This is a genomic window from Dactylosporangium sp. NPDC051485, from assembly GCF_040682015.1.
In the GTDB taxonomy this organism is placed as follows: domain Bacteria; phylum Actinomycetota; class Actinomycetes; order Mycobacteriales; family Micromonosporaceae; genus Dactylosporangium.
The window spans coordinates 1-56409 of record NZ_JBFAZW010000074.1 but is presented as its reverse complement, the minus strand read 5'-3'; the positions used below and the strand labels follow the sequence as shown (position 1 = coordinate 56409).

General features: G+C 69.9%; 56 protein-coding genes, 1 pseudogene and 1 riboswitch (1 of these 58 only partly in view). Of the genes and pseudogenes, 15 read left to right on the top strand and 42 right to left on the bottom strand.

Features of this window, described 5'->3' with window-relative positions; all coding sequences use genetic code 11:
- On the bottom strand, window positions 1-362 hold the 5' portion of the coding sequence (locus tag AB0M46_RS34235) for a YdeI/OmpD-associated family protein (protein WP_363342943.1). It extends 250 nt beyond the left edge of the window; the window shows 362 of its 612 coding nt (coding positions 1-362); the start codon lies at window positions 360-362; its stop codon lies beyond the left edge, outside the window.
- Between the two features lie 541 nt (window positions 363-903).
- Here AB0M46_RS34235 and AB0M46_RS34230 point away from each other — a divergent pair.
- Complete coding sequence (locus AB0M46_RS34230; protein ID WP_363342942.1) at window positions 904-1170, top strand: hypothetical protein; 267 nt, start codon at window positions 904-906, stop codon at window positions 1168-1170.
- Here the strand turns inward: AB0M46_RS34230 and AB0M46_RS34225 are convergent.
- Window positions 1149-1754 carry a TetR/AcrR family transcriptional regulator gene (locus AB0M46_RS34225; protein WP_363342941.1) on the bottom strand — a complete coding sequence of 202 codons (606 nt, stop codon included), beginning with the start codon at window positions 1752-1754 and terminating at the stop codon, window positions 1149-1151. The two genes, AB0M46_RS34230 and AB0M46_RS34225, sit on opposite strands and share 22 nt — an antisense overlap.
- A 121-nt stretch (window positions 1755-1875) precedes the next feature.
- Here AB0M46_RS34225 and AB0M46_RS34220 point away from each other — a divergent pair, with 121 nt between their 5' ends.
- The 3 genes and pseudogenes from AB0M46_RS34220 (at window position 1876) to AB0M46_RS34210 (ending at window position 3268) form a co-directional block, all read left to right on the top strand.
- Complete coding sequence (locus AB0M46_RS34220; protein ID WP_363342940.1) at window positions 1876-2322, top strand: hypothetical protein; 447 nt, start codon at window positions 1876-1878, stop codon at window positions 2320-2322.
- A pseudogene (locus AB0M46_RS34215) lies at window positions 2319-2648 on the top strand (steroid 3-ketoacyl-CoA thiolase); the annotation flags it as partial. The gene AB0M46_RS34220 and the pseudogene AB0M46_RS34215, both read left to right, overlap by 4 nt.
- 20 nt (window positions 2649-2668) lie before the next feature.
- The gene (locus tag AB0M46_RS34210; RefSeq protein ID WP_363342939.1) at window positions 2669-3268 is read left to right on the top strand and encodes a hypothetical protein; all 600 of its coding nucleotides are present in this window, start codon (window positions 2669-2671) and stop codon (window positions 3266-3268) included.
- Here AB0M46_RS34210 and AB0M46_RS34205 read toward each other — a convergent pair.
- The 17 genes from AB0M46_RS34205 to AB0M46_RS34125 form a co-directional block, all read right to left on the bottom strand.
- The gene (locus AB0M46_RS34205; RefSeq protein ID WP_363342938.1) at window positions 3225-3944 is read right to left on the bottom strand and encodes a TetR/AcrR family transcriptional regulator; all 720 of its coding nucleotides are present in this window, start codon (window positions 3942-3944) and stop codon (window positions 3225-3227) included. The two genes, AB0M46_RS34210 and AB0M46_RS34205, sit on opposite strands and share 44 nt — an antisense overlap.
- 3 nt (window positions 3945-3947) lie before the next feature.
- A complete protein-coding gene (locus AB0M46_RS34200; RefSeq protein ID WP_363342937.1) occupies window positions 3948-4790 on the bottom strand; it encodes an ATP-binding cassette domain-containing protein in 843 nt (280 codons plus the stop codon).
- A complete protein-coding gene (locus tag AB0M46_RS34195; protein WP_363342936.1) occupies window positions 4787-5812 on the bottom strand; it encodes an ABC transporter ATP-binding protein in 1026 nt (341 codons plus the stop codon). The genes AB0M46_RS34200 and AB0M46_RS34195 overlap by 4 nt, the downstream gene beginning before the upstream one ends.
- A 10-nt stretch (window positions 5813-5822) precedes the next feature.
- Complete coding sequence (locus AB0M46_RS34190; RefSeq protein WP_363342935.1) at window positions 5823-6713, bottom strand: ABC transporter permease; 891 nt, start codon at window positions 6711-6713, stop codon at window positions 5823-5825.
- Window positions 6710-7651 (bottom strand): ABC transporter permease, encoded by a 942-nt coding sequence (locus tag AB0M46_RS34185; protein ID WP_363342934.1) that lies wholly within the window; start codon window positions 7649-7651, stop codon window positions 6710-6712. The genes AB0M46_RS34190 and AB0M46_RS34185 overlap by 4 nt, the downstream gene beginning before the upstream one ends.
- A 123-nt stretch (window positions 7652-7774) precedes the next feature.
- Entirely contained in the window at window positions 7775-8215 is a 441-nt protein-coding gene (locus AB0M46_RS34180; protein ID WP_363342933.1) for a hotdog domain-containing protein, read from the bottom strand.
- Window positions 8202-9368 (bottom strand): lipid-transfer protein, encoded by a 1167-nt coding sequence (locus AB0M46_RS34175; RefSeq protein WP_363342931.1) that lies wholly within the window; start codon window positions 9366-9368, stop codon window positions 8202-8204. Before AB0M46_RS34175 ends, AB0M46_RS34180 begins: the two co-directional genes overlap by 14 nt.
- Window positions 9365-9820 carry an acyl dehydratase gene (locus AB0M46_RS34170; protein WP_363342929.1) on the bottom strand — a complete coding sequence of 152 codons (456 nt, stop codon included), beginning with the start codon at window positions 9818-9820 and terminating at the stop codon, window positions 9365-9367. The genes AB0M46_RS34175 and AB0M46_RS34170 overlap by 4 nt, the downstream gene beginning before the upstream one ends.
- The gene (locus AB0M46_RS34165; protein WP_363342927.1) at window positions 9817-10926 is read right to left on the bottom strand and encodes an acyl-CoA dehydrogenase family protein; all 1110 of its coding nucleotides are present in this window, start codon (window positions 10924-10926) and stop codon (window positions 9817-9819) included. Before AB0M46_RS34165 ends, AB0M46_RS34170 begins: the two co-directional genes overlap by 4 nt.
- On the bottom strand, window positions 10926-11888 hold the full coding sequence (locus tag AB0M46_RS34160) for a bifunctional MaoC family dehydratase N-terminal/OB-fold nucleic acid binding domain-containing protein (protein WP_363342925.1): 963 nt from the start codon (window positions 11886-11888) through the stop codon (window positions 10926-10928). The genes AB0M46_RS34165 and AB0M46_RS34160 overlap by 1 nt, the downstream gene beginning before the upstream one ends.
- Window positions 11885-13048 (bottom strand): acyl-CoA dehydrogenase family protein, encoded by a 1164-nt coding sequence (locus AB0M46_RS34155; protein ID WP_363342923.1) that lies wholly within the window; start codon window positions 13046-13048, stop codon window positions 11885-11887. The genes AB0M46_RS34160 and AB0M46_RS34155 overlap by 4 nt, the downstream gene beginning before the upstream one ends.
- A 12-nt stretch (window positions 13049-13060) precedes the next feature.
- The gene (locus tag AB0M46_RS34150) at window positions 13061-14731 is read right to left on the bottom strand and encodes an AMP-binding protein (protein ID WP_363342921.1); all 1671 of its coding nucleotides are present in this window, start codon (window positions 14729-14731) and stop codon (window positions 13061-13063) included.
- Entirely contained in the window at window positions 14731-16293 is a 1563-nt protein-coding gene (locus tag AB0M46_RS34145; RefSeq protein ID WP_363342919.1) for an ABC transporter substrate-binding protein, read from the bottom strand. The genes AB0M46_RS34150 and AB0M46_RS34145 overlap by 1 nt, the downstream gene beginning before the upstream one ends.
- Window positions 16294-16401: 108 nt before the next feature.
- Complete coding sequence (locus tag AB0M46_RS34140; RefSeq protein WP_363342917.1) at window positions 16402-17274, bottom strand: CoA ester lyase; 873 nt, start codon at window positions 17272-17274, stop codon at window positions 16402-16404.
- 3 nt (window positions 17275-17277) lie between these two features.
- Entirely contained in the window at window positions 17278-18735 is a 1458-nt protein-coding gene (locus AB0M46_RS34135; RefSeq protein ID WP_363342915.1) for an MmgE/PrpD family protein, read from the bottom strand.
- Window positions 18732-19970: a CoA transferase gene (locus AB0M46_RS34130; protein ID WP_363342913.1), complete on the bottom strand. Its 1239-nt coding sequence runs from the start codon at window positions 19968-19970 to the stop codon at window positions 18732-18734. Before AB0M46_RS34130 ends, AB0M46_RS34135 begins: the two co-directional genes overlap by 4 nt.
- Entirely contained in the window at window positions 19967-20530 is a 564-nt protein-coding gene (locus AB0M46_RS34125) for a MaoC family dehydratase (protein WP_363342911.1), read from the bottom strand. The genes AB0M46_RS34130 and AB0M46_RS34125 overlap by 4 nt, the downstream gene beginning before the upstream one ends.
- A 633-nt stretch (window positions 20531-21163) precedes the next feature.
- Here AB0M46_RS34125 and AB0M46_RS34120 point away from each other — a divergent pair.
- Together AB0M46_RS34120 and AB0M46_RS34115 are read left to right on the top strand one after the other, a co-directional pair.
- Window positions 21164-22315, top strand: coding sequence for an acyl-CoA dehydrogenase family protein (locus tag AB0M46_RS34120; protein WP_363342909.1), 1152 nt, complete (start codon window positions 21164-21166; stop codon window positions 22313-22315).
- 26 nt (window positions 22316-22341) lie between these two features.
- Complete coding sequence (locus AB0M46_RS34115) at window positions 22342-22875, top strand: cupin domain-containing protein (RefSeq protein ID WP_363342907.1); 534 nt, start codon at window positions 22342-22344, stop codon at window positions 22873-22875.
- Window positions 22876-23519: 644 nt separating this feature from the next.
- Here AB0M46_RS34115 and AB0M46_RS34110 read toward each other — a convergent pair.
- The 9 genes from AB0M46_RS34110 to AB0M46_RS34070 form a co-directional block, all read right to left on the bottom strand.
- Complete coding sequence (locus AB0M46_RS34110; protein WP_363342906.1) at window positions 23520-24557, bottom strand: oligopeptide/dipeptide ABC transporter ATP-binding protein; 1038 nt, start codon at window positions 24555-24557, stop codon at window positions 23520-23522.
- The gene (locus tag AB0M46_RS34105; protein ID WP_363342904.1) at window positions 24554-25669 is read right to left on the bottom strand and encodes an ABC transporter ATP-binding protein; all 1116 of its coding nucleotides are present in this window, start codon (window positions 25667-25669) and stop codon (window positions 24554-24556) included. Before AB0M46_RS34105 ends, AB0M46_RS34110 begins: the two co-directional genes overlap by 4 nt.
- A complete protein-coding gene (locus AB0M46_RS34100) occupies window positions 25666-26580 on the bottom strand; it encodes an ABC transporter permease (protein WP_363342902.1) in 915 nt (304 codons plus the stop codon). The genes AB0M46_RS34105 and AB0M46_RS34100 overlap by 4 nt, the downstream gene beginning before the upstream one ends.
- 17 nt (window positions 26581-26597) lie before the next feature.
- Entirely contained in the window at window positions 26598-27545 is a 948-nt protein-coding gene (locus AB0M46_RS34095; RefSeq protein ID WP_363342900.1) for an ABC transporter permease, read from the bottom strand.
- A gap of 100 nt (window positions 27546-27645) precedes the next feature.
- The gene (locus AB0M46_RS34090) at window positions 27646-28947 is read right to left on the bottom strand and encodes an MFS transporter (RefSeq protein ID WP_363342898.1); all 1302 of its coding nucleotides are present in this window, start codon (window positions 28945-28947) and stop codon (window positions 27646-27648) included.
- Window positions 28948-29086: 139 nt separating this feature from the next.
- Window positions 29087-30688, bottom strand: a complete 1602-nt coding sequence (locus AB0M46_RS34085) for an ABC transporter substrate-binding protein (RefSeq protein WP_363342896.1) — start codon at window positions 30686-30688, stop codon at window positions 29087-29089.
- A gap of 144 nt (window positions 30689-30832) precedes the next feature.
- Window positions 30833-31606, bottom strand: a complete 774-nt coding sequence (locus AB0M46_RS34080) for a GntR family transcriptional regulator (RefSeq protein ID WP_363342894.1) — start codon at window positions 31604-31606, stop codon at window positions 30833-30835.
- A 65-nt stretch (window positions 31607-31671) separates the two neighbouring features.
- Window positions 31672-32598, bottom strand: coding sequence for an SDR family NAD(P)-dependent oxidoreductase (locus AB0M46_RS34075; protein WP_363342892.1), 927 nt, complete (start codon window positions 32596-32598; stop codon window positions 31672-31674).
- Window positions 32599-32702: 104 nt separating this feature from the next.
- Window positions 32703-33224 (bottom strand): hypothetical protein, encoded by a 522-nt coding sequence (locus AB0M46_RS34070; RefSeq protein WP_363342890.1) that lies wholly within the window; start codon window positions 33222-33224, stop codon window positions 32703-32705.
- Window positions 33225-33836: 612 nt separating this feature from the next.
- Between AB0M46_RS34070 and AB0M46_RS34065 the strand changes: the two genes are divergently transcribed.
- The 3 genes from AB0M46_RS34065 (at window position 33837) to crcB (ending at window position 35477) form a co-directional block, all read left to right on the top strand.
- Window positions 33837-34325 carry a TetR/AcrR family transcriptional regulator gene (locus AB0M46_RS34065; RefSeq protein ID WP_363342948.1) on the top strand — a complete coding sequence of 163 codons (489 nt, stop codon included), beginning with the start codon at window positions 33837-33839 and terminating at the stop codon, window positions 34323-34325.
- 331 nt (window positions 34326-34656) lie between these two features.
- Window positions 34657-35121, top strand: a complete 465-nt coding sequence (locus AB0M46_RS34060; protein WP_363342888.1) for a CrcB family protein — start codon at window positions 34657-34659, stop codon at window positions 35119-35121.
- On the top strand, window positions 35118-35477 hold the full coding sequence (gene crcB / locus AB0M46_RS34055; RefSeq protein WP_363342886.1) for a fluoride efflux transporter CrcB: 360 nt from the start codon (window positions 35118-35120) through the stop codon (window positions 35475-35477). The genes AB0M46_RS34060 and crcB overlap by 4 nt, the downstream gene beginning before the upstream one ends.
- A gap of 76 nt (window positions 35478-35553) precedes the next feature.
- Here crcB and AB0M46_RS34050 read toward each other — a convergent pair whose 3' ends face one another.
- The 8 genes from AB0M46_RS34050 to AB0M46_RS34015 form a co-directional block, all read right to left on the bottom strand.
- Window positions 35554-36414 (bottom strand): CbtA family protein, encoded by an 861-nt coding sequence (locus tag AB0M46_RS34050; protein WP_363342884.1) that lies wholly within the window; start codon window positions 36412-36414, stop codon window positions 35554-35556.
- Window positions 36415-36426: 12 nt separating this feature from the next.
- Complete coding sequence (locus AB0M46_RS34045; protein ID WP_363342882.1) at window positions 36427-36645, bottom strand: CbtB domain-containing protein; 219 nt, start codon at window positions 36643-36645, stop codon at window positions 36427-36429.
- Window positions 36646-36680: 35 nt separating this feature from the next.
- Window positions 36681-36829, bottom strand: a riboswitch (cobalamin riboswitch).
- A 52-nt stretch (window positions 36830-36881) separates the two neighbouring features.
- Window positions 36882-38543 (bottom strand): cytochrome c oxidase subunit I, encoded by a 1662-nt coding sequence (ctaD, locus tag AB0M46_RS34040; RefSeq protein ID WP_363342880.1) that lies wholly within the window; start codon window positions 38541-38543, stop codon window positions 36882-36884.
- On the bottom strand, window positions 38536-40086 hold the full coding sequence (locus AB0M46_RS34035) for a ubiquinol-cytochrome c reductase cytochrome b subunit (protein ID WP_363342878.1): 1551 nt from the start codon (window positions 40084-40086) through the stop codon (window positions 38536-38538). The genes ctaD and AB0M46_RS34035 overlap by 8 nt, the downstream gene beginning before the upstream one ends.
- A complete protein-coding gene (locus AB0M46_RS34030) occupies window positions 40083-40502 on the bottom strand; it encodes a cytochrome c oxidase subunit 4 (protein ID WP_363342876.1) in 420 nt (139 codons plus the stop codon). The genes AB0M46_RS34035 and AB0M46_RS34030 overlap by 4 nt, the downstream gene beginning before the upstream one ends.
- Before the next feature lie 157 nt (window positions 40503-40659).
- Entirely contained in the window at window positions 40660-41643 is a 984-nt protein-coding gene (locus AB0M46_RS34025) for a hypothetical protein (RefSeq protein ID WP_363342874.1), read from the bottom strand.
- Window positions 41644-41889: 246 nt separating this feature from the next.
- Window positions 41890-42987, bottom strand: a complete 1098-nt coding sequence (locus AB0M46_RS34020; protein ID WP_363342872.1) for a crosslink repair DNA glycosylase YcaQ family protein — start codon at window positions 42985-42987, stop codon at window positions 41890-41892.
- A gap of 95 nt (window positions 42988-43082) precedes the next feature.
- Window positions 43083-43622: an NADPH-dependent FMN reductase gene (locus AB0M46_RS34015; RefSeq protein ID WP_363342870.1), complete on the bottom strand. Its 540-nt coding sequence runs from the start codon at window positions 43620-43622 to the stop codon at window positions 43083-43085.
- On the opposite strand from AB0M46_RS34015, the gene AB0M46_RS34010 reads away from it, so the two are divergent.
- Window positions 43615-44646, top strand: coding sequence for a LysR family transcriptional regulator (locus AB0M46_RS34010; protein ID WP_363342868.1), 1032 nt, complete (start codon window positions 43615-43617; stop codon window positions 44644-44646). The two genes, AB0M46_RS34015 and AB0M46_RS34010, sit on opposite strands and share 8 nt — an antisense overlap.
- 40 nt (window positions 44647-44686) lie before the next feature.
- Here AB0M46_RS34010 and AB0M46_RS34005 read toward each other — a convergent pair whose 3' ends face one another.
- Window positions 44687-45628 (bottom strand): cyclase family protein, encoded by a 942-nt coding sequence (locus AB0M46_RS34005; protein WP_363342866.1) that lies wholly within the window; start codon window positions 45626-45628, stop codon window positions 44687-44689.
- Between the two features lie 281 nt (window positions 45629-45909).
- Here AB0M46_RS34005 and AB0M46_RS34000 point away from each other — a divergent pair, with 281 nt between their 5' ends.
- From AB0M46_RS34000 to AB0M46_RS33980, 5 genes are all read left to right on the top strand, one after another.
- Window positions 45910-47481: an ABC transporter ATP-binding protein gene (locus AB0M46_RS34000; RefSeq protein ID WP_363342864.1), complete on the top strand. Its 1572-nt coding sequence runs from the start codon at window positions 45910-45912 to the stop codon at window positions 47479-47481.
- Window positions 47478-49187 carry an ABC transporter ATP-binding protein gene (locus tag AB0M46_RS33995; RefSeq protein ID WP_363342862.1) on the top strand — a complete coding sequence of 570 codons (1710 nt, stop codon included), beginning with the start codon at window positions 47478-47480 and terminating at the stop codon, window positions 49185-49187. The genes AB0M46_RS34000 and AB0M46_RS33995 overlap by 4 nt, the downstream gene beginning before the upstream one ends.
- 100 nt (window positions 49188-49287) lie before the next feature.
- Entirely contained in the window at window positions 49288-50277 is a 990-nt protein-coding gene (locus AB0M46_RS33990; protein ID WP_363342860.1) for a LacI family DNA-binding transcriptional regulator, read from the top strand.
- A gap of 134 nt (window positions 50278-50411) precedes the next feature.
- Window positions 50412-50966, top strand: coding sequence for a hemerythrin domain-containing protein (locus AB0M46_RS33985; RefSeq protein WP_363342858.1), 555 nt, complete (start codon window positions 50412-50414; stop codon window positions 50964-50966).
- A 166-nt stretch (window positions 50967-51132) separates the two neighbouring features.
- On the top strand, window positions 51133-51942 hold the full coding sequence (locus AB0M46_RS33980; protein WP_363342856.1) for an SAM-dependent methyltransferase: 810 nt from the start codon (window positions 51133-51135) through the stop codon (window positions 51940-51942).
- Window positions 51943-52117: 175 nt separating this feature from the next.
- On the opposite strand, the gene AB0M46_RS33975 is transcribed toward AB0M46_RS33980, so the two are convergent.
- From AB0M46_RS33975 to AB0M46_RS33955, 5 genes are all read right to left on the bottom strand, one after another.
- Window positions 52118-52795 (bottom strand): response regulator transcription factor, encoded by a 678-nt coding sequence (locus AB0M46_RS33975; RefSeq protein ID WP_363342854.1) that lies wholly within the window; start codon window positions 52793-52795, stop codon window positions 52118-52120.
- 115 nt (window positions 52796-52910) lie between these two features.
- On the bottom strand, window positions 52911-54029 hold the full coding sequence (locus AB0M46_RS33970; protein ID WP_363342852.1) for a 2-oxo acid dehydrogenase subunit E2: 1119 nt from the start codon (window positions 54027-54029) through the stop codon (window positions 52911-52913).
- A complete protein-coding gene (locus AB0M46_RS33965; protein WP_363342850.1) occupies window positions 54026-55018 on the bottom strand; it encodes a transketolase C-terminal domain-containing protein in 993 nt (330 codons plus the stop codon). The genes AB0M46_RS33970 and AB0M46_RS33965 overlap by 4 nt, the downstream gene beginning before the upstream one ends.
- On the bottom strand, window positions 55015-55938 hold the full coding sequence (locus tag AB0M46_RS33960; RefSeq protein ID WP_363342848.1) for a thiamine pyrophosphate-dependent dehydrogenase E1 component subunit alpha: 924 nt from the start codon (window positions 55936-55938) through the stop codon (window positions 55015-55017). Before AB0M46_RS33960 ends, AB0M46_RS33965 begins: the two co-directional genes overlap by 4 nt.
- Before the next feature lie 144 nt (window positions 55939-56082).
- Window positions 56083-56409, bottom strand: a 327-nt coding sequence (locus AB0M46_RS33955) for a phosphopantetheine-binding protein (RefSeq protein WP_363342846.1), incomplete at its 5' end; no start/stop codon positions are given.

Genomic DNA, 56409 nt, shown 5'->3' with positions numbered 1-56409 from the left:
GCCGTCCACCGCCCGTCGGCCTTCGCGGCGTCCACCGCGGCGCGACCGGCGGGCAGCATCAGGCCGGCCGCCTCCAGCCGGGCCACGTTGACGACGTTGCGTTGAGACCAGATGCTGCGGGACCGGCGCGGGGTGAACCGCCGCCAGGAACTCTCCTCGTCACGCTTGCGGGCCTGCCCGTCGATCCAGCCGAAGCACAGTGCCTCGTCGACCGCCTGCTGCCAGGTCAGCGTGGTGACGGAGCCGCCCTTCCTGGTCAGGGCGAGCCACACGCCGGGAGAGGCGGTGTGGTTGTCCAGCAGCCACGCGCGCAGCACCGCGCCGTCAGCCACGATCAGCTCGTCCAGTTCGGTTCCGGCCACCACCGCAGGCTAGTGCCGCAACCCGGTGTTGCGACCTGTCGGGGTGACTCGTTGAGCGATCATGCTGGGTGGCGAGGTACTCGCGCAGTAGTGACATGGGGCTGCGGCCGATACCCCAGCCACGTCATGCCTGCATACGCGCCTCGCGACGTCGTCGCGCAAGACTCCTGTACTCGGCCGGTTCATGCTTGTGGCGACCTGGGAGAACGTGCCTGAGCACGTCGCTGGGGCCTCCGGCTACTGGGGGTCAAGGGGTCGTGGGTTCAAATCCCACTGTCCCGACCGGCTAGGGGTTTCTGCAAGCGTTCGGTTTCGTGGCGACAACCTTCATCGGCGGCGGGGCCGGCGGCGCAGCGCGTGGCGCGACCGCCGCGGAGCGTGCCGCGATCGCCGAGGATCGAGCCATTGCTCAGTCCGAGGCAAAGCGGCTACCTGCGGCCCGCGGTGCGAGATCGACAACCGGAAGCTCAACTACCTGTATAACCGCGATATCAAGCCGAACGACCACAACTCACCGCGAGCGAGACAGAACGAGGCCCAGTTGGACCGGATCGGGCTGCGCGACACCCCGGAGAACCGGGCTTACGCCGCAGGGCACATGCGCAACAGTACCGGGAACGGATTCGAACGCACCTTCGAGAATGAGTACGGCACCTACGGCGTCACGAACTCGGCGCTGCACGGACCGTGCGGCGCGGTCAATGTCGAAAGCGGGACCGCCTGCAAGATCCAGGACGCTGATGTCGCACCGCGTTCACAGTGCGGCACCATGAGCCATGCAGCCCGTCATTCGTCGGGGAAGAGGTAGGAGACCGCCGCCCGGACCGTCTCCAGGAGGGTCGTGTCGCTCTCCCGCCCGTTGGCCCGGAAGAGCAGCTCGCTGAACCAGACTCGGGTCAGCAGCTTGATCCGCATCAGGTTATCCGGGGTGGGCGGCGCCGGCGGCCGCGCCATCGCGGCGAGCACGGCGTCACGGATCGAAGTGCTGATGCGCGTCTCGTCCGCGCCCGGCTCGCCCGCCACGACGACCCAGGCGTGCAGGATCGCCGACGACAGCTCCGGGTTGCGCAACATCGACCTGGTGGTCTGCTCGATGACGGCGAGCACCCGCTCGGCGGACGTGCCGCCGCGGGGTTGCCGGCGGCGCACCCGCAGCCGCTCCAGGCTGTCCGCCATCACGCCCAGCAGCAGATGGTCCTTGGACGGGAAGTAGCGGTAGACCGTCGCGAGCGCGACGTCGGCGGCGGTGGCCACCTCCCGCATGCCGACCGCGCCGTAGCCGCCGCCGATGGCGAGCGACACCGCCGCGTCGAGGATGCGGGCCCGCCGTGACTGCTGGGATGCGGAGAGTGAGCGCCGGGCCGGCGTCGCCGCGACTGGATCGCCTGACATGCCGAGCACCCTAGATGATTGATGCCTTGAAGATTCGGGCGTGTGTCGCTGCTGGATAGATCGGGGAGGGTGTCCAAGATCAGCGTTGCTGACCCAGCCGCCGAACTCTTGGAGCCCGTCGTTGGACGCTGATCTGGACACCCTCGTGACCGCACTGCACGTGGAGATCGATGACCTGATCGAGCGGCCCTGCGGCCGGGGCCGCCGCCCGCTGCTGTCCCACGCTGAGCTGCTGTGCCTGGCGGTGATGCAGGTGCTGCTGCGTTACCCCTCCGAGCGGCACTGGCTGCGCTACGCCAACAAGCATTTGCGCGGCGCGGCAGCCCGAGGGCGGCCAGCCAGGACCAGAGGTCCGCCGCCGGTGTCCTCGGCGCCGACCCGGCGGGCCGCGGTCACGAAGTTTCGGCGTACTCAGCCGGTGAGCACCTCCTCCAGCAAACGCTGGACCTCCGGGCCGGCCAGCAGCACAGCACCGTCCAAAAACAAGTACACGTTCTTGATCAGAACTAGAACATGTACTAGATTTTGGACGACGTCAACCCCCCCCACTCCCTGGAGCCGCACATGAAGCAGGCCGTCATCGTCGACGCCGCGCGCACGCCGTTCAGCCGGCGCGGGGGTGCGCTGTCCGCGCTGCGCCCGGCGGAGCTGCTCGGCCTGGCCCAGCGCGGCGCGCTGCGGCGCACCGGCGTCGACCCTGCGCTCGCCGAGCAGGTCATCGGCGGCTGCGTGTCGCAGGTGGGCGAGCAGGCCAGCAACGTCACGCGCACGGCGTGGCTGCACGCCGGCCTGCCGGAGGCGACCGGATGCACCACCGTCGACGCCCAGTGCGGCCGCGCCCAGCAGGCCGCCCACCTCGTAACGGCGCGGCTCGGGCTGATCGCCACGGCCGCCGCGACGATCGACGAGCGGCTGTGAACGGGGCACCCCCGGCCGGCCCGGCGAACCTGGCCGAGCTCGTCCGCGCGACCCGGGAGTTGATGGTGGCGGTCGGGCTGACCGACGTCGACGAGGCGGACGTACGCGCGGCCACCGACGCGATCACCCGGGTGACCGCCACGCTGCGCGAGCGCAGCCGATCGCGCCTGATCCGCCGGTTGGAGGCCAGCCCGAACGGCGACGGGGCGCTGCACTCCACCGGCGAGGCAGTCTCCGGCAGCCTCAACCCGCTCGCCGCGCCGATCGTGATGACCCCCGACGGCGAGGGCGGGCTGACCGCGACGGCGCGGGTGAGCCCGCTCGTGGAGGGCCCGCCCGACGCCGTACACGGCGGCTACCTCGCCATGGTCGTGGACAGCCTCATGGGCCAGCTGATCCGCACGACCGACGTGCGGGCCGTCACCGGCACGCTGCTGTTGCGCTACCGACACCGCACCCCGCTGGAGGAGGAGCTGACCTTCGCCGCGCGGATCACCGAACGGGCGGGGCGCCGGATCAAGGTACACGCCACGGTCACGGCGGGCGGCCTGGTCACGGTCGAAAGCGAGGCGACGTTCGTCGAGGTGGCCGCCTGACGCTGGGGAGCAGCACCGCGTCGCCGACCGGCAGGACCCGGGTGCCGGCGGCGGCGCCGTCACGCCGGATGCCCTGCAGGAAGACCGACACGAAGTTGGCGGCGAGCTGACGGGTGGTGTAATCCTCAGTCGGGGTGAACCAGCGCACCGACAGCCACAGGGCATCGCGAACCAGGCGGTGGAGCACCCGTGGGGGCACGTCCGAGCGGAACACCCCGGCGGCCACGCCGGCCTCGAGCAGGTCGAACCAGCGCCGCTGCACGCAACCCACCGCCTGCCGGATCTTGTCATAGCTGGCGAGCGAGTGCAGGTACTTCCCACTGTTCTGGTAGATCTCCATGGCGTACGGATGGGATTCGATGATCGACAGCGAGCCCTCGACCAGCCGCACGAACTGCTCGGCCGGGTCGATATCGGCGGCGATCGCGCCGTAGCAAGCGTTGAGGTCTTCGAGGTAGCGGATGACGATGGCGGCCACCATGTCGTCCTTGGACCCGAAGTAGTGGTAGAGGGTGCCGGACAGCACGCCGGCGACGTCGGCGATCTCCCGGACCGTGGTGGCCGAGACCCCCTTGATTGCGAAGAGTTCCGCCGCCTTCTGCAAGATGAGCGATCGACGATCCTGCGGTTGCACCGGCTGGCTCCTGTCCGACGGCAACGTTTCGACGATGTCCAACCGCTAGACGCCTGTCACGCCGGGGTGGGGCGCCCCCGCGTGGCCGCGGGCCGAGTGCCGGGGGATCGGAACCGGGGTCGCCGCGAGGAGCCGCTTGGTGTACTCCTCCGTCGGCGTGCGGAAGATCTGCTCCACGCTGCCGCGCTCCACGACCTGGCCCGCGGCCATCACCAGCACCGAGTCGGCGATCACCTCGACCAGCGCCAGGTCGTGGCAGACAAACAGGTAGGCCAGCCCGAACTCCTCCTGCAAGTCCTTGAGCAGGTTGAGCACCTGTGCCCGCACCGACACGTCGAGGGCTGCGACGGGCTCGTCGCACACAATCAGGCTCGGGTTCAGCGCGAGCGCCCGGGCGATGGCCACGCGCTGCAGCTGGCCGCCCGACAGCTCGGCGGGATAGCGGGCGAGGTAGCGTGATCCGAGCCCGACCGTGTCGAGCAGCTCGGCGACCCGCCGCTCCCGCGCCGCGGCGTCCATTGCGGAATGGACCACCAGCGGCTCGGCGACCGCGTCGGCCACCTGCATGCGCGGATCCAGGGAGCTGTACGGATCCTGAAAGATCATCTGCATGCGCCGGCGGAGGCGGCGCAGCTGGCCGCCCTTCAGCGAGCGCACGTCGACGCCGTCGAAGGTGATCGTTCCCGTGTCGGGTTCGACGAGCCGCAGCACCATCCGGCCGACGGTCGACTTCCCGGCACCGGACTCCCCGACCACTGCCAGGCACTCGCCACGATCGATCGTGAAGCTGACGTCGCGGACCGCATGCGTCCACCGGTTGCGCCGCCCGAGCAGGTCGCGCCCCGAGGAGAACGACTTGGACAGGCCCGTGACCTCGAGCAGGCTCATCCGGCCGCCACCCCTTCCAGCGCGATCTCCGCGGCCCGCACGCACCGGGACAGGCTCCCGGCAGGTGAGGGCAGCAGCGGCGGGTGGGCGGCGTCGCACACCCCCGGGACGGCGAAGCCGCAGCGGGCCTGGAACCGGCAGCCCGGCGGCCATGTCCCCGCGGACGGGACCTGACCCGGGATCGAGGCAAGCCGATTCCCGATGCCCCGGCGGGGATTGGGGATCGACGCGAGCAGCCCGGCCGAGTACGGATGCTGGGGTTGGTAGAACACATCCCCGGCGGTGCCGTCCTCGATGATCTCCCCGGCGTACATCACCACGACCCGCTCGCACAGGTCCGCCACGACGGCCAGGTCGTGGCTGACGAACAGCAGCGCGACCCCGGTCTGCTCCTGCAGGTCGCGCAGCAGCGCCAGGATGCGCTCCTGCACGGTGACGTCCAGCGCGGTCGTCGGTTCGTCCGCGACGAGCAGGCGCGGGTTGGTCGCCATCACCATCGCGATCATCACCCGCTGGCACATGCCGCCGCTCAAGGCGTGCGGGTAGTCGTCCATCCGGGACTCGGCGCGGGGGATCTCGACGAGCTTGAGCATCTCGATGGCCCGCGCCCGCGCCGCGCGCCGGCTCAGGCCGAGGTGGCGCCGGACGGACTCGGCGATCTGGTCGCCGACCGTAAAGGCCGGGTTCAGGCTCCGCGTCGGCTGCTGAAAGATCATGCCGATCCCCCCGCCGCGCAGCGCCCGCCACTCCCGCTGCGGCAGCGACGTCAGCTCCCGGCCGTCGAAGGCGATCGATCCTGCCGCGATCCGCCCACCGGTCAGCGGGGTCAGGCCCATCACCGCGAGCGAGGTGACGGTCTTGCCGGAGCCTGACTCACCGACCAGCCCGACCGACTCTCCCTGCCTCACCCGCAGCGACACGTCGGAGATGGCCCCGACCCAGCCGCCGCCACGCGCGGGGAACTCGACGCTCAGGCCGCGGACGTCAAGCAGGTCCGGCGCTGTGGTCATATCGATGGTCATCGCATCAGCCCTACTCCGCTCGCGTCCGGGTCAGGCCCCGGCGCACCCCGTCACCGAGGTAGGTGAAGGAGAGCACGGTCAGAAAGATCATCACGCCGGGTGGCCAGGCCATGAACGGCGCCGTGTCCATGTTCGCGGCCGCGGTGGTGAGCATCGATCCCCAGCTCGCGGCGGGCGGCTTCACGCCGAGGCCGAGGAAGCTCAGGCTCGACTCCGCGGCCACCGCCGCACCCAGCGACACCGAGGTCACCAGGACGATCGGCGGCAGCACGTTGGGCAGGATGTGCCGCACGACCGTCCGCGTGCCGGTGCAGCCCAGGGCGATGCTCGCCTCGATGTACGTCTCGTGGCGCACGTTCATCGTGCTGGCCCGGGCCACCCGGAAGAGCCGCGGCGACATGATCAGCCCGATCGCGAGCATGGCGTTGGTGATGCCGGGGCCGAGCACGGCGACGATCGTGATGGCCAGCACCAGCGATGGAGTGCTCATCAGGGCGTCCATGACGCGCACGAGCACCACCTCCAGCCAGCCCCGCACGTAGCCGGCGATGATCCCCAGCGGCAGCCCGATCACCAGCGCCAGGCCCGCCGCCTGCACCGCCGCCACCAGAGAGACGCGGGCGCCGAAGATGATCCGGCTGAGCACGTCGCGCCCGTAGTCGTCGGTGCCCAGCGGGTGGTCGCCGCTCGGCGGGCGCAGCCGGTTGAGGACGTCCTGGGCGTTCGGGTCGTGCGGCGCCACCACGGGGGCCAGGATCGCCGCGACGATGAGCAGCAGCAGGAACCCGCCGGCGACCACGGTGGAGGTGCGCCGCAGGATGCCGCGCAGGAGGTTGGTCTCGACCGCGCCGCCGCCCGGCTGCTCAGCAGGCGGGGCCGGCGCCACGGTGGTGGTGATCATGTGCGCACCTTCGGGTTGAAGTAGCCGTAGGAGATGTCGATGAGCAGGTTGACCAGGACCACGACGGTCGTCGAGAAGAGCACGAAGCCCAGCAGCACAGGGACGTCGCGGGCGAGGACGCTGTCGACGGCGAGCCGACCGAGGCCCGGCATGTTGTAGATGATCTCCAGGGTGACCGAACCGGCCAGCACTTCGGAGACCCGGAAGCCCAGCACGGTCACCACCGGCACGGCCGCGTTCTTCAACGCGTGCTTCAGCACGACGCTGCGCCGGCTCAGGCCCCGGGCCTCGGCGTTGAGGATGTAGTCGCTCGTGAGCACGGCGCCCAGCGACGAGCGCAGCTGCAGCGCCACCTCGGCCGCCGGTAGCAGGCCCAGCGCGAGCCCGGGCAGCACGAGGAAGGACAGCCACGTGTCGAACCCGTCGGCGAGCGGCCGGTAGCCGAAGGCCGGGAACAGCCGCAGCGACACGGTGAACAGCGAGGCCAGGACGATGCCGAACCAGAATGCCGGTATCGCGATCGCGATCGAGGACACCCAGTTGACGACGCGGTCGAGGATGCCGTTCGGGCGCAACGACGCCAGGATTGCGAACGCCATGCCGAAGACGACGGCGATGACCATGGCGACCACGACCAGCGAAACGGTCGTCGAGGCCCGGCGCACGATGAGGTCCGTGACGTTCTGGTCGGACATGAACGAGACGCCGAGGTCGCCGTGCATCGCCGCCCAGACCCAGTGCCCGTAACGGGCGAACATGGGCTCGTCGAGGCCGAGGCTGTGCCGGATCATCGCGATCCGGTCGGGGGTTGGATTGTCGCCCGCCAGGACGTAGGCCGGATCACCCGGCGCGAAGTCGATCAGAGCGAAGACGAGGAACGGCACGATGAACAGCAGCGGCATTGCCGCCAACAACCGCTTTCCCGCGAAGCGAAGCATCGGAGTGCACCCGACCTCTTCCCGACGGCTCGGTCGTCGAGCGACCAAGCGCTTGTTTACATCACCTCAACCACGGCGCCGCCGCGCTGGTCGTCATGTCCGACCGGCGGTACCGCACCGCGCTCAGCCGTGCGGCACCATCGCGTTGAGCAAAGCGGAGCGCATCGGCTCCGGCACGGGCACCGGCCCGATGGTCACGTTGACCAGCCACGCCCGCGCTACGAGCGCCGCGTCGTCGTGCCGTACCATCCGGAAGCCCCAGCGCAGCGATGTCCGGCCCACGTGCTCGACCAGCAGCGACAGCGCGATGCGGTCGAACACCCGAGCCGGGGACAGGTACTCGCACTGTGCCGCCCGCGAGACGATCCGGAAGCCGAACCGCTCTTCGAGGGTGTCGGGGCGCAGGTCGTTGAGGTACAGCCACTCGGTCTGGACCCGTTCCATCCACGGAAACCAGGCCCCGTAGTAGATGATCTGCGCGGGGTCGCAGTCGGCGTAGCCGAGCCGCAGGTCGATGCGGTGGATCTCCGGCATGGCGGTCCCGTCGCGATCACTCAGCGGCACCGAGGATCAACCCGCTCGTCGGCACGGCCGTGCCGGACGTGACGATCACGGTCTCGACGCCCTCGGGCTGGTTCACCGACGTGCCCCGCACCAGCCGCACAGCCTCGGCGATGCCATTCATCCCGTGCAGGTACGCCTCGCCGAGCTGCCCGCCGTGGGTGTTGGTCGGCAGCCGCCCGCCGATCTCGAGGTTTCCGTCCGCGATGAACGCCGCTGCCTCGCCGCGCCCGCAGAAGCCCAGCTCCTCCAGCTGCGGCAGGACCAGCGGCGTGAAGTGGTCGTAGATGACGGCCGCGTCGATGTCCTGCGGCCCTAGCCCGCTCTGCGCGTAGAGCTGGCGGGCAACCAGCCCCATCTCGGGGATGCCGGAAATCTGCGGCCGGTAGTAGCTCGTCATGAGGTGCTGGTCGTCGCCGCTGCCCTGGGCTGCCCCGAGGATCCGGACCGGGCGGTGGCGCAGGCCGGCCACCCGGTCCTGGGCGGCGACGACGATCGCCTGGCCGCCGTCGGACTCCTGGCAGCAGTCGAGCAGGTGCAACGGCTCGGCGATCCAGCGCGACGCCTGGTGCTCGGCGAGGGTGATCGGGCGCCCGTAGAACCACGCCTTGGGGTTGTTCGCGGCGTAGGCGCGGTCCACCACCGCCACACGGCCGAAGTCCTCGCTCGTGGCGCCGAACTCGTGCATGTACCGCCGGGCGAAGATCGCCACCTCCTGGGCCGGGGTGTTGAGCCCGAACGGCGTGAGCCAGGAGAAGGCGGCCCGATCGGCGCCGGCGGCCATCGGGCGGTCGGCGTGGCCGAGCCCGAAGCGCACGCCCGAGCGCTCGTTGAACGCCCGGTAGCACACCACCACGTCGGCGACTCCGTGCTCGATCGCCAGCATCGCCTGCTGGACGGTGCCGCAGGCCGCGCCGCCGCCGTAGCCGACCCGCGTGAAGAAGGTCAGTTGGCCGATGCCGGTGTTGCGGGCGACCTCGATCTCCGGGTTGCTGTCGTTGACGAAGGTGACCAGGCCGTCCACATCGGACGGTTCGAGGCCGGCGTCGGCCAGTGCGTGAAGCACCGCCTCGCAGGCCAGCTGCAGCTCGCTGCGCCCGGAGTGCTTGGAGAACTCCGTCGCACCGATCCCGGCGATCACCGCACGGCGGCTCATGCCGTCACCTCCGCTTCGCTCCGGCAGCGACACGAGCTGGACGGGTTCCGGTCCGGCCAGGCGAGCGTCGCGTTGCCGGTCAGGTGCGCGCCGAGGGAGTTCTCGGCGCGGACATCGACGACGGCGTGGATGTCGCCCACCTCGGCCACCGTGCCGAGCAGCACCATGACGTCGCCGGCCTGGTTGGGCACGCCGAGCCGGATCCGCAGCGCTCGCACCTCGGCGCCGGGACCGGCCCAGGCCCGGACGAACCGCTCGACCAACGCGTTGCTGGTGAGGATGTTCATGAAGACGTCCTTGGTTCCGCTGTGCCGCGCCGCGTCCGGGTCATGGTGCACGTCCTGGTAGTCGCGGCTGGCGATCGCGCTGGCCACGATGAACCCGCGGGTGAGCGGCACCGTCAGCGGCGGCAGCGCGGCGCCGGGCGTGACGTGGTCGGGCACCCGGCTCATCGGGCCACCCAAACGGACTCGCCGGACGCGATCCGGTCGCCCAGGCGGGTCAGCACGTCGCGGTCGGCGCCGAGGGTCCCGGCGAGCTGCCGCGCCCACAGGTAGAACCGGTGGGCCGGGAAGTCGAGGTCGAGGCCGATGCCGCCGTGCAGGTGCTGGGTGCGGTGGACCACGTCCGGGCCGGTCTGCGCGGACCACCACTGCGCGACCGGCACCGACGTCGCGCGGCGCGCGGCGCGCTCGTCGACGTCGGAGACCGCCTGCCACAGGGAGACCGCCGTCGCCTCGATGTCCATGTAACAGTCGGCGAGTTTGTGCTGCACGGCCTGGAAGGTGGCCAGCGGGCGACCGAACTGGTGCCGCTGCGACAGGTACGACGCGGCCAGCGCGAGCGCGCCTCGCATCACGCCGATCTGGGTCGCGCACACGCCCAGCACGGCGACGTCGAGGACCGCGGCCAGCACAGCCTCGGCACCGTCGTCGCCGTCGCCGAGGCGGGTCGCCGGCACGTCGCGCAGGCCGAGGTGCGCCGCCGGCGCGAGGTCGGTGGTGGTCGTCGGCTCCCACGCCAGGCCCGGGGCCAGGGCGTCGACGAGGAACAGCCCGGGACGGCCGCCGGCCGACGCCGAGACCAGCACCGCCCCTGCGTCGGCGCCACCGAGCGGTACCGCGGCCTTCGTCCCGGACAGCCGCCAGCCGTCCCCGGCCGCCTGGGCCACCGCCGCGGGTGCCCAGGGGTCCGCCGGCCCGAACTCCTCCAGCGCGACCGTCACCCGCGGCGCACCGTCTGTGGCGCCCAGCCAGGCCTGCCGGGCCGGCTCCGGGGCGAAGTGGGCGAGCGCGTACGACCCGGTCAGCAGGGGCCACAGCGGCGCCGCCGCGGTCACCCGGCCCTGCTCCTCGAGCACGACCGTCGCCGCCGCCAGGCCGAGGCCAGCGCCGCCATGCTCGGCGGGCAGGTGCAGGCCGAGCAGGCCCGCCTCCGCCAGGGCCGAGCGCAGGCGAAGATCCGTCCCCGCCGCCTCGGGCCCGGCGGCGAAGTCGGCGAAGATGCGCGCCGCCAGCTCCTTGGCCGCCTGTGCCGTCTCGTCGAGCGTGAAGTCCATCAGTGCGTCTCCTCCGTGACGATGCGGAAGGCCGGGAGCGTGAGCTCGCTGTCGAGCTCGACCCATTTCAGGGCCACCGGGGCGTCCACCCGGACGTCCTCCGGCGCCGAACCGACGATGTTCGCGATCAGGCGGGTGCCCTCCTCCAGCGCGATCACGGCGATCACGAGCGGGTAGTCGAAGGCGGGATGCCGCGGATGGTGCGCGACGGTGAAGCTGTAGACGGTGCCGCGCCCGGTGGCCTGCACGGTGTCCCAGGCGAAGGACCGGCAGTGCGGGCAGCATGGCCCGGGCGGGTGCCGCAGGGTGCCGCACGCCGTGCACCGCTGTACCAGCAGCCGGTGCTCGCGGGCGGCGTCGAACCAGAACCGGTTGTCCGGGTTCAGCGCCGGCCGCGGCCGCGGCGGGTGCGGCGGCTCCGGCTCGGCCGGGGCGGCGGGGCGGAACCGCAGGGTCCGCCAGCGCTGGGTCGCGACGACCGCGCCGGAGGCGTCGGTGTAGGTGCGCACCGTCTGCAGGAACCGTCCTGGCCCAAGCGCGGTCCGCTTCTCCGGCGACACCGACTCGAGGAACTCCTCGACCTCGATGTGATCGCCGGGCACGAGCTCGCGCGCGAACGCGAACTCGGAGTCGGTGGCCACGACGGCCGTGTAGCCGGCGGAGGCGAGCAGGGCCAGCAGCCGGGACTCCTCGGTCTGCGGGCCCGTGCCGGCGGCCCGGCGCTGGTGTGCGGCGTATCCGCGCATCGTCCACGCCTGGACCATCGTGGCGGGGGCGACCACGCCCGGCCGCCCGGTGCGCCGCGCCGCGGCGTCGTCGGTGAAGACCGGGTTCTCGTCGCCCATCGCCTCCGCCCAGTGGCGGATCATCGGCCCGTTGACGGGGTCCTGCGCCGGCATGCGCGGCGACAGCACGCGGCCGACGAACGCAGCCAGCGCCGCCTCGAAGTCCGCATCGGTCATGATCGGCCCCGCCGCGGCAGTCCGAGGCCCTTGACGGCGATCATGTCCCGCAGGACCTCGTTGACCCCTCCGCCGAAGGTGTAGACGAGCCCGGTGCGCGAGGAGTGCTCGAGCTCGCCGTCGAGGACCGCGCCTGCCCCGCCCGGGCGGATGCGCCCGGCCGCGCCGACGATGGCGCTCAGCGTGCGCTCGATGTCGATCTGTGCCTCCGACCCGTACGTCTTGACCGCGCCCGCCTCCGGGCCACTCAGCGTGCCGTCGGCCACCGCGCAGGTCATCCGCCAGTTGAGCAACCGCATGGCCTCGAGCTTCGCGTGCAGCCGGGCCAGCTCCTCGCGCACCCAAGGGCGCTGTGCCGCACCCGACGCCCGTGCCCAGGCCACAGTGTCCTCCCAGAGCCGCTGCATGCGGCCGCTCTGCGCGGCGAGGCCGACCCGCTCGTGGTTGAGCTGGGTCGTGATGAGCGCCCAGCCGCCGTCAAGCTCGCCGACGACGTTGCCCAGCGGGACCCGGATGTCGGAGTAGTACGTCGCGGTGACCGACAAGCCGCCGACGGTGCGGATCGGCGTCCAGGAGAACCCGGGGTCCGCGGTGGGCACGATGACGATGGAGATGCCCTTGTGCTTCTCGGCGTCCGGGTTGGTCCGGCAGGCCAGCCAGACGTAGTCAGCGGTGTTCCCGCCGGTCGTGAAGATCTTGCTGCCGTTGATCACCAGGCTGTCGCCGTCGACCACCGCCCGGGTGGACAGCGAGGCCAGATCGGTGCCGGCGCCGGGCTCGGTGTAGCCGATGGCGAAGACGACGTCGCCGGAAACGATCCGCGGCAGGTACTGCCGCTTCTGCTCCTCGGTGCCGAACTCGATGAGCGTCGGGCCCACGGTGTTGACCGTGACGAACGGGAACGGCAGCCCGGCCCGGTGCAGCTCGTCGAAGAAGACGTACTGGTCCTCGAACGAACGGCCCTGACCGCCGTACTCCTTGGGCCAGCCGATGCCGAGCCAGCCGTCCTTGCCCAGCCGGCTGACCACCTCGCGGAACCGGTCGCCGCCGGCGCCCTCCGCACTGAGCTCGCGCCGCTCCTGCGGCGACGCGAAGGAGGAGAAGTAGCCCCGCAGCTCGCGCCGTAGCTCGAGCTGAGCGGGTGTCTCATGCAGGTCCACGTCGGTAGCTCCTCACATCGGCAGGAAGCGCAGGCGCCCATTGGTCTGGAACTCCTCGCGCAGCAGCCGCTTGTCGTCGTCGGTCATCGGCGTGTAGGCGGGCCCCGTGCGCCCGGCCCACCAGTAGACGGGGTCCGCGCAGCGCCAGCCCTCGACCTTCACGTCCTTCTTGCGGATCTTCCCGGACCCGGTGGTGGGCAGGCCGTACGAGAATCGGACGTACCGCGGGAGGTCCTTCGACCCGAGGTCGTCATGCGCGGCGAGGAACTCGGCGAACCGCAGGTCGTCGAAGGTCGTGGCCGGGGACACCTCGACCGCCGCCATCACCTGGTCGCCGGACCGAGGATCGGGCACTGCGAACACGCTCGCCGCGAGCACCGCCGGATGCCGCTGCAGCACCCGCTCGACGTGCAGTGCGGAGATGTTCTCCCCGTCCACGCGGATCCAGTCGCCCTCGCGACCGGCGAAGTACATGAACCCGGAGCCGTCCACGTAGCCGAGATCGCCGGTCCAGTACCACCCGTGCCGGATCTTCTCGGCGTTGGCCTCCGGGTTGTTGTAGTAGCCCTCGAACTTGGCCTCGCCGTTCAGGTCGACGATCGCGCCCACGGACTCCTCCGCGTTGGTCACCCGCCCGTGCTCGTCGAGCACCGCGGGCGGGCAGACCTGGCGCGTCTCGGGGTCCACGACCACGACGTTCGGGCCGGTGGGGCGGCCGAGCGCGTTGGGCGGAGCGTCCGGGCTCGGCACGACGAAGCCGCCGGCCTCGCTGGAGCCGAAGCCCTCGGTGAGCCGGCAGCCGAAGCGGCGCAGGAACTCCGCCCGGTCCGCCGGCGAGGCCTCGGTGCCGAAGGCGTGCACCAGCGTGTTGTCTGCGTCGTCGGCGCGCGCCGGGGTGGCCAGGAGGTAGCCGACGGCCTTCCCGACGTACGTGAAGTAGGTCGCCCCGTACGCGCGGACTTCGGGCAGGAACCGCGAGGCGGAGAAGCGCGGGGTCAGCGCGATGCACGCCCCCGCGACGAGCGCCGGCGCCCACAGCGCCATGAGGGCGTTGCCGTGGAACATCGGCATGCAGCAGTAGCAGACGTCGTCGGCGCTGAGGTCGAACCGGTTCCGGTTCATGTACCCGAGGCCGACCAGTCTGCTCTGCGAGCAGATCGCCGCCTTCGACGCCCCGGTGGTGCCCGACGTGAACAGCAGCAGCATCCGGGTGGCCGGGCCGACCTCCGGCGCGACCGCCGGGGCGTCACTCTCCCCGGCGACCAGCTCGGCGTACTGCGGGGTGTCGACGAGCAGGTACCGCTCGGGCGCGACCCCGACGTCGAGCCCGCGCAGCAGCTCCAGGCCGGCCGCGTCGGTGACGATGAGCTGGCAGTCGGTGTGCGCGACCTCCTGCTCCAGGTATTCCCCGCGCTTGGTCGAGTTGATGCCAACGATCGTGGCGCCGGCCAGCGCCGCCGCCCCCAGCCAGAACGCGAACTCGGGGACGTTGTTCAGCAGCACGCCGATGTGGAAGGGGCCGGGCCGGCGCAGGCGCTGGGCGAGCGCGGCGCGCGCCGCGCTCGCGCGCACCACCTCGTCCCAGCTCCACGTGCGGTCGAAGGTCTGCAGACCGGGCCGGCTGTCGCCGCTGCGCCGCAGCAAGAGATCGGCCACGGTCTGCAGCCGTTGCTCCGTAGCCATCAGCGGACCATCGCCACGTAACGGAGGTCCGTGATGCCGATGCTCATCCAGGGGATGTTGTCGTAGCCGACGACCTTGGAGCCGGCGACGGCGGTCTGCGTCATGTTGCAGATCGGGATGAACCAGGCCTGCTCCATGATCGTCTTGGTGATGTCCTGATACAGCGGTGCGCGCTTGTCCTGGCTCAGCGTCGGGCTGGCGGCCGCGGTCGCGTCGTTCGCGAGCTGGGTGGCCTGCGGTTCGACGGCGAGCTTGTACGTGCCGCTCGGCGAGAAGTACGTGTTGAAGGTCTCGGCCGGGTCCACCTTCGGGCTGAACGAGTTGGCGACCATGAGCTCGAAGTCGCCCTTGATGAACCGCGGCTCGTTCTCGCTGGTCGGCACCGGGTTGAGGCTGGCCTGCATCCCGGCGGCCGACAGCGCCGCCTGCACGACGTTGGCCGACTGCTCGACGTTGCTGCCCGCGGGGAAGGTCACCGTGACCTTCGCGCCGCCGGCCTGCGACACCAGCTCCTTCGCCTTGCCGGCGTTGTGGGCGTACGGGTACTGGTAGTTCGGGATCGCCCACGGGGTGGAGTCGGGGTAGATCTGCTGGGTCGGCGTGCAGTAGCCGGAGAACAGCGCCTTGACCGCGTTCGGGTCGATCGCGTACGCGACCGCCTGCCGCACCTCGGGCTTGGCCAGGTCGCCCTGGTTGGCCCGCAGGTAGACGCCGAGGATGTTCCTGTACCGGGTCTTCGCGACGTTGAATTGGCCCTGTTCGGCGAGCTTCTGCACGGTGACGATGTCGGCCGGCGAGTTCGCGGTGCTCAGGTCGAGCTGGCCGGTCTGCACGCCGCGCACGCGGGTCGTGCCGTCCTGGATGAACGTGACGTCGATGCCGCCCAGGCGCCCGGCGGCCGGGTCCCAGTAGGTGCGCGGGGCCTTGGTCATCTTGAAGCCCTCGTTGGGCGTGAACTGCGTGACGACGTACGGGCCGGTGGTCGCGTTGCCGGGGTGATTGGCGAGATCGTACGACGGGTCGGCGATCGCCTTCGGGCTGATCATCATGCCGGCGTTGGTCGTGAACGTGGACGGAAGCTGGACGCCGCCGCCGGCGCGGAGCGTGAACCGCACGTGGGTGTCGTCGACCGCCGTGACGGCGGTGATGTCGGCGAGCGCGGACTTGAGCGTGCTCTTCTCGAAGGTCTTGCTGCGCTCGATGTTGGCCTTGACCGCGGCGGCGTTGAACGGCGTGCCGTCGTTGAAGGAGACGCCCTCCCGCAGGGTGAGGGTCAGGCTCGAGCCGTCGGCGGAGAACTCCCACTTGGTGGCCAGGCCCGCGATCAGGTTGTCGTTCTTGTCGAGCATCGTGAGCCGGTCGTACGTCAGGGCGAGGTAGCCGTTCTCGCCGTAGCTGGCGACCAGCGCGGGGTCGAACGTCCGGATCGGCGACGGGAGCGCGACCCGGAGGATCGCGTTGGGGTTGATCGCCCCACCGGACTCGCCACCCGAGGGGGCTTTCGCGGCGTCGGCACAGGCGGCCAGGCTCACCGAGAGGGCCGCCGCCAGCAGGGATTTCAAGACGAAACCAGGTCTAGGGACGCTCAAGTTCAGTCTCCTTTGACTGTGCAACCCAGCAAGCGCTTGTTCACGAAATTACGAATGTGCTCACAGACCGCGCCACCCCGTTCACCGCACCCGCGCGAGCAGCTGGCGAGCCTGCCGGATCACCGCCTCGTCCACCATCCGGCCGGCGTCGTCGAGCAGAACACCGTCCCCCGCGGCCGCTGCCTGCTCGAATCGCGCCACCAGCGCACTGGCCCGGTCAACCTCATTCGGTGCCGGCGTGAACACGTCGTTGACCACGGCGACCTGGGCAGGATGGATACATGCCCGGCCGACGAAGCCGAGGCGCGCCAGCGCCCGCGTCGAGGTATGGAAACCGGCGAGATCGCGGAAGTCGGTCGACACCGGCCCGATGGGGGGCGCCAACCGGCATGCGGCGCTGACCAGCACGACTTGGCTGCGCGCGTACAGCAGCTCCGGCTCCCCGTCGCCGGCCGGCAGCCCGATGTCGGCCCGAAGGTCGGCCTCACCGATCTGCAGCCGCTGAACCCGCGGTGCTCGGGCCACGCTTGACGCACGCAGGACCGCCGCGGCCGACTCCAGGATCGGGATCACGGCCACCCGGCCGGTCGGCAGCCCTGCGTCGGCCTCGGCATCGCGCAGCGCGGCGTCCAGCGCGACGAGGTCGGCGACCGACTGCGTCTTGGCAGGCATGACTCCGGCCAGACCTGGCCAGAGGACAGCCGCGGCATCCTCAAGACCAGCCGGGCCGGAATTGACCCGTACCCAGACCTCGACATCCGGGCGTGGGGCGCGCGAACGAAGCCACTCGGCGACGGCCGCGCGAGCCGCAGCCTTCGCGGCCGGGGCGACCGCATCCTCCAGATCGACGATGACCGCGTCCGCGCCCCGGTCCAGCGCCCTGGCCAGCATCCGCGGCTGATCGCCCGGCACATAGAGGTACGAGCGCGGTACGGCGGTCGACGGCGTGGTCATCCGCTACTCCCCCGGCCCCGGCGACCGCCCGGCCTTCTCGTCATGTGGCGCGCCGGACGGCGTGCGGACCGGGGCCGGCGCGGCGCGCGCGATCACGTCCAGCAGTGCGGTCAGGTCGGGCAGGTCGGCGAGTGCGTGGACGGTCGCGGCCATTTGCCTCGCGGCCGGTGAGTCACCCGCCAGACTCAGCACCTTGGCCAGCATGGCCTGGTCGTCCAGCGGTGCGTGGGGCCCGCCACGGCTGCTGGCCACCTCGCCGGTGAGCTCGCGCCCGTTGCGCAGGCGTACCACGACGCGGCCGGCCGCATCCGCGGCCACCGCACGGGACGGTGCGAGCACGGTGCGGACCCGGGCGGCGAGCTCGGCGACCGCCGGCCGGCCGACCGAGGCGACGTCGTAGGTCCCGATCGAAACGGAGCCGTCGACCAGCAGCGCCGCGACACTCCACGGCAGGCTGAACTTGGCTCCGTACGGAGTTTGCGGCTGCACCTTGTCGGCAGCGGGTTCGCAGACGATCGCGGCGCTGTCCGGGTGGACAAACGCGACGACCTCCGCGATCTCGGCGGTTCCGCCGGCGGCGAGCAGTTCGTCGCGCACGGTGGCGACCGCGTCGAGCGTCGCGTGCGAGAGCTGACATGCCGGATACGGCTTGATGGTGACTCGTGTGACTTCCCAGGTCTGGCCGAGCTCGCGCAGCACACGGGCGGGGTCGGCGGGTCGGTCCGACAGCGCTGCCCACAGTCCCGCGGCGCCGTCGAGTACCGAGTCCGGCCCGGTGGCGCCCGCGGCGGCCAGCCGGGCGGCGAGGATGCCGGCGTGCGATGCGAGGCCGGGGTGCAGCTGCTTGGTGGAGGATCCGGTGTGCAGAAACTCCATCAGGCCGCCCGCGCTGCTGCCGGCGATGCCCATGGCGTGCAGCGTCGTCGCGGCGTCCAAACCCATGAGCCGGGCGGCCACGGTCGTGGCACCGACCACGCCGGCCGCCTGCGTGGCATGGATGCCTCGCTGGTGGAAGCCGTACGGCGTGGCAGCCGCCACCCGGCAGGTGACCTCGTAGCCCACCAACGCGGCGGCCAGCACCTGCGCGCCGGTCGCGCCGACCTGTTCGCCAACCGCCAGCGCCGCTGGCAGTGTGACGGCGGTGGCGTGAACCAGCCCCTCGGCGTGGGTGTCGTCGAAGTCGAGGGCGTGTACCAGGGCGCCGGTGGCGAAGGCGGCGGCCGGGGCACCCAGCCGCCGGCCGGTGCCGAGGAGGGTGGCTTCTGCCGGACCGCCGAGTCCGCCCGCCACCGTGAGGGCAGGCGCCGCCGCGCCCGTGCCGAGCGCGCCGAGCGCGACGGCCAGTCCGTCGAGAAGATGCCGGCAGGCCGCGTCCTGGGCGCTGGGGGGTACGTCCTGGAGCGTCAGGCTGACCGCCCAGTCGGCCAGATGGGCCGCAACGGTCGGTGGGGTGGAGTTCATCGGGCGGCAGCCTCCGGCTCGGCGTCGTCCGAGCGTGGCTCGCCACCGAAGGCGGCGGCTCGTTCAAGCTCTTGTATCCGGGCCTCGTCGTAGCCGAGCAGGTCACGCAGCAGCGCCTCGCCGTGCTCGCCGCGCAGCGGCGCTCGCTGGTAGCCCGCAGGCTGTGCCCCTACCCGGACCGGTGAGGCAACACTGAGTACCCGACCCAGAACGGGGTGTTCGGTCTCGATGACGAGGCCGCGTGCCACGGTGTGCGGGTCGGTCAGCGCCTCGGCGACGTTCTGGATCGGTGCGCACGGCACCGAGGCCGCTTGCAGCAGCTCAACCCAATGCGCAACGGTCCGGGTGGCGAACACCTCGTCGAGGAGGGCGACGAGTTGTTCGCGGTGCTGCCCGCGGGTGGCGAACGTGATGAAGCGGGGGTCGGCGGCCAGTTCGGGCCGGCCGATGACGACGGCGAGTCGCTGCCAGAACTTCTCCTTCGCGCATCCGACGACAAGCCAGCCGTCGGATGCCCGGAAGGCCTGGAACGGCACCAGCGAAGGGTGCGCGGAATGCCTCGTGCGGGTCGGCGTGTAGCCGGCGGTGAGGTGCCATGTCGCGGGATAGGTGAGCAGCCCGATGGCGGCGTCATAGAGGCTGACGTCGCAGTCCATGCCGAGCCCGTCGCGGCGAGCGGCGTGCAGCCCGGCGAGCAGTGACATCGCGGCCACGAAGCCTCCGGAGTAGTCCACTAGGGACAGTCCGGACTTCGTCGGTGGCCCGTCGGGTTCGCCGGTGAGGTCCATCCAGCCGGTGAGGCCTTGCAGGACGTAGTCGTAGCCCGGTTGGGCAGAGCGCGGCCCGGTCATCCCGAAGCCGGTGAGGGAGCAACACACGATCCGCGGGTTGAGATGCTTGAGATCGTCGTACCGAATCCGCATCTTGGCCGGCACGTCGCCGCGCAGGTTGGAGTAGACGGCGTCGCTGACGCGCACGAGATCCTCGAAGACCGCGCGTCCCCCCGCCGTACCAAGATCCAGTGAGATGCTCTTCTTGCCGCGGTTGAACGTCTCGAAGAACAGCGAATGCTCGTCCTCGGCATACGGCGGCACGTACCGCCCGACGTCGCCGCCGACTCGGGGATCCTCGACCTTGATCACTTCGGCGCCGAGATCGGCCAGATGCAGGCTGCCGAACGGGCCCGCGCCGTACTGCTCCAAAGACACGATCCGGACATCCTCGAGTGGCTTCACCGCGCACCCCCGTTGTCTTCGTGTGTTTCCGTGCCCCGGTGATATGAGGCGGCCCACCCCTCGTCCGTTTGCGGCCGGACTCCGTCCAGCGGCGCGGCGCCACGTCGGTAGACATAGAACGTCCGCTCGAACGCGCACACCTGCACGCCGTCCTGGTTGATGGTCCGAGTGGCGACCGACACGACCCCCGCGTGCGGCCGGGTCGACGACGTCCGCTTCGACAGGACAGCGGACTCCGACCAGAGCGTGTCACCCGCGAAGACCGGCGCGGTCAAGCGGATGTCGTTCCAGCCGAGATTCGCGAAGGCGTTCTGGGTGAGATCAGTGACGCTTTGCCCGACCGCGATGGCGAGCGTGAGCGTGGACACCACGAGGGGGCGGCCGAACTCCGACCGGGCGGCGTAGGCGTCGTTGAAGTGCATCTGGTTCGTGTTCATCGTCAGCAACGTGAACCACGTGTTGTCGGCCTCGCTGATGGTGCGGCCCAACGGGTGCTGGTAAACGTCGCCGATCTCGAAGTCCTCGAAGAACCGCCCCTGCCACCCGGGTCTGATCGCCACCTGATACCTCCTGCGTCGATGCCGCCGATCGTAAAAGGTCGGACTTTAATGGTCAACCCCGAATCACAGCTCCGGTACATCGGTCTGAGGTGTTCGGCGGCAGTACCGAACCGTCGGGCACCAGGTCCTATTTCACCAGGCAGAAGGCCCTTTGCGCCAGCTCTTGCGCGCGGGACCACGCGTGCGCGCCGTGCACGAAGCGGCTGCACCAGAGCCTGGTGAGAGTCTTGTAGCAAAGACTCTGATGTTTTACTCTCAGGCCCAAGGCCGGCCGCAACACGAGGGCGGGAGGTGGCGACACGCCTCTGGCGGAGGGGGCCGGACCGCGCGTCCGGCAGCGGGATCCGGGTGCAGCCCTAGGCGCCGGTCCGATCAGCACCCTCGGAGCCGGCTTCCGTCCTCGGCGATACGACCCACTGACAGCCGCCGGCCTTTCGGATCCGTGCGGCATCTGTCGTGACCGAGGAGATGGACCACTCTTGATCAAGCTGGAAGCAACTGATGCGAAACGGCCGCCACGCACGTCAGGCGACATGACGGACTCCATCTCCGATGCTTGTAACGGACCCGCAATCAGCAGTCCATCCGGTCCCGGTCAGCGGGCCGTTATCGGCGGAAATCCCGAGGGCAGTGATGTTTGAGCTGAACGACGAGCAGAATCAGTTCCGTGAGAATGTACGACGCTTCGTGGAGCGCGACATCCGTCCGGTGGCCCGGGACATGGAACAGGCCGGCAGCTACCCGGAGAAGATCGTCGACACGATGAAGGACATGGGACTGTTCGGCATGACAGTCCCCACACAGTTCGGCGGGCTTGGCCTCGACTCCGTCTCGCTGGCCGTGGTGTTCGAAGAGATCGCACGAGGTTGGATGGGAATCGCCGGCATCCTCGGCAGTCACTCGGTGGGATGCCGCCTGGTGTCGATGTTCGGGACCGATGAACAGAAGCACCGATACCTGCCCGCGCTTGCCACGGGAGAACGTCGAACCGGACTCGGGCTCACCGAACCTGATGCCGGATCCGACCTCCAGGGGATCAGCACGCGAGCCCGCAAGGACGGCGACCACTACATCGTCACGGGACGCAAATCCTGGATCACAAATGCGCGACACGCGGACCCGCTACCCGTACTCGTCAAGACCGACCCCGAGGCAAACCCGCGGCATCGGGGGATGAGTGTGCTGCTGATCGACAGGGACACGCCCGGATTTGAGGTCGTGCGGGACCTCGGAAAGCTCGGCTACAAGGGACCCGAGACCTGTGAGCTGGTGCTTGACGAGGCCCGAGTCCCTGCGGACCGCCTCCTGGGCGGGACGGAAGGGCACGGGCTGCAGCAGGTCTTGTCCGCGCTCGAAATCGGCCGCATCAACGTGGCCGCGCGCAGCGTCGGGGTCGCGCAGGCGGCACTCGATGCCGCCCGCGCCTACGCCAGGCAAAGACATGCGTTCGGCAAGCCGATCGGAGCATTCCAGGCCATCCAGCTCAAGCTCGCGAACCTGGCGACGGAGACGCAGGCCGCCCGGCTCCTGACCTGGTGGGCCGCGGACCGGCTGGACCGCGGCGAGCGAGCTGACGTCGAGACCGGGATGGCGAAGATGTTCGCGTCGGAGGTGGCCCTTCAGTCCTCCCTCGAATCCATGCGAATTCATGGAGCATACGGCTACTCCACGGAGTACGAAGTCGAGCGGCTTTACCGGGACGCTCCCTTGATGGCGATCGGCGAGGGCACGAACGACATTCTGCGAATGGTAATCGCCCGCGGTTTGGAATCACGCGAGCAGTGAATCTGCGACGGAAAGGAACACTGTCGATGCAAGGTGTCCGGCGAGTAGTAACGGGCGTCAACCAAGCAGGAGCGTCGATCGTTGTCGAGGACGGCATTCCGCCGAACGTTGTCGCACCGGGCGGAGGCACAGGCTACGCCTGGACGGACCTCTGGATCACAGACAGGGTCAGCTCCCCCGCCGAGGGTGGTGACCACGCTCCCAATTCGATGTCCCTGGAGCCCCCTCGGGGCGGCCTCACGTGGAAAGTCATCGTGCTTCCCCCCGAGAGCGCATTGAAAGACATTGACTGGCCGGCGTTCCAGGCAGAGATGCGCGAGCGCGCACCGCTCATGTCCGGGACCGGGCAGCATGACCGCAGCCGACCCGGGTTTCATCGGACCGACACGATCGACTTCGTCGTCATCGTCAGCGGGGAGCTGGTCCTTGAACTCGAGGAGGGCGAGGTCCGGGTCGGACCTGGTGATTGTGTCGTCCAACGTGGCACCTGGCACGCATGGCACAACCGCGGTTCAGTGCCTTGTGTCATGTCCGCCGTGCTGCTGAGCACGACGGAATAGAACGACCGGCGTTCTCGTCGTTGTGGAATCCTGGCCAGTGACAGCGATGCCCGTCGAGGCATCCGCTGCACTGGCCAGCCCAACGAGGGCGCATCTCAGCGCAGGCGCGGCGAGGTCGTCGACCTGATCGCCGCACGGACCGGGCCGCTGGTCACCACCGTTGCGGGATCCGGCAGGCTGTGGCCACACTCGTCCGCATCCACAGCGAACACATCGTGACGCCCGCCCCGGCCAGCAGGCTGAGGCCCTCGACGATCGCCTCCGTGCCGGCTCCGGCGCCGCCGAGCAGCCGGCCGGGCACCGGACGTGCCCGCGTGCAACCCGGGCGGCACCAGGAACGCCACCGTGCTGATCTCCACGGTCGACGGATCCCGGCCGCCTCGGCGGCCAGCTCGTTGCCGCGCCCGCGGAAGCATCGCGCGTCGTCGTGGCTGATCCCGCAGCCGTGTCAGTCCTTACCGCACCGCACCGCACGCCGGATCGACGCGTCGCTGTGCTAACCGCCCCAGATCGGCGGGCCGTGACCCGGGTTCAGGCCACGACCCGTTACGACCCCGCGGTGTCGGCGGGCCGCTTCCACGGCCACACGAGGCCGACGGCGACGGCGCCGAGCACGCACGCCGTCGCCGCCAGCACATCAAGCCTCATGTTGATCCCGCACCGTTTTCGGTGGCGGCCGACGTGTCCGGCACTGGCACGTTCGGATAGTGACACGCGACGAAATGCCGGTCAGCGACCTTTCGGAAGACGGGCTCCTCTTCCGCGCACCGCGCCTGAGCCTGCGGACACCTCGTCCGGAACCGGCAACCGCTCGGTGGCGCGATCGGCGACGGCGCCTCGGCGGGCGCGGTCTGGCTGCGCCGCGCGACGACATCTGGATCGGCGATCGGCACAGCATCCAGAAGCGTCTTGGTGTACGGATGCGCTGCTCGCGTGGTGATCGCGTCCGCTGGGGCAATCTCGCACAGCTTGCCGAGATACATCACGGCGACCCGGTCACTGATGCTCTTGACGACGGCCACATCGTGCGCGATGAACATCATGCTCAGTTGATGCTTCTGCTTCATGTCCTCGAGCAGGTTGAGGATCTGCGCCTGCACGGACACGTCGAGCGCGGAGACCGGCTCGTCGCACACCAGCAGGCTCGGCTCCATAATCAACGCCCGCGCGATCGCAATACGCTGGCACTGCCCGCCAGAGAACTCGTGCGGCCGCCGGCCGCCGACCACCGCCGGATCGAGGCCGACCTGCTCGAGGAGCTCGGCGACCCGCTCGTCCGAATTCCGCTCGCCGCGCCTCCAGATGGACAGCGGCTCGCGTACGATGTCCCGCACCCGCCGGCGCGGATTGAGCGCCGACAGCGGGTCCTGGAATATCATTTGGATGTGTGTTCGCGCCTGGCGCATCTGCTGCTTCGGGAGCGTCGTGAGGTCGACGCCGTTCATGACCACCGAACCGGACGTCGGCGCCGGGAGTTGCAGCACCGCACGCCCGGTCGTCGACTTTCCGCAGCCGGACTCGCCGACGAAACCCACGGTTTCGCCGCGGGCGATGTCGAAGGAGATTCCGGAGACCGCGTGGACTTTCTTCCCGCGGCCCGCACCATATTCGACGACCAGGTCCTCGACCCGCAGCAGAACGTCCTGGTCCTGCAGATGCGCCTTGCCCGTGCCAGCCATCATGCCTCCAACTTCGACATCGACGACATGCTGGTGCCACTCGCCGTCACCCCGTTGGAAAAGTTCCGTTCCAGCGCTTCGGCTCCCTGAGGAGTGCCGACCGGGTACCAGCACGCGTATTCGTGATCGGGCCGGTCGGCCGCGACCAGAGGCGGTTCCTCCACCAGGCAGCGTTCCTGTGCGTACGGGCACCGGGGACTGAACCGGCAGCCTGGACCCGGGTTGGTGAGCACGGGTGGCCGGCCGGGGATGGTGAACAGACGCGAATGGCTCGGGGAGGTCAGGTTCGGCACGCTGAGCATCAACGCCTGCGTATAGGGCATGCGCGTGTTGTGGAACAGCTCCCTGGTTGGCGCGCTCTCCACGATCTTTCCGCCGTACATCACGGCGATCTGGTCGGTCCGGCCCGCGACTACCCCGAGATCGTGCGTAACGAGGATCATCGTCATGCGGCGTTGCTCCTGCTGGCTGTCCAGGAGGTCGAGGATCTGCGCCTGCACCGTGACGTCCAGCGCCGTCGTCGGCTCGTCGGCCAGTAACAGCCGTGGATTGGCCGCCAACGCGATCGCGATCGTGACCCGTTGCCGCATCCCGCCGGAGAGCTGATGCGGGTAGTCGTGGATGCGCCGAGCCGGCTCGGGGATGCCGACGCTGCGCAGCAGTTCCACAGATCGGTCCCGGGCCGCGGAGCGACTCATCCCCAGATGGAGTTTGAGTACTTCGGTGAGCTGCCGGCCGACCGTGACGACCGGGTTGAGCGACGTCATCGGATTCTGGAAGACCATCGCCAGGTCCTTGCCCCAGTAGTCCCGCATCTTCCGCTTGGACAGGTTGCCGATGCTGACGCCGTCGAAGAAGATCGAGCCACCTGGATTGAGCCGGTTGCGCGTGGGCAACAGCCCGAGAATCGAGCGTGCCAACACCGTCTTGCCGGATCCGGACTCGCCGACCAGACCGAGCGTTCTGCCTGGCTGTAGGCGAAGTGATACCCCGTCCACGGCGCGGACCGCCCCGGAATCCGTGCTGAACCAAGTCTTCCAGTCGTCGATCACCAGTATCGGGTCGACGTCTGTCTGCGCTGTGCGACGTCCACCGGTGTGCGCAGTCGTGGTCATATCGTGGTCTCCCGCACGTCACTCTCCTCGCGGAACCGATCACCGATGAGATTGAACGACAGCACCGTGAGGAACATGAACGCACTCGGGATGAATGAGACCCACGGCGCCTGCCTCAGCGAATCGCGGCCCTCGGCGATCATCATGCCCCAGCTCGACGCGGGTGGTGGGACACCGACCCCGAGGAAACTCAGCGAACCCTCGGCGATGATGAGGATCCCGACCACCAGGAACGCGTATGCGGCGACCGCCGGCAGGATGTTCGGCACGATTTCCCGCGCCAGAATCCGCCAGTTGGACGCGCCCAGCGACCGGGCCGCCACGATGAACTCGCGTTTGGTGTAGACAAGCGTGTTCGCCCGCGTGAGACGCACGAATGCCGGGACCCCGAGGAGTCCGAGACCCACAATCAGGTTCTGCACGCTGGAGCCGAGGGTCGCCATCAGCGCCAGCAGGAGTACGAGTGCGGGAACGGCCATCATGGCGTCGGTGGCCGCCACGATCACCCGCTCCGCGGTGCCGCGGAAGTAGCCCGCGAGCATGCCGAGCGTCCCGCCGACGACCAGACCGATCGTCACCGCGCCGAGCGTGATGATCAGCGAGATCCGAGCGCCGAACACCGCCCTGGCCAGGAGATCCCGGCCGAGCCCATCCGTGCCCAGGAGGTGGCCCGGGCTGCCCGGGGCTACCGCGACCGACCGGTAGTCTTGGGCCGCGGGATCCGCGATCGGCAGCAGAGGCGCGACTATCGCGCCGAGTACGACGAGTCCGAGCCAGGCCGCGCTGCACCAGAAGAGCACGCCGAGACCGCGCCGACGGGCCCGTCGGGAGCCACTGCCGGTGTTCCCCTTGGCCGTGGGCTCGGCGGAGCGTGGTGCGGGGACTTTGGAGACGTCGGGCTGGGTGGTCACTGTGGAGGCTCCCTCGTTCATGCGCCCTGATACCGAACTCGCGGGTCGATGAATCCATAGGCCAGATCAACGAGAGAGTTGATCAAAATGTAAGCCGCGGCGACGAAGATGACCGTTCCCTGCAACATGATGAAGTCCCGCTGGACAATCGACTGGACCATCAGCTGGCCGATACCCGGTGCCGCGAACAGCACCTCCACGATGACCGATCCGCCGATCAGCCGGCCGGTGTTCATTCCGGCCAGTGTGAGCAGCGAGAACGACGACGGCCGCAGTGCGTGGCGGAACAGGATGTACGGGGTGGACAGGCCCTTCGACTGGGCCATGGTGATGAAGTCCTCCTGCAGCGTCGCGGTCATATCGCTGCGCAGCAGACGTTGATACACGGCCATCACCGGAAGCGCCATCGTCAGCGCCGGCAACAGCGCGTGGCTCAGGTTCTCGACCGGCGACTCGGTGAAGGGAACCCAGCCGGTGGGCGGGAACAGGCCGAGGCCGAGCGCCAGGTAGTACATGAGCAGCACACCCAGCACGAACTCAGGGACCGACACCAGGCCGAACGCGGCACCGGTGCTGAGCCGGTCGAAGCGGCTCCGGGCCCGGTACGCGGCGAACGTGCCGAGCGGGATCGCCAGCGCGAGCGCGACGAGCTGAGCCAGAATCAGCAGCTCCAAGGTGATGGGCAGCCTGTTGACGATCTCTTCGACCACCGGGGCTCCGGTCCGGTAGGACCGTCCCAGGTCGAACCGGAGCGCGTCGCCGAGCCAGTTCGCATATCGGACCAGGAAGGGATCGTCCAGCGCCAGGTCCGCGCGCACCGCGGCGATCGTCTCGGGTGTCGCCTGCTCGCCGAGGATCGCCACGGCGGGGTCGCCCGGGAGCAGCTCCTGCAACGAATACACTGCGATCGAAACGATGAACAGCGTGATGAGGGCCGTGGCAAGTTTCGTCAATCGGGAACGCATTGAGCACTCCTCCGCGTTTGGGGTCTACGCGCCCGAGGCGTCTGCGTGATCCTCCATCTGTCGTGTCTCACAGCAAGATGGAGCGTGTCATTGAGGGGCATCATCGGTTCTGCTCCGTCCCGAACGCGGCACCGGACGTCCGGCGCCGCAGCATCGCCACGCCGAACGTGGTCAGCGTCAGTGCGAACACCACCAGCCCGCCAGCCAGCCCGAGGACGCCGGCGACGAATCCCAGCGCAAGCGCACCGACGGGAACCAGACCGCCCCAGGCCACGACGTACAGGCTCATCACCCGCCCCCGGCTCCCCTCCGCCACTGTCGACTGAAGAATCACGTTCAGCCTTGTCATGATCGAGAAATTCAACCCGGCCGCGAGTACCGCCAGGATGAGGAGAACGACGAAATGGGTCGTGATCGCCATCGCGGCCACCGCGACCGAGGTGACGATCATCTGGACCGCGACCTGACGTACCCGAGGAACGGTCTTTCCAGAACTCGCCGCCAGCGCGCCCACGACCGCGCCTAATCCGGTCGCGCCGACCAGCAGCGTGAACTCCGTGTCTCCCCCGCCGAGCACGTCGTAGGCGAACACGGGCAGCTGCGCAACGTAGGTGGTGCCGAACATGGACGTCACCGCGACCATGACCAGCACTTGGAGCGCGGGCGGTCGTTCCCGCACGTGTGCCAGTCCCTGCCGGATGCTGCGCCACGTCCGTTCCCCGCCCTTGAGCAACGGCTGCGGGGCCAATCGAAGCCGCCGGATGATCGTGGCGGCGAGCAGACTCGTCGCGGCGTACACGGCGAACACCGGAGCGGCACCCCACACCACGAGAAGCGGGGTGGCCAGAACGGGGCCGACTACTCTGGCGACGTTCAGACTCGCCGACTGCAAGCCGACCGCACTCGCCAGATCAGCCGGCGGCACCGCTCCCGCCACGATCGCCTGAGCCGAAGGCGCACCGATCGCCAGGAGGGTTCCGAGGCCGAAGGCGAAGCCGTAGATCAACGGCAGCCGCACCGCGCCACCGGAGAGCGCGAGGTAGCCGGCCAGAACAGCACACATCACGCTGATCGCGGCCTGGCTGTACGCCACGACCTTCGCCCGCCGATACCGGTCGGCCACCACACCCGCCCAGGGCGCGAGGAGGAACAGCGGGATCAGGTTGAAGAAGTACAGCAACCCCAGCTCCAGAGACGCGTTGTGAGCACTTCGCGCGGTGAGCCATTGCAACGAGACCGAGGCCATCCAGAAGCCGAGTTGCGTCACGCAGAAGCTCAACCAGAACCCGAGGAACGGCGGGTGCCGCAGGCTTCGTAGCCGCCCGCGGCCGGGCAACAGAGATCGGATCGGAGGTGGCCGGTCGCCCGGCCGCCCGTCGCCGGACGCCTCAGCGCTATCCATCGCGGTCAGCCGTCGGTCGCACGCGCCCGGCCGAACTCGCCGGGTATGCGTGCCGGCCGGACGGCGACGCCGCGCACAGAGGAAACCTGCGCGGCGTCGCCATGCCGGCGTTGCTGTCGGCCGGTGCCGGCGAACTCGCCTACTTCTCGAGCCACAAGTACGCCGGCTGATAGTCGACGGGGTTCCCGAGATCGGCTTTGAAGCCATGAGCCTTCGGCCTGGTAATCACAGAGAAGACGACTCCCCAGTTCCACAACATCGGAAGGTCCTTCGCGATCTCTGCTTCAAACCTGGCGTATCCGGCCTTACGCTCATCGAGATTCAACGTCGACCGAGCATCCGACAAGGCCTTGTCCGCGGCCTCGCTGCAGTAGCTGAATACGTTCTGAGTCTTCGGTCCATTGCAGGTGAACGCAGGGTAGTAGGCCACGTCAGGTTCAGACCCGCTCCTCGTCCAGCAGGCAATCTGATAGTCGCCGGCGAACACCTGGTTCACGAATTTCCCGACATCCGGCGTATCGAGCGTCACCGTCATCCCCACCTGGGTGAAGAGGCTCTGCAGGGTTTCGGCGAGCCGTCGCGCCTGCGCCGCCGAATGGCAGCTCAGGGTAAACGCAAGCTGACCGCCATGCTCTGCCTTATACTCGTTCACCAGCGCCCGGGCGCCATCCGCGTTGAACTCCGGCCACTTGGCGGTGCCGGTATACCAGAATGACCCTTCGATGAATGGACCTCTCATCGCGGGCATTTTCCCCTGGAACTGGGTCTGATTCAGTGCGTTGTAATCGATCGCCATCGCGACGGCTTTACGCAAACGCTGATCATCGAACGGCGGCCTATTCATTTGAAATCCTACGCCAACGCCACCCACTCCACCCTTCGGCGAGTGGAGCCGCGCGATGTCAGGATTCCCAGCAGCCCAGTTGATCTCGAGCGGCTCGCCAAGCCATGCCGCTTCGAGTTGGCCTCCGGTGAAGGCGGCTCGCCGAGTTTCGGTGTCGCTCATGGGTAACTCTTGAAACTCGTCCAGATACGGCAGTCCCTTCTGCCAGTACTCTGGGTTGCGCTTGAGAGTCAGTCGCTGGTCCGGCTGCCACTCCGCGAACCGGAAGGCGCCGGCCCCGACCGCGCTCTTGCGTCCGTAATCTGCACCGGCCGCCGCAACAGCGGTCGGAGAGGCGATCGCGCCTACCGCGGTTGTCAGCGTGCTCGGAAACGATGCGATAGGCATCTTCAGCGTGAACAATACAGTCAACGGGTCACTGGCGACCGCGGACTCGATGTCGCGAACATATGAAGCTGCCGCTGAGGCGTTGGCCGGATCCTGGTGGCGCTTGATGTTGAAGACCACGGCATCCGCGTCAAGTTTGGCGCCATCGTGGAATTTGACATCGGGACGAAGCTTCAACGTCCATGTCTTGGCGTCGACCGACGACAGCGCTTCGGCCAGGTACGGCTCCGGAATACCTTTGTCGTCGTATCGCATCAGGGTGTCGTATATCGCGTTCATCGAAGGGTCCATGACCGTTCGCTTGATCGGGTCGTACTTTGTCTGCGTGCCCACTGATGCGTAGCGGAAGACGCCGCCGTACTGGGGCGGACCCGCATCGGCTTCCGCGCTGGACGAGGCGCCATTCGGCGAGGTCGCGGAAACGCAACCCGCCGATGCCAAAGCAACGATAAGAACGGATGCGAACAACGAGGTTCGTTGTATCTTCACCCGCTCGCTGAATATGCGCATAATCCGCCCCTTCTCGACGGTGAGCCCATGACGGCATGCTGGGCGAAATCGGCACATGCGGCAGCGCGCTGACGCGACACAAAGTGTCGCTCAGACGTAAATGAGAAGGACGTATTCCAGCCGAACTGTCGCGGCTGTTCTACCTCAACATCCTGAGCCGTCCTTGGCGCCTCGATCGATCTCCATGTACGTAGGCCGGATCCGTTCGAGGTGCTCACGCATATGCGACTCTGCCGCACTCGCGTCGCCCGCGGCGATCGCGTTGTAAATTGCGAGGTGATCCGACTCGACCCGGCGCCAGAAAGCTACTGGCACATCCTCACGATCGAGACGGGCGGTCATTACTTGGAAGATCGGGATGGCGACGATCTCAAGCAGCTCATTCCCGGTAGCTGAAAGTACCCGAGCGTGAAAGCCGCGGTTCATCTCCAGACGGTGCGCGACATCGAGGTTGTCACCGAGAACGGCGGTCTCGTGAATCAGCTTGAGGGCCTCCTCGGTCCTGCGGACGGCCGAGAAGCCGGCCGCAGGCACCTCGAGGAGGATACGAGCCTCGAGCAGGCTCGCTATGCTGATTTTTTCAGCACCGGTAAGAAGACCGATCCCGGTCTCCAGGTGGGCGCTGATACTGTCGAAGGACGGGTAAGCCACGAAGGTCCCTCCGCGGACCCCCCGCGTGGTCCGTACGAGCCCTTCGGAGGAGAGCTGGCGCAGTGCCTCCCTTATCGTGCTGCGGCTCACTCCGAAGAGCTCCGCGATTTCAGGCTCGATGGGAAGCTGGTTACCTGGCGCGAGGCGCCCGCTGATGATGTGCTCTCGAAGCTGGTGCGCCACCTGCTGGTAGGCGGGCAGGATCCGACGAGGCGTCAATCTCGAGATTGCCGCCGGTGCCGGTCGGCCACCTTCGTCGTGGTTCATGCAGCACGCGCCCGCAGGGTCTCACCGCAGCGTTTCACCAGTTCCTCCGACGGACGCGTACTTACTCACTCAGCACTGACCTTCCAGTCTACGCCAAGCATCTCGGCGTAGAAATCGAGCTCGTCGCGTGCGCTGTCGAAGATCCGGAAGTCCTCAGCGGCCGTGATAGCGGGCATGTGCTCGGCCACATCTTCTACGGTCAACCGCCCCCGTTGATTGAGCCCCCGCGTCTCGGCGACGAAGATGCGCGCGACACGCCCGCCGCCGACCGCGAAGATCTGGTGGGTCGTCGTCGCCTTCTCGTGCAGCAACCAGGCGACGACAGGCGACACCAAGCCGGGCGGGAACTCTTCACGTAGCCAATTCTGGAAGTCTGCGTCCAGCATTGTCTCGGTCATTCTGGTATACGCGACGGGAGCGATCGCGTTCACCAGGATGTTATGGTGGCGGCCGATATTCGCAAGGTTGTGCATCATGCCGGCGAGGCCCATTTTCGCCGCCCCGTAGGCGAGGCTGCTGACGGGCACGTCGGGCTCCACACTATAGCCGAACAATCCCGCGCTCGAGGAGGTCAGGACGACTCGGCCATACCGTTGTTTGCACATTACCGGCCACAACGGCTCGAGCACGTGGAACGCGCCTTTCAGGTGGATCCCAAGTACGGTGTCGAGGGACCAGCCCGCGCCGGCGTTGTGAACGAGGCCGTGGATGCTACCAAATTGACTCAGCGCATCCGCGACGAGGGAGGCGCCGCCTTCCGGCGTGGAAATGTCATTGGTGTCGGCCACAGCTCGGCCGCCAGCATCGTTGATTTCGGCCGCGACGGCCATTGCGGGGTGTTTGGAACGGCCGTTCCCGTCGAGCTCGACGCCAGGATCGTTCACCACGACCGTCGCCCCCCGTGCACCGAGCAGCAACGCATGCTCACGGCCAAGCCCACGTCCTCCGCCGGTCACCACGATAACGCGGCCGTCATACCGCAATTCGTCCACTAGGTGTCCTCCAATGCGCCAATACGCTACGTGTATCGTTAGGGAGCCTGGTGTCGGCTGATCCAGCCGATTGAGACGGACAAACTGAGATTTCGTGGCCGCGGCTACTCGATCTTAATGAGCTCGACGCGTTCGTCTCCGTAGATGTCCTCACCCTTCATGAGGCCATCGGAACTGAAGGGAATGATGACCGCTGAATGCCGGACGGTCACATATGCCCCATGCACATCGATGTTCTCACCCGGATGGTTCTTAGCGAGGCGCTCGAGCAGGGCTCCGCGGACTACGACCTTGATCAGCCCATCGCCGAAAATGCCATAGTCGTCGATGATGAACCGGTCGTAGGTTCGTTCGAGCTGGTTCGAGCCGGACTCGAAAATTCTGGTGTAGAACTCACGGGTCGCGGCATTTCCCACGAAGTGTTCCTGAGGCGTGCTGCCCCAGAAGTGGTACTCGGGCTCGGGGACGAGCGTCCGCATGATGCGCTCGAGGTCGCCCTCGAGTTCTGCACGGATGTGCTCTTCGAGGACGTCCAGCATGTGAAGGTGCTTGGGGTTCGTGATTTCCTTCCGCTTTCGCTCGATTCCGAGCAGCGACTTCATCGGGTCGATCGGCAGCTGGCTCATCGTCGTCATCATTGACTCCGTCTGGTGAGGACCATCCGAGTTCCGGCGAGACCCCTGGGTCCAGTCGTGCAGGCCACGGCAGCAGCACGACGACCACAATGGCGGTTCGGCGTCGCGCCGATGGGGGGGATCTTGCCCGGCTTCAATCTGACGTCAGGCTAGCCCGCCGATCATGGGGAAGTCAATACAACAGGTGTTTGGCGTCCTGGTCTTCCGAAGGTGCCAGGTGGCGAAATTCGCCCCGACCTGCCGCCTAGGCTCTTCCCCGTTCAGTGGGGCTCACCAGGCAACACGTGCGGCCTCCTCGCTCGGATGACACATCCGCCCGGCCGAGGTGGAGGCCAGCGAAGGGCGACTGCTTCGACCCAACGTCAAAACAACAGATGTTTTGCTGATTTGCCTCGACAGGTTCGGTCATGACTCGCGTGGAGGTCGCGCATGGCTCAGGTTCGGCGGCCACATCTGGACGGCGATGCCTACCCCGCCGACTCGTACACGCCCCGGTCACCCCGCTGGCAGGGTGGCGAACGCGGGGTGCAGCCGGCCAGCTTGGTCAGCCGACCTGTGTAGACACCGACGAGCCGCAGATCGAGCGCCGCCGCCCGCCGCTCGCTGGCCGGTCCGGGTCCGGGCCGGTGGTGGCTGCAGAGCGCTCAGCGCGGATACGACCACACCCGGTTCGCCGACGTGGCGGGTGCGGCCGGGCTCGCGGTCAGTACGCTGCAGTTCTACTTCGAGTCACGTGACGACATGCTGTTCGAGGCGCTGCACGAATGGACCGAGCACGAGGTCCGCACGCTAGAGGAGATCTCCGTACCCGAGTCGTCACCGTGGGACAACCTCGTCCTCCTCGTCGACCGAGCGCTGCGCCCCGTGCAGGAAACCGCTGACCGCGTCCTGATGGAGTTCTGGCACGCCAGTCTGCGCGACGACCGGCTGCGCGAGCACGGACTGCGGCTCAACGAGCGATATCGCCAGCCGTTTCGGGCGATCATCCGCAGGGGCGTCCAGGAAGGCCACTTCCACGTCCCGAGCGCTGGCGCCGATGATGCCATCGAAAATCTGACCACGATGGTGCTAGGACTCTGCAAGGACTCGTGATCCCGCGAGCCCTCGGCTATCCAGAGGCCGCCGTACCGGCCGTGCGCGCCAGCGTGCTGAGAACGATGGCTTCAGCGTTGGGAGTTAAGCCATAAACCACCTGTGTGCAGCGGAGGCCGGCACAAAACTCCTTTACTCGGCGGGTTTATGCTTCCAGCGACCTGGGAGAACGTGGCTGAGCACGTCGCTGGGGCCTGCGGCCATCGAGGGTATAGTGTGCTGCGGCGGTGGGGCCCGCCGATCCCGGACCACGCTCCGGGATGAACCGCGACGAACGCCAACGGTCCCTGCCAGTGGGCTGCTGTATGCCCTGGTGGGGAGGAGCACAGGCGTGGCGGAGCACGACACGGTCCCGGTGGACGCCGACGTCGATCTGCACGTGCCGGCCGACCGGGTCGAGTTGCGGCCCAGTCCCGTGCCCGTCCTCGCGGCGATCTCCGGCGGTGGGGTGTGCGGGGCGCTCGCCCGCTACGGGCTGCAGCAGGTCTGGCCGCATCCGCCGGGCGGGTTCCCGTGGGCCACGTTCGCCGTCAACGTGTCCGGGTGCCTGCTCATCGGGGTGCTCATGGTGATCGTCACCGAGGTGGTCACCGGCCGCCCCCTGCTGCGGCCGTTCCTCGGGGTCGGGGTGCTCGGGGGGTACACCACCTTCTCCACCTACGCCGTCGACATCCACGGCGCCGCGTCCGCCGGGGCGCCCTGGGTGGCGCTGGGGTACCTGGCGGTCACCCTCGTCGGCGCGCTGCTGGCCGTGTGGGCCGGCACGGCGCTGGCCCGGCTGGCGGTGCGCCGGTGACGCTGCTGCTCATCGCGCTCGGGGCGGCGGTCGGGGCTCCCCTGCGGTACCTCACCGACCGGACCGTGCAGTCCAAGCACGACTCGGTGTTCCCCTGGGGCACGCTCACCGTCAACGTGTGCGGCTCGCTGCTGCTCGGCCTGCTCGCGGGGCTGCCGGCCAGTCCTGCGGTGAGCGCCCTGCTGGGCACCGGCTTCTGCGGCGCGCTCACCACGTACTCGACGTTCAGCTACGAGACGCTGCGCCTGGCCGAGGGCGGGCACCGCTTCTACGCCGTCATGAACATCGTCGCCTCGCTGGTCGCCGGCCTGGGCGCCGCCGCCATCGGCCTGATGCTGGCCCAGGCCGTCCACTGACAACCGGACCCGCTGAGCACCACGCAGGGCCGGGCGCCGTCACGCAGGGAGCGTGGACGGCGCCCGGCCCCGTCGCTCAGGCGGCCGCGGGGGCCTTCGCCGGCTCGGTGCGCACCGGCCGGGCGCCCAGCAGCCGCTCGGCCATCGGGGCGAAGACCAGGCCGATGACGGTCCACAGCAGCAGTTGGGCGCCGACGGTGTACAGCCGGAACTCGAACAACAGGTCGGCGTCGAAGCCCGGGAAGACGATGTTGCGTTGCGGGTCGCGCAGGGGCAGCGGCGTCTCGGTGGCGTGGTGGCCGTACTCGGCGACGTTCGACGACAGCTCGCCGAAGGCCGGCAGCAGGGCCATGAGCACGCCGATGACCACGACGAACGCGGCCGCGGCGAGCAGGGTCGCGTTCCAGGTGCCGAAGCGGGGCTTCAGGCGCTGGCCGAGGACGACCGCGAGGATCATGAACAGCACCGAGGCGAGCACCATGATGAGGTAGAACGCGCTGCGCTGCCCGATCGTCTCTTCGTGGCCGATCGCGGGCGGGTTGGCCGGGTACTTGAAGAACGGCACCAGGTACAGCGTCATGAACCCGGCCCCGGCCAGCAGCACGGCCAGGCTGCGCGGCCGGAGGTTGCCGACCCGGCCGAGGCAGACGGCGTAGGCGACCGCGAACAGGGCGCCCATCGCCAGGCCGAAGGCGATCATGCCGACGCCGATGCCGACGTTGCCCTGGATCGTCCGGCTGAACAGCTCGTGGTCGTGCTCGTGCGCGACGGCCACGCCGGCCGCCTTGTCCAGGGCCTCCTGGGCCTCGTGACGGCCCGACTCGTAGTCGATCGCGTCCTGGATGCGCGGCTCGGCGAAGATCCGTGCGAACACGAACGCGGCCAGACCCGCGAGCGCCCCGGCGAGCAGGCCGCGGGCGATGATCCGCTTCTCCATCGTCAGCCCCCGCTAGTGGCAGGGGAAGCCGAGGAAGTGGCGGCCGTCGTGCACGAACTCGTGCACGTGGGCGTCGTTGCCGAAGATCGACACCGCGCCCTGGTCGATGCCGACGAAGTAGTAGACCAGCGCGGCGAGCGCGGCGGTGCCCACCAGCCAGACCAGCGACCGGGACAGGGGGATGACGACCGGCGTCGCGACGGCGCCGGACGGGGAAGACGACACGCTCACGGGGAGCCTCCTTCAGGGATCGAGCGTCCCTCTCGTAGTGGCGAGCTGACGGCGGCGGGTCTGACTCGGCCAGCGATGGCCTCACAGCGGCGCGACCGTGCCGGACTCTCACCGGCTTCCGGACGTCGTCAGTTGGGCCCGACGCTACGGGTACGCAGCGCGAACCGTCAATCGCAGGACGTGCCGAGTGCCGCGTTTCACGATCTTGAGAACGACGCCCCCGGCACATCGGCCCGTCACAGGCCTTCGCCGTACCTGTCGTCGAAGGCCGGGCGGGCGGAGCGGATCCGGGGCAGGCGGGTGAAGTTGTGCCGGGGCGGCGGGCAGCTGGTGGCCCACTCCAGCGAGTTGGTGTAGCCCCACGGGTCGTTGCCCTCGACGCGCCGGCCGAACCGGTAGGAGGACCAGAGGTTGTACAGCAGGGGCAGCATCGACAGGCCGAGGATGAACGCGCCGATGCTCGAGATGGTGTTGTACACCGTGAAGCCGTCGCTGGCCAGGTAGTCGGCGTAGCGGCGGGGCATGCCGCGCGCGCCGAGCCAGTGCTGCACCAGGAACGTGGTGTGGAAGCCCACGAAGGTGAGCCAGAAGTGCAGCTTGCCGAGGCCCTCGTGGAGCATCCGGCCGGTGATCTTGGGGAACCAGAAGTACAGGCCGCCGAACGCGGCGAACACGATGGTGCCGAAGAGCACGTAGTGCATGTGGGCGACGATGAAGTACGTGTCGGACAGGTGGAAGTCCATCGGCGGTGAGGCGATCAGCACGCCGGAGAGGCCGCCGAAGAGGAACGTCACCAGGAAACCGATGGACCACAGCATCGGGGTCGGGAACGTCAGCTGGCCGTGCCACATGCTGCCGATCCAGTTGAAGAACTTGATGCCGGTGGGCACGGCGATGAGGTACGACAGGAAGGAGAAGAACGGCAGCAGCACGTTGCCGGTGACGAACATGTGGTGCGCCCACACGCCCATGGACAGCACCGCGATGGCGATGGTCGCGGCGACCAGTCCCTTGTAGCCGAAGACCGGCCGGCGGGAGAAGACCGGCAGGATCTCGGTGATGATGCCGAAAAACGGTATCGCGACGATGTACACCTCGGGATGGCCGAAGAACCAGAACAGGTGCTGCCACAGCAGCGCGCCGCCGACGTCGGCTTCGAAGACGTGGGCGCCGAGCTTGCGGTCCGCCTCCAGCACCAGCAGCGCCGCGGTGAGCACCGGGAACGCCATGAGCACCATCAGCGCGGTGACGAAGATGTTCCAGGTCAGGATCGGCATCCGGAACATCGTCATGCCGGGGGCCCGCAGCGTGATCACGGTGGTGATCATGTTGACGGCGCCGATCACCGTGCCGGCGCCGGAGACGGCGAGCCCCATGGTCCACAGGTCGGCGCCGAGGCCGGGCGAGTTGACCTGGCTGTTGAGCGGGGCGTAGGCGAACCACCCGAAGTCGGCCGCGCCGGCGGGGGTGGCGAAGCCGCCGATCGTGACGAGGCCGCCGGTGAGGTACAGCCAGTAGGCCAGGGCGTTGAGCCGCGGGAACGAGACGTCGGCCGCGCCGATCTGCAGCGGCACGAGGAAGTTGCCGAAGCCGAAGACCAGCGGGGTGGCGAACAGCAGCAGCATGATCGTGCCGTGCATGGTGAACAGCTGGTTGTACTGCTCGGGCGAGAGGAACTGCAGCCCGGGCCGCATCAGCTCGGCCCGCATGAGCATGGCCAGCACCCCGCCGAGGATGAAGAACCCGAACGACGTCGCGAGGTACAGCACGCCGATCTGCTTGGCGTCGGTCGTCGACATCAGCGCCACCACCCGCGAGCCGAGCGTGGTGCGGCGCAGCGGCCCGGGCAGTCGCGGGGTGTGCACCGGGTCGACCGGCAGCACGGCGTGGTCACTCATCGGCGGTCTCCTTCAACGCCGGGCGGTCCGTCCCCTCCAGCTCAGGGCGGGCCGGCTCCTCCACCATCGGCCGGGACGCCCCGACGCGCTGCATGTGCTTCGGCACCGCCCAGCCGGCGTAGGGCAGCGGCAGCCGCTCGGCGTCCGCGAGGGGCTGCTCGATCTCGCGGTACTCCCCGTCCGGCATGCGGATGACGAGGCCGGTCTCCAGCCCGTGGGCCAGCCGCCGGCGATCCTGCTGCTGGAAGCCCAGGCACGCGCGGCGGGTCACGTAGAAGGCGAGCGGCGGCAGCAGCACCAGCCCGATGCGGCCGCCCCAGATCATCGCGTTGAGGCTGATGTCGAACTTGTCGGCGATGATGTCGTTGGCCCCGGACACGGTGAGCACCACGTAGAAGGTGAGGGCCATCGCCCCGACCGCGCTGCGGTTCGGCGCGTCCCGGGGCCGCTGCACCAGGTTCTGCCAGCCCTGGCCGCGGTGGCGCCGGGCGCTGCCGAACGGGTAGGCGAGCGCCAGCATCGTCATCACGCCGGGCAGCACGACGCCGGGCCAGAAGACCGGGGACAGGGTGTAGCCGAAGGCGCGGATCTCCCACGCCGGCATGAGACGCATGGCGCCGTCGAGGAACATGACGTACCAGTCGGGCTGGCTCCCGGCGGAGACCACCGCGGCCTCGTAGGGCCCGAACAGCCAGATCGGGTTGATCTGCACCAGCCCGCCGATGGCGGCGATCATCGCGAACACGAGCACCGCCAGGCCGGTCGAGCTTCCCGCGAAGCCGGGCACCATCCGTACGCCGACCACGTTGCCGTTGGTGCGCCCGGGTCTCGGCCACTGGGTGTGCTTCTGCTTCACGATCAGCGCCAGGTGCACGCTGATCAGCGCCACCAGCGCGCCCGGCACGAGCAGGACGTGGGCGATGTACAGGCGCCCGATGATCACGTCGCCGGGGAACGCGCCGCCGAACAGGAGCATGGACGCCCAGGTGCCGACCAACGGGATCGACTCGACGATGCTGGCGGCGATGCGCAGGCCGGTGCCGGACAGGCCGTCGTCGGGCAGCGAGTAGCCGGCGAAGCCCTCGACGAAGCCCAGCCAGAACATCAGCAGGCCGATCACCCAGTTCGCCTCGCGCGGCTTGCGGAACGCGCCGGTCAGGAAGATCCGGCCCATGTGCAGGACGATCGCGGCCATGAAGAAGTCCGCCGCCCAGTGGTGCATCTGGCGCAGGAACAGCCCGCCGCGCACGTCGAAGCTGATCTGCAGCGCCGACGCGTAGGCGGCCGACATCGGCATCCCGCGCTGCGGGACGTAGGAGCCGTCGTAGCGCACCTCGGCCATCGACGGGTCGAAGAACAACGAGAGCACGGTGCCGGTCAGCACCAGCATCACGAACGAGTACAGCGCCAGCTCGCCGAGCATGAACGACCAGTGGTCCGGGAACACCTTGTTGATCGCGGCCCGCAGCGGCGTGGCGGCCTGGAAGCGCTCGTCGAGCCCCCGGCCGGCCCGCGCGGCCCGGTCCCGCCGCCGCCGGATCACCGCGACTCCGGGGAGCCGGCGTAGAACTCCATCACCAGCCCTGCGATGGCCACGATCGCCGCCACCGCACCCACGAGCAGCAGCCACCACTGGCTCGCCGCGATCCCGACCGCGCCGGCCGACACGGACAACGCGATGCCGAGCGGCCAGAAGCCGGGCGGGGCGAAGAACCCGATCGGGCCGGCGCCGTCGGCAATCTCCGCGTCGGGCCGGTCCTCCGGCCGCAGCGGGATCCGGCGGGCGACCAGCGCGCAGTAGCCGCCGCACAGGACGCTGAACACGCCGCCCAGGCCGAGCGTGAGCGTGCCCGACCACTCCGGGTGCGCCGCGCCGAGGCCGGTCCAGAACATGTAGACCCCGGTCGCGGTCAGCATGAACAGCGCGATGACGCCGAACACCTTGGCCTCGGTCCGCACCGTACCTCCCCCCGGCGACGGCGGGCCACACCGGCGCCGCGCACCCGATAACCGGGTGCGGGCGGTTCAAACCAACTCGCGCAGGGTGACATCCTCACGTGCCGCGGCGTTCATGACCGCCGTTGCCGCCCCCGCCGTGTCGCGCCGGTCCGACGCGTCAGGCCTTCACGGCGGCCAGTTCCGCGATCGGCCTCCGGGCTGCCGTGACCGCGGTGGCCGCTCCCATCAGGGTGAGTACCGCGACCGCGCCGAACGCGACCAGCGTCGCCGCGTCGGGGTGCACCACGGACTGGCCTCGCCCGGCCTGCCAGGTCAGCACGGCGAACACGCCGGCGTAGCCGAACACGGCGGCCCCGACCAGACGGGCCCGGACCCGCTCGGCGCGCAGCCACGCACGCCGGGTCGCGAGCACGTTCAGGATCGCGGCCACCGCCAGCAGCACCTGGATGGCGTGCAGACCGACGAAGTGCGGCACGCGCAGATCACCGCCGGTCGTGCTCCAGTTCGTCAGGAACATGCCGTGCCCGTCCGGGTCGCCGATGCCGTGCGCGCCGACCAGGGACACCGCGTGCCCGTTCGCGTCGATCTCCGTGCGCGGCGCCGGCCCAGCGGACATGCTGAGCCAGAGCGCCACGGCCATGCTGGCGAACGCGAGCCCGAGCCCGGCGCGCAGGGCGCGGGTGAGGGCGCGGTCACCGGTCCGCTGGATCAGCAGCAGGATCGCGATCACCAGCGTGACCAGCATCAACGGCATGACGCCGACGTTGAACACCGTCCGCACGGTCCGGGCCACGTCGTCGGCGTCCATGTTGAAGTGGCTGAACGTTCCGTGCGCCGCGGCCCACACCACCGCCCCGACATCCAGCACCCCGGCGACCGCGAAGACGGTCCCGACCCACCATCCGGCACGCCGCCCCTTCGTCAGCCGGGTGAGCAGCCACGCCAGCGTCAGGCTGTAGACGCCCATGGCCACGCCGAACTTCATCGGCTTCGCCCACACGGGCTCGCCCAGTAACAACCGATCATCGGCGAACACTTCCACCGCGGCGAAGAGCGCCAACCCGAACATGAGCGCCGTGTGGAACACCAGCGGCCGGTGCCACCCGCGCACCGCGTGGCCAAACCTCGTGAGAACGTGCATCGGACGCTCCAGACAGGGACGAGCGGACGGTCTCCAACCGACCGGCATGATGACCATGGATGCCCATCAGCCTCGGCGAACCGCCCGCCGGTCACCATCCGACCACCCCCCGAACGCGATCGGGGGCTATCCCCCGGTCGCCCGGCACGATGCTTCGGGGGTACCGTCCCGCGGTCCGGCTCGCAGCCGTCCCGCGGACCCGGCGACGCACGCCATGCCGTCGACCGCGCAGCGGGATGCCGTTGTTCAGGTCGTCACCGGGGTCAGGTGGAGCCAGTTCGCCAGGTCGTTGATCTCGTCCTGCAGTGCGGCGGTCATCGCCTTGCTGAACGCAACGTCCTGGTGGATCGCGTCCACCCGAAGCACGCCGGACTTGCGGTCGGCGGTGGCGTCGAGCTTGCCGACCAGGCGGTCGCCGTACAGGATCGGCAGCGCCCAGTAGCCCCAGCGGCGCTTGGCGGCCGGCTTGTACATCTCCAGCTGGTAGTCGTACTCGAACAGCTCGGTCATCCGCTTGCGGTCGTACACGAGCCGGTCCAGCGGGGACAGCAGCGCGGCGCGGCCGGTGAACGTCCGGTCCAGCAGTTCGGGGTCGATCCGCCATTCGCCCTGCACGCCCTCGACCACCGCGGGCTCGCCCGCGGTCCGTACGTCAAGCGGCTCGACCGGGTTCTGCGGGGCGCGGGCGCGCGCGATACCCAGCGAGCGCAGCCGGCGTTCGTCACGGATCCGCGCCGCGTCCTCGTAGGGCACCACGTCGTCCGGGTACACCCGCTCGGCGAGGTCCCACAGCCGGTCAGCGCCGCGCCGGCCGGCGGCCGCGACCTCGCCGCGCTGCACGAGGAAGTCGATCATCCGCAGGAGGTTGCGATCGTTCGACCAGCCGGAGGAGCGCCACGGGATCACGCACGTGTCCGGTAGCTCATGCGCGGGCAGCGGCCCGTCGGCGCGAAGCCGGGCGAGGATGTCCAGCCGGCAGCCGTTGTTGGCGTCCACCCAGCCCTGCACGCCCTCCCGCCGATCCCGCAGCGGAGGACGGCCCGGCCACTCGGCCATGTCCGCCCGATACAGCGCGAGGTCCTCCGGCGGCCGGATCAGGCCGCGCAGCTCCAGCAGGGCCTGCTCGTCGATGGCGTCGCGCAGCTGCGCCGGGCGGTAGCCGGAGCCGAGACGACTCCACAGGACCAGGTCGGCGTTGGGCGCGACGGCGGCGGTCGGATCGTTCTGCAGCAGCGTCAACCGGCGTACAGCATCGAACATCCCGCTCGGGCGGTGGGCGTCCAGCAGTTGGGCGCGCACGGCAAGGCGGCGGGCGTCGGCGCGGGACAGGGCGTGCACGGTCACGGACCGAGACTAGCCTCGATCCACCGACCCTTGACGAGCACGGAGTGGCCCGGCCACCCCACGGGGAAGGGGCACCGGGCCGGCCGACCCGCCGCTTATCGGACCATATCCGGAGTGCGCAGACTGATGGCAAACCGTCGCCAGAAGCCATCTACATACGCTTCGGTGACGCTGGAGTCGAGAATGCTGTCGCTCCATGGGACGCACACTTCCGGGGTTCCTACGACCGTCATCCCCAGGTAGATCAGGATGCCGCGCAAGTGCGACTGTGCGACTGCGGTTCCAGCGCCATTGAGCCCGGCACCGAGGACGGCGGCCTCGCGGCCGTCCCAGGAGTTCTGCCCCCAGGGGCGCGATCCCCAGTCGATGGCGTTCTTCAGCACACCGGGGATCGAGCGGTTGTACTCCGGGGTCACGAAGAGCACCGAGTTGTGGGATTCGATGGCCTGCTTGAAAGCAACCGCTGCCGCAGGCGGTTGCTGATCGAGGTCGTAGTTGTACAGCGGCAGGTCCCTGATCGGGATTTCAGTGAGTTCGAACCCGGCCGGGGCCCGGCTCGCCACGTAGTCAGCTAGCCGGCGGTTGATGGACTGCTCCGACAGGCTGCCCACGATATATCCGACGGAGATGGTCACGATCGCTCCTTCGCAATGCCTCGCACAGGGGCAGGGGCTCTGCTCCCCACCCGCGTTCTTCAAGGAAACCCGCCATCCAGAGGCTTCGGGAACTGCCAACCGTTCTGGTCACCTATACGCTGAGCGTATGAACCTCGAGCTGCGCCACTACCGGCTGTTCGCCACCGTGGCCGAGTGCCAGAGCTTCTCGGCCGCCGGCCGGCAACTGGGCATGACACAGCCGTCCGTGTCCCGGGGCGTGGCCGCCATCGAGCGACGGCTCAGCGCCCGGCTCGTGGTGCGCACCACCCGGCGGTTCACCCTCACCCGGGCAGGCCAGGTGCTCGCCACCGAGGCCAGGCAGGTGCTCGACGCCGCCACGGCGGCCGAGTCACGGACGATCCGAGCGGCGCAGCAACGGTCTCTCGTGGTCGGCGTCAAGGCTGACAGCGCCGCGGAGTTCTTGTCCGCGGTGCTCGATACGTGCGCCGGCGCACCGCTGTACCTCGACCTCGAGGTCGACTTCCACGAGACCCACGAACTTGCCGCCGCGGTCCGGCAAGGCAGGTGCGATGTATGCCTGGTGGCCTGGCCGGTCGCCGAGACCGGTCTCGACTCAGCCGAGCTGTGGACCGAGCCCCGTGTCGCCGTGCTGCACGTCGACCACCCGCTCGCCAGCGCCGGCGACCTCAAGATTGAGGACTTCCTGGCCGAGCCCGTAGCCCGTTGGCCCCACCTGCCCGACGACCTCGACCGCTTCTATCAGGGGCGTGAGCGTGTGATGCCAGGCATCGCCTGCTCTCCCGGCCCCGCAGTGACGGGACTGGCCGAGGCTCTCCGACTTGTCGAGCTCGGTCGGACCATCACCTTCCTTCCCCGCTCAATCGCCCATCGATTCGGCCGCCCCAAGCTCACCGTGCGGGACGTAGCCGGGTTGAGTTCGAGCCGCATGTTTCTGAGCTGGCGCGACCGGCCGCTCGCCCCCGAACTGGAGAACTTCATCGAAGTGTGCCGACGCCTTGCCCCCACCGCGCCCCGCGGCTAGTGGATGCACTCGATGGGCGGGTCGTCAAGGCGAACCGCGGTCAGAATGTGGCGATCGGGTTGACCGGGCTGCCGGACGTCCCGGCGAAGCGGACCGGTGCGACCGCGAGGTGGAAGTCCCACTGGCCGAGCTCGGCAGCCGTCGTCGCGCACGCCTCCAGGTCGCAGTTGTCGAGAAGCCACAGACCCATCGCGACGAGACCCACGACGTGCACCGGCAGCAACACGTCTTCGTACCCCGACGGCTGAACGTCCTGGGGGGTGTCAGCGCCGATCAGCGCGACCTGCCGCTCATGCAGCCACGGCAGGCAGGACGCGTGCCAGCCGGCCTGCGTGAAACCGCTGGCCGCACCGGCCTCGTGCCGGGCGCGGCCAGAGCCGGTCCGCAGGAGTACCGCGTCGCCGGATCGCACCCGCACGCCCTGGCGCCGCTCGGCTGCCTCGAGATCGTCGGGAAACACGCCCTGCCCGGGCTCCAGCCACGGCACATCGCGGGCCCTCGCAATGTCCAGCAGGACACCACGCGTCACGATCCCGTTCGCCGCCGCCGTGACGGCCGCCCACGCCGATCCCGTTGCGGCATCGACCAACGAGTGTGACCGCCCGTTGTACATGGTGCCGTCCCAGACGATGTGGCACGGCGAGTCGACGTGGGTGATGGTGTTGCCGTGGAAGGTGATGCCGAGCCGCTCGGACGAAAAGCCCCAGCGCCGGTCGTTGCGGAATCCGGGCACCGGCATATCCTCGGCACCCGGCATGTCGGCGGCGCACGGGCACGTCGTCGTCGACCGCTCCATCTCGTCCGGTACGGCGACCTCCCATGCGCACGACACGCTCCTGCCGTGGCGCACGGCCCGCGCCGCCGCCAGCCGGACGTCGTCGGTGATGTGGTTCAGCGTCCCGAGCTCGTCGTCGTCGCCCCATCGTCCCCAGTTTGACAGCGTGTCGAAGTAGCCGAGCACGTCGTCCTGTGTTGCCGTCATCCCAGCACCGACTCCCTCCGGTCACGCGGGTCGAGGCATCGCAGGTATGCCCCCCGACCGTACTCCGGGCACGGGCCATCCTCCACCTCGCCGGGAATACGTGAGCGGAGCGTGACGGGCCGCCTGCCCTAGCGGATGCCCCAGCGCCGGGTCGGCGAAGGGCGGTACGCATCGGAGATGATGCGTGGATGTGGACACGGGGGCCGGGACGATACCTGGGTTGGCTGGCGTGGGAGCAGAAACGACGGATCGCCCTCGGCGCGCTGTGGAGTTCGCTCTGGATGATCAGTCTGGCGGTCACGCCGTACCTGATGTCCCAGGCCATTGATCGGGGCCTGCACCCGCGGCAGACTGGTCCTCTCGTCGCCTGGGCCGGCGCGATCTTTGTGGTGGGTGTGGCGAACGCGGTGCTCGGCATCCTCCGGCACCGGACCATGACGAACATCCGGTTGGACGGTGCGTTGCGCACGGCCGACGCGGTCATGGCACATGGGGTGGAGCTGGGTGCCGCACTCCCCCGCCGGATCACCGCGGGTGAGGTGGTCACCATCGGCATCGGGGACGTGTGGCTGGTCGCGCGGGCGCTGACCGTGACGGGGCCGGGTGTGGGCGCGGTCGTCGCATATGCGGTCGTGATGACCCTGCTCGTGCGGGTGTCCGGGATGATCGCGTTGGTGGTGGCGGCCGGGGTCACGGTGCTGGCGATGGTGCTCGGACCACTGCTGCGGCGGGTCAACACCGCCGGCGGCGAGTACCGGGAGCGGCGGGGTCAGCTGGCCGCGCGCCTGGTCGATGTGCTCGATGGGCTGCGTATCCTCAACGGCCTGGGCGGCAAGGAAGCCCACCTGCGCCGGTTCACCGCCCAGTCGGACGCAGTCCGGGCCGAGGGATACCGGATGGGCGGGGCGCTGAGCTGGATCAACGCGCTGGGCGACGGCCTTCCGACGATCTTTCTGGCCGGGGTCACCTGGCTGGCCGCGCGGCTGGCGGTCCGCGGCGATCTCACCGCGGGCGAACTGGTCGCGGTGTACGGGTACGTGGCGATCCTCGTGGTGCCCACCTGGATGCTGATCATCAGCGCCGGCGACGTCAGCCGCGGGGTGATCGCTGCCCGGCGGATCATCGCGTTCCTGCGGTTGCCCGTCGAGGAGCCGGGCAGTGGCGCGGCCCCAGGCGGCCCGGCGACCCTGCGCGACCCGGAGTCCGGCGTCGTCGCCGAACCGGGCCGGCTGACCATGCTGGTCTCGCGGCGCGCCGGCGATGCGGCCGCGATCATTGACCGGCTCGGGCGGTACGGGGAGACCGCCGCCACCTGGGGCCCCTACAACATCGCCGAGGTGGCCAAACCGGCGGTCCGCGAACGAATTCTGGTCGCCGACCACGAGGCGGACCTGTTCGCCGGGACGCTGCGGGATGCGGTCGCGGGCGGTGCCGGCGTCGGCGACGACGCGGTACGGCAGGCAATCAGGTCCGCGGTGGCAACCGACATCGGCGGGCTCGACCACCGCATCGAACGCGACGGCCGAAACCTCTCCGGCGGCCAGCGACAGCGGGTCCGGCTGGCCCGGGCGCTGGCCGCCGACCCGGAGATGCTGCTCGCGGCCGAGCCGACCTCGGCGGTGGACGCGCACACCGAGGCGGCTATCGCCGAGCGGCTGGCCGTGGCCCGCACCGGACGGGGCACCCTGCTGTCCACCACCTCGCCGGTGCTGCTGGACCGGGCCGACGTCGTGATCTACCTGGTCGACGGCCGGGTCGCCGCCTCCGCAACGCACCGCGAACTGCTGGAGACCGAGCCCGGGTACCGCGACCTGGTGAGCCGGACATTCACCGCGGCGCAGGAGGCACGGTGAGCACCTCGACGCTGCCGATCGCGGACACCCGTCAGGTCGCCCGGGCAGCCGGCCGGCTGATCGCCGCCGACAAGTGGGCCGCCGCCGCGATGCTCCTGCTGAACGTGCTGGCCGCGGTGGCCGCCCTGGGCGCGCCGTACCTGCTGGGCCGGATCATCGACGCGGTCACGGGACCCCGCGCCACCGCCCGGATCGACCTGCTGGCCGGCGCCGTGCTGCTGTGCGCGCTGGCCCAGACGCTGCTCGCCCGGTGGGCGCTGCTGCTCGGATACCGGTTCGGGGAGCGCACCGCGGCCCGCATCCGGATCGGCTTCCTGAGCCGCGCGCTGAGCCTGCCCGCCTCGGTGATCGAGCGGGTGCCGCCAGGCGACCTGGCCGCCCGCGGCACGACCGATGTGGACGCGGTCACCGGCGCGCTGCGCGATGTGCTGCCGGGCGTGTTCGTGGCCGGCGTCCATCTGCTGTTCCTGGTCACGGCGGTGCTCGTGCTCGACCCGCTGCTCGGTATGGCCGGCCTCCTCGGGCTGTCCGGCATCGTGATCATCATCCGCGGGTACCTGCGACGGGCCCGCAATGCGTACCTTGAGGAGGGCGCCGCGAACTCCGAACTGGCGGAGGAGCTGGCGGCGACCACGGCCGGAGCGCGCACCATCGAGGCCTTCCGGCTGCAGCGATCCCGGCTGGCGGTGGGCCGGGCCGCGATCGCCCGGACCAGGCGCAGCCGGCTGGCCACCCTGCGGCTGCGGTCGTGGTTCTTCCCGATGGCCGAAGGCTCGTACAACATCCCGGTCGTCCTGGTGCTCCTGATCGGCGGCCTGCTCTACCGCGACGGGCGGATCACGCTCGGCACCGTCGTCGCGGCCACCCTGTACCTGCGTCAGGTGATCGGACCGATGGACACCGTCCTGATCTGGCTGGAGCAGTTGCAGAGCAGCAGCGCATCGTTCGCCCGGGTCGAGGGGCTGGCCACCGTGCCGGCGGCCCCGGCGACGGCCACGGCCGCCCCGGTGAGCGACCGTATCGAGGTGCACGGCGTCCGCTACGCCTACCCCGGCGGGCCGGACGTGCTGCACGACGTGGATCTCACGGTCCAGCCCGGCGAACGGCTGGCGATCGTCGGGCTCTCCGGGGCCGGCAAGTCCACCCTGGGCCGGCTCCTGGCCGGCGTGGACCGTCCGCACACCGGCACGGTCACCGTCGGCGGCGTCGCGGTGGCCGATCTTCCGCCGGATCTGCTGCGCCGGCAGGTGGTCCTGGTGACCCAGGAACACCACGTCTTCCGCGAGACGGTCCGGGACAACCTCATGGTGCCGGCGCCGGACGACCGCCTGGCCGAGGCGCTGCGCACGGTCGGCGCGGATTGGGCCCGGGACCTGGACGACGACCTCGGCGAGCACCCGCTGACCGGTGCCCAGGCGCAGCAACTCGCGCTGGCCCGGGTGCTGCTGGCCGACCCGCACACGGTGATCCTCGACGAAGCGACCGCACTGCTGGACCCGCGCGCGGCCCGCGTGGCGGAGCGGGCGCTGGCCGCCGTGCTGCACAACCGCACGGTGATCGCCATCGCCCACCGCCTGCAGACGGCCCACGACGCGGACCGGATCGCGGTGATGGACTCGGGCAGGATCATCGAGTTGGGCACCCACGACGACCTGATCACGCACGACGGTCCGTACGCCAGACTCTGGCGGCAGTGGCGCGGCTGAGTCCTCACGTTCAGCAACGAAAAATTCGCGAGCAGTACCGGAGATCATCGGGTTCTTGCGGCTATGGCGACGGTTCTTTCCGCGGACGTACGATGCGGGGGTGACGAGGCTCTCCGAGGTGGCGAAGTACGCGGGGTACAGCGAGGCGACCGTGAGCCGGGTGCTGCGCGACGTGCCCGGGATCGGGGAGGACACCCGCAACGCCGTGCTGACCGCGCTCGACGTGCTCGGCTACCAGCGGCCCACCCGGCACCGGCGGGAGTTCGGCAGCCTCGTCGGGTTGGTGCTGCCCGACCTGCACAACCCGATCTTCCCGGCCTACGCGGAGGCGATGGCCGGGGCGCTGGTGCGGCGCAACCTCATCCCGGTGCTGTGCACCCGCACGGCCGACGAGGTGTCGGAGGCGCACTACATCAAGATGCTGCTGGCCCGCAAGGTGGCCGGGATCGTCTTCGTCGGGGCCAGCTACGCCGACGCCGGGCCGGAGCAGACCAAGGCGCTGCGGGCCCGCAAGCTGCCGACCGTGCTCATCAACGAGGCGGACGAGAATGCGGGTGTACCGCGGATAGCCGTCGACGACGCGGTCGCGGTGGACCTCGCCGTGCAGCACCTGCGCGATCTCGGCCACAAGAAGATCGGCCTGATCGTCGGCCCGCGCGGGCACGTGCCATCGCAGCGCAAGCTGGCCGAGTTCCGGCGGCTGGTCGACGACGCCGACCGGCAGCGGCTGGTCGCGCACACCATGTTCTCCATCGCCGGCGGGCAGAGCGCGGTGGCGCCGCTGCTGGCGGCCGGGGCGACCGGGGTGGTCTGCGCCAGCGACACGCTCGCCCTCGGGGCCATCCGCGGCGCCCGCAGGCAGGGGCTGCGGGTGCCGGAGCAGCTGTCCGTGGTGGGCTTCGACGACTCGATGTACATGCCGATGATGGACCCGCCGCTGACCACGGTGCGCCAGCCGTTCCAGGCGATCGGGGTGGCCGCGGTGCACTCGCTGGTCGCGCAGATCGAGCGGCGGCCGGTGCCGCTGGAGGAGGAGCTGTTCGAGCCGGAGCTCATCGTGCGGGACTCGACCGCCGCCTGCCCCGCGTAGGGGACTGCAAACGCTTGCAGGCCCGGCCACGATTCTTGCAACCGTGGCCGGGCCCGCCAGGCACCGTGGCCGCGAATTGTTCACGGCCCCGACCTGCGGGTACTCGCCGGGTCCTACCGAAGGATGTGGTGATCGTGACGCAGGTGCACCAGCGGGACGTCGTCGACGTCCTGCTCGCCCAGCACGAGGAGATCAAGGCCCTGTTCAGCCGGGTGGCCACGGCCCAGGGCGACCGCAAGCGCAGCGAGTTCTACGACCTCGTCCGGCTGCTCGCGGTGCACGAGAGCGCCGAGGAACAGCTCGTGCACCCGGCCGCGCGCAAGGCGATCGGCGAGGGTGGCCAGCGGGTCGTCGCCGAGCGGCTGCACGAGGAGGCCGAGGCCAAGCGGATGCTGTCGGACCTCTACGACCTGGGTGTGGACCACCCGGAGTTCCACGAGCGGCTGGCCCGGTGCGCGCAGCACGTCGTGGCGCACGCCACGAACGAGGAGCGCGAGGAGTTCTCGCAGCTGCGCAGCAACGTCGGCCCCGAGCAGCTGCGGCGGATGGCGGCGGTGTTCGAGGCGGCGGAGCGGGCGGCCCCGACCCGTCCGCATCCGTCGGCGGGCGAGTCCGCGACGGCCAACATCGTGCTCGGCCCGCCGCTGGCGCTGTTCGACAAGGCTCGCGACGCGCTGCGCAGGTCCTGAACGCACGCCGAAGGCACGGAATCGGCCCCGCCGCGCCGAGCGGGGCCGCGCCGTCCGGCCGGACGTCACCGCGCCAGGAACGACCCCGCCGGCGCCTCGGCCGCATGGCTCATGTGCCGCCGTACCGTCTAAGTTCGTCCTCAGGACTGCGGAAGGTGAGGATGGCATGACGCGGCCTGAGTGGGCCCCCGAGGGCATCGACATCAACGTCCCGAATGCCGCGCGGATGTACGACTACTCGCTCGGCGGCTTCCACAACTTCGCGGCCGATCGGGAGATGGTCGAGCGCGTGGTCGCCATGGCGCCCGATGCGCGCAAGGTCGGCCTGGCCAACCGGGCCTACCTGGGCCGGGTGGTGCGCCGGCTGGTGTCCGAGGGCGTGCGCCAGTTCCTCGACATCGGCTCCGGCATCCCGGCGCTGGCCTGCGTGCACGAGGTGGCCCAGGCGGCCGCGCCGGACGCCCGGGTCGTGTACGTCGACATCGACGCCGTCGCCGTGGCCCACGGCAAGGCGATCCTGACCCACAACGACCGCGCCACCGCGCTGGTCGGCGACGTGCGCGGGCCGGACGACATCCTGCGCCACCCGGAGGTGACCGGGCTGTTCGACCTCGACCGGCCGATCGCGGTGATGCTCATCGCGGTGCTGCACTTCGTGCCCGACGCCGACGACCCGGCCGGCATCGTGGCCCGCTTCCGCGACGCGGTCGCGCCCGGCAGCTTCGTCGCGCTGTCGCACGGGTCGCCGCCGCCCCGGCCCGAGGAAGCCGACATCGTGACCGCCGCCTACCAGCGCACCTCGACCCCGCTGCACCTGCGCACGGCGGAGCAGATCAGCCATCTTCTCGACGGCCTCGAACTGCTCGAGCCGGGCGTCGTGCCGGTCACCGGCTGGCACCCGGACCCGCAGGACGCCGGCGTGGAGCCCCGCCCGGAGGTGCTGGCCGCCGTCGGCCGCAAGCCGGCGGCGCCCTGACCCAACGCCGGGAGGCAGCCGAAACCGCAGGCGCCCAAAGCCGGAGGCGCCCGAAACCCCCGGAGGTGCTGGCCGCCGTCGGCCGCAGCCCGGCGGACCCTATCCCGAAGCCGGGAGGCGGCCGAAGCCGCAGGCACCCGAACCAGAGGCGGTCCAAGCCGGCTGGATTGTCGCGTTATGGCAGGTAGCGGTAGCCGACGCCGCGGACCGTGATCAGGTGCCGGGGCGCGGCCGGGTCCGCCTCGAGCTTGGCCCGCAGCCGCTTGACGTGCACGCTCAGGGTGTTGCTGGCCTCCCCCGGCCCGCCCCACACCGCGGCGAGCAACTGCTCGCGCCCGAGCGTCCGCCCGGCGTTGCGCACCAGCGCCTCGAGCAGCTGGAACTCCTTGAGCGGCAGGTCGAGCGGCCGCCCGCCCAGGCTGGCCGTGACCGCCCCGGCGTCCAGGCGCAGCGGCCCGGCGGTGAGCACCCCGGGCCGGTCGGCCCGCCCGCCGGCGCACCGCCGCTCGATGGCCCGGATCCGGGCGAGGAACTCCCGCACCCCGTAGGGCTTGGCCAGGTAGTCGTCGGCGCCGCACTCCAGGGCCAGCACCGCGTCGTCCACGCTGTGCCGGGCGCCCAGCACGAGGATGCCCACGCGCGACCGGGCCCGCAGCCGCCGGCACAGCTCGGCCCCGGCCAGGTCGGGCAGGGTCGCGTCGAGCAGCACCACGTCGGCACCGTGCTCGTCGAGGTCCACCAGCGCCCCGGCCCCGGTGCCCGCGACCCGCACGTCGAAGGCCTCCCCGCGCAGCACCCCGGCCAGCGCCACGGCCGACGCCGGCTCGCTTTGCACGAGCAGCAGTCGGGTCACGGCTTTAGATCATGCCGCGCAACCGGCCGGTAGGGGTGCAAGGTGTCGGATCGACGACTGCCGGGTGCCCTCAGACCCCGCGACGCGCAGCCCACCTCGGCGAGGCCGGCCCGGATCAGGCGTCGCGGTCGAGCAGGTGCTCGCCCGGCGCCTCCAGGCAGTCCCGGATCGCGTGCAGGAACAGCGCCGCGTCCCGGCCGTTGACCAGCCGGTGGTCGTACGCCAGCCCGATCTGCGCCACGGTGCGCGCCTGGACGGCCCCGGCCTCGTCGAGGACGAGCTCCCGCTGCGGTGCGGCGAGCGCCAGCGCGCACACCTGGCCGGGGAAGATCATGGGTACCGCGAGGACGATGCCACCGTCGTGGTGCAGGGTGACCACGATGTTGGCCCCGGCGAGCTGCTCCTCGCGGAACGCGCCCTGCCCGGCCAGCCGGCGGTACTCGGTGAGCCGCTCGGCGATCTGTGCCACCGGCAGGGTGGCCGCGTCCGGCACCACCGGGATGTGCAGCCCGGTGCCCAGGTCGAAGGTGACGCCCACGTTCGGCCGGTCGGCCAGCTCGGCGGTGCGCTCGTCCACCAGGCGCGCGAAGAACAGCGGGAAGGTGGCGTGCTGCCGGGCGACCGCCGCCACCAGCAGGTCGGGCAGGCCGACCAGCCGGCGCAGCTGGCGGGTGAGCCGGCCCGCCGCCGCGAGGGCCGCGTCCACCTCGACCTTCACCACGCTGTACGCGGCCGGGATGGTGGCGTGGGACAGGGTGACGGTGCGGCCGATCGCCTGCTGGCGGGGGCTGAGCGCGTGCCGGGCCGCCGCCGACCCGGCCAGCGCCAGGATGTCGGCGCGCTTGACCACCGCCACGCCGAGCGACGCGACCAGTGCCGGGTCCAGGCCGAGCTCGTCGATGAGGGCCTGGGCGGGTGCGGTGATCACCACGGCGGCGCCACCACCACCCGCCGCGGCGGCGGCCGGCGTCGCGGCGGGGACCGGCCCCGGGTCGCCGTCCGGGGAGACCCGGCCGATCAGGTCGCCGGCGGCGCAGGACGCGCCGACGGGCAGCAGCCGGCGCAGCACCCCATCGCCCGGGCTCACCAGCTCCTCGACCGCCTTCGACGTCTCCACCGAGGCGACCGGGTCGTCGCGGCGCACCGGCTCGCCGTCGTCGACCAGCCACTCCAGCAGCACGTAGCTCTCGTCGTTGGTGTTCAGCTTCGGTACCCGAAGGTCGGCCCCCGTCATGCCACGGCCTTTCTGATCGCGTCGCGGATGTTCTCCTCCTGCAGCAGCACGGTGCGCTCCAGGTGCACGGCGGTGGGTATCACGCTGCCGGCCGAGTGGGCGAGCACCACCGGGCGGCGCAGGCGGCCCCACAGCTGCTCGTGCACGGCGGCGGCCACGTCGGCGCCCCAGGTGCCACCGGCGGTGCTCTCCTCGGCGACGACGACCGCACCGGCCCGGGCCAGCAGCGGCAGCAGCGGCCCCACGTCGAACGGGTACAGCCGGTCCGGCACCAGCAGTACACAGGAAATCTCGTCCTCGACGAGCACCGAGCGGATCGCCGCCATCGCCCGGTGGGCCACCCCGCCGGGCGCGATGACCACGCAGGTCGCCGCCTGCGGGTCCTCGGCGTAGACCTGGGCGACGCCGTCCACCAGCTCGTAGCGCAGCAGGTCGTCCACCACGCCGCCGGTGTACATCGGGCGCGTGTAGAGCACCTTGTCCTCGAAGTACAGGCAGGGTTCGCCGCTTGCGAGCATGGTGTCGAACTGGTCGCGGATCTCGTGGAACGGCGACATCTCGTGCACCGACAGGCCCGGGATGCCCAGGAAGTGCTTCTGCAGGCTCTGGCTGTGCGTCGGGCCGTAGCCCCGGCCGCCGCCGGTCGGGCAGCGCACCACCACCGGCATCGGCACCCGCCGCCCGTACATGGTGACCGACTTGGACAGCAGGTTGAGCACCGCGTCGAAGGCCAGCCCGACGAAGTCGGAGAACATGATCTCCACGATGGCCTTGTCGCCGGCCAGGGCGAGCCCGCCCGCCACGCCGACGATGGTGTTCTCGCTCAGCGGCATGGCGTGCACCCGGTCGGGGAACCGGTCGGACAGCCCGCGGGTGGCCTTGAACGCGCCGCCGTACGGGTCGGTGATGTCCTCGCCCAGCACGTGCACGCCCGGGTCGTCGGCGAGCACGCCGTGCAGCGCCAAGTTCAGGTTCTCCGCCACCCTCATGCCGAACGCTCCCAGGTGCTCTGCGGGCGGGCGGAGACCTCGCCGGCCACCGCGTCCATCCTGGCCCAGACCGCGGGCTCGAGCCGCGCCGTCTGTTCCGGGTGGTCCCGGCGGTACCGCGGCAGCCAGTCGGCCGCCCGCACCCGGGCGATCTCCTCGTCCGTGCGGGTGTCGTCGCCCTTGCTGTGCGGGCCGATCCGGTGGGTGGCGAACTCCACCACCAGCGGCCGGTGCCCGGTGCGCACCTGCTCGACCAGCGGGGCCAGCTCGGTCCGGATCGCGGCGACGTCGACGGAGTCGATCCGGCGGTGCGCGACGCCGAACGCGGCGGCGCGCCCGGCGATGGTGCCGGCCATCTGCCGCGCGGTCGGCGTGGACTGGGCGATGCCGTTGTGCTCGACCACCACCAGGACCGGCAGGGCGTGCAGGGCGATGAGGTTGAGCGCCTCGTACACCGCACCCTCGCCCCAGGTGCCGTCCCCGATGTACACACAGGACAGTCCACCGTGGCCGGTGCGCTTGAGCTTCATGGCCACCCCGGCCGCCAGCGGCAGGCTCTCGCCCTGCACGCCGGTGGACAGGTACCCCTCCCGGTACAGGTGCTGGCTGCCGCCCACCCCGTGGCAGACACCGCCCTCGCGCCCCATGATCTCGGCGAGCAGCCCCTCCGGGTCGGCGAAGCGGGCCAGGTAGTGGCCGTGCCCGCGGTGGTTGCTGAACACGTGGTCGGCGTCGGTGAGCAGGCCCGAGATCGCCACCGCGACGTACTCCTGGCCCAGGCAGGTGTGCGTGGTGCCGTGCAGCAGGCCGGCCGAGAACAGCTCCAGCAGGCGTTGCTCGAAGTGCCGGATCAGCAGCAGCGACTCCAGGTCGGCATCGGCGAGTTCGGTCAGCCGCGGCTCGACGGCGACGGCGGTCATCTGGTCTCCCCCGTGGTCATCTGGTCTTTCCCCGTGGTTGGTGGGTCGCGCCGGCGCGCCAGCAGGCCGGCCGGTCGGGGCGACGCGTCCTGCCTGCGCCGCCGGCAGCGCCCGCCGGGCGTCGGCCGGGCTCTGCGCGGTCGGTCACTGGCCGGCCCGGATGGCGTCGACCACCCCACGGATCGTCGGCTGGTCGAGGAAGACCTCGAAGGCCACGTCGGCGCCGAGCTGCTTCTTGATCCGGGCGGCGATCTGGGTGATGACGAGCGAGTGGCCGCCGAGGTCGTACAGGTCGTCGTCCAGCCCGACGTACGGCATCCGCAGCACCTCCTGCCAGATCCGGCGCACCTGCTCGGTCACCTCGTCGCCCGTGTCCCCGGCGCCGGGCTCCGCCGCGCCGGCCGGTCCGGCCTGCGGCGTGACCGCGTCGCCGAGCGGCGCGAGCGGTTCGGCGGCGGCGAGCGGCGCGTC

What these genes read in the sequence shown, in the direction of transcription:
- AB0M46_RS34225 (WP_363342941.1), bottom strand. Translation starts at nt 1,754, where the DNA reads ATGTCAGGCGATCCAGTCGCGGCGACGCCGGCCCGGCGCTCACTCTCC.
- AB0M46_RS34200 (WP_363342937.1), bottom strand. Translation starts at nt 4,790, where the DNA reads ATGAGCCTGCTCGAGGTCACGGGCCTGTCCAAGTCGTTCTCCTCGGGG.
- AB0M46_RS34195 (WP_363342936.1), bottom strand. Translation starts at nt 5,812, where the DNA reads ATGACCATCGATATGACCACAGCGCCGGACCTGCTTGACGTCCGCGGC.
- AB0M46_RS34190 (WP_363342935.1), bottom strand. Translation starts at nt 6,713, where the DNA reads ATGATCACCACCACCGTGGCGCCGGCCCCGCCTGCTGAGCAGCCGGGC.
- AB0M46_RS34185 (WP_363342934.1), bottom strand. Translation starts at nt 7,651, where the DNA reads ATGCTTCGCTTCGCGGGAAAGCGGTTGTTGGCGGCAATGCCGCTGCTG.
- AB0M46_RS34175 (WP_363342931.1), bottom strand. Translation starts at nt 9,368, where the DNA reads ATGAGCCGCCGTGCGGTGATCGCCGGGATCGGTGCGACGGAGTTCTCC.
- AB0M46_RS34170 (WP_363342929.1), bottom strand. Translation starts at nt 9,820, where the DNA reads ATGAGCCGGGTGCCCGACCACGTCACGCCCGGCGCCGCGCTGCCGCCG.
- AB0M46_RS34165 (WP_363342927.1), bottom strand. Translation starts at nt 10,926, where the DNA reads ATGGACTTCACGCTCGACGAGACGGCACAGGCGGCCAAGGAGCTGGCG.
- AB0M46_RS34160 (WP_363342925.1), bottom strand. Translation starts at nt 11,888, where the DNA reads ATGACCGATGCGGACTTCGAGGCGGCGCTGGCTGCGTTCGTCGGCCGC.
- AB0M46_RS34150 (WP_363342921.1), bottom strand. Translation starts at nt 14,731, where the DNA reads ATGGCTACGGAGCAACGGCTGCAGACCGTGGCCGATCTCTTGCTGCGG.
- AB0M46_RS34140 (WP_363342917.1), bottom strand. Translation starts at nt 17,274, where the DNA reads ATGACCACGCCGTCGACCGCCGTACCGCGCTCGTACCTCTATGTGCCG.
- AB0M46_RS34135 (WP_363342915.1), bottom strand. Translation starts at nt 18,735, where the DNA reads ATGAACTCCACCCCACCGACCGTTGCGGCCCATCTGGCCGACTGGGCG.
- AB0M46_RS34120 (WP_363342909.1), top strand. Translation starts at nt 21,164, where the DNA reads ATGTTTGAGCTGAACGACGAGCAGAATCAGTTCCGTGAGAATGTACGA.
- AB0M46_RS34115 (WP_363342907.1), top strand. Translation starts at nt 22,342, where the DNA reads ATGCAAGGTGTCCGGCGAGTAGTAACGGGCGTCAACCAAGCAGGAGCG.
- AB0M46_RS34110 (WP_363342906.1), bottom strand. Translation starts at nt 24,557, where the DNA reads ATGATGGCTGGCACGGGCAAGGCGCATCTGCAGGACCAGGACGTTCTG.
- AB0M46_RS34105 (WP_363342904.1), bottom strand. Translation starts at nt 25,669, where the DNA reads ATGACCACGACTGCGCACACCGGTGGACGTCGCACAGCGCAGACAGAC.
- AB0M46_RS34095 (WP_363342900.1), bottom strand. Translation starts at nt 27,545, where the DNA reads ATGCGTTCCCGATTGACGAAACTTGCCACGGCCCTCATCACGCTGTTC.
- AB0M46_RS34090 (WP_363342898.1), bottom strand. Translation starts at nt 28,947, where the DNA reads ATGGATAGCGCTGAGGCGTCCGGCGACGGGCGGCCGGGCGACCGGCCA.
- AB0M46_RS34085 (WP_363342896.1), bottom strand. Translation starts at nt 30,688, where the DNA reads ATGCGCATATTCAGCGAGCGGGTGAAGATACAACGAACCTCGTTGTTC.
- AB0M46_RS34080 (WP_363342894.1), bottom strand. Translation starts at nt 31,606, where the DNA reads ATGAACCACGACGAAGGTGGCCGACCGGCACCGGCGGCAATCTCGAGA.
- AB0M46_RS34070 (WP_363342890.1), bottom strand. Translation starts at nt 33,224, where the DNA reads ATGAGCCAGCTGCCGATCGACCCGATGAAGTCGCTGCTCGGAATCGAG.
- AB0M46_RS34050 (WP_363342884.1), bottom strand. Translation starts at nt 36,414, where the DNA reads ATGGAGAAGCGGATCATCGCCCGCGGCCTGCTCGCCGGGGCGCTCGCG.
- ctaD (WP_363342880.1), bottom strand. Translation starts at nt 38,543, where the DNA reads ATGAGTGACCACGCCGTGCTGCCGGTCGACCCGGTGCACACCCCGCGA.
- AB0M46_RS34025 (WP_363342874.1), bottom strand. Translation starts at nt 41,643, where the DNA reads ATGCACGTTCTCACGAGGTTTGGCCACGCGGTGCGCGGGTGGCACCGG.
- AB0M46_RS34010 (WP_363342868.1), top strand. Translation starts at nt 43,615, where the DNA reads ATGGTCACGATCGCTCCTTCGCAATGCCTCGCACAGGGGCAGGGGCTC.
- AB0M46_RS34005 (WP_363342866.1), bottom strand. Translation starts at nt 45,628, where the DNA reads ATGACGGCAACACAGGACGACGTGCTCGGCTACTTCGACACGCTGTCA.
- AB0M46_RS34000 (WP_363342864.1), top strand. Translation starts at nt 45,910, where the DNA reads ATGATCAGTCTGGCGGTCACGCCGTACCTGATGTCCCAGGCCATTGAT.
- AB0M46_RS33980 (WP_363342856.1), top strand. Translation starts at nt 51,133, where the DNA reads ATGACGCGGCCTGAGTGGGCCCCCGAGGGCATCGACATCAACGTCCCG.
- AB0M46_RS33970 (WP_363342852.1), bottom strand. Translation starts at nt 54,029, where the DNA reads ATGACGGGGGCCGACCTTCGGGTACCGAAGCTGAACACCAACGACGAG.
- AB0M46_RS33965 (WP_363342850.1), bottom strand. Translation starts at nt 55,018, where the DNA reads ATGAGGGTGGCGGAGAACCTGAACTTGGCGCTGCACGGCGTGCTCGCC.
- AB0M46_RS33960 (WP_363342848.1), bottom strand. Translation starts at nt 55,938, where the DNA reads ATGACCGCCGTCGCCGTCGAGCCGCGGCTGACCGAACTCGCCGATGCC.